47 protein-coding genes are annotated in these 40,730 nt (G+C 65.8%); 32 read left to right on the top strand and 15 right to left on the bottom strand.

The genetic code is table 11. The features are described from left to right. Positions 1 to 394 (top strand): nitroreductase family protein (locus tag JYK17_RS33150; RefSeq protein ID WP_222811825.1); only part of this gene is annotated, 394 nt, incomplete at its 5' end. Positions 395 to 775: 381 nt separating this feature from the next. Here JYK17_RS33150 and JYK17_RS33145 read toward each other — a convergent pair. Further along, complete coding sequence (locus JYK17_RS33145) at positions 776 to 1,243, bottom strand: hypothetical protein (protein ID WP_222811828.1); 468 nt, start codon at positions 1,241 to 1,243, stop codon at positions 776 to 778. A 90-nt stretch (positions 1,244 to 1,333) separates the two neighbouring features. Here JYK17_RS33145 and JYK17_RS33140 point away from each other — a divergent pair, with 90 nt between their 5' ends. Further along, positions 1,334 to 1,690, top strand: coding sequence for a MerR family transcriptional regulator (locus JYK17_RS33140; protein ID WP_222811824.1), 357 nt, complete (start codon positions 1,334 to 1,336; stop codon positions 1,688 to 1,690). 271 nt (positions 1,691 to 1,961) lie between these two features. On the opposite strand, the gene JYK17_RS33135 is transcribed toward JYK17_RS33140, so the two are convergent. Together JYK17_RS33135 and JYK17_RS33130 are read right to left on the bottom strand one after the other, a co-directional pair. Beyond that, a complete protein-coding gene (locus tag JYK17_RS33135) occupies positions 1,962 to 2,171 on the bottom strand; it encodes a DUF397 domain-containing protein (protein ID WP_222811823.1) in 210 nt (69 codons plus the stop codon). Continuing rightward, entirely contained in the window at positions 2,172 to 3,017 is an 846-nt protein-coding gene (locus tag JYK17_RS33130) for a helix-turn-helix domain-containing protein (protein ID WP_222811822.1), read from the bottom strand. It abuts the gene before it with no gap. A 219-nt stretch (positions 3,018 to 3,236) separates the two neighbouring features. Between JYK17_RS33130 and JYK17_RS33125 the strand changes: the two genes are divergently transcribed. Then, a complete protein-coding gene (locus JYK17_RS33125) occupies positions 3,237 to 3,869 on the top strand; it encodes an ATP-binding protein (RefSeq protein ID WP_222811821.1) in 633 nt (210 codons plus the stop codon). On the opposite strand, the gene JYK17_RS33120 is transcribed toward JYK17_RS33125, so the two are convergent. Beyond that, positions 3,866 to 4,615, bottom strand: a complete 750-nt coding sequence (locus JYK17_RS33120; RefSeq protein ID WP_222811820.1) for an HNH endonuclease — start codon at positions 4,613 to 4,615, stop codon at positions 3,866 to 3,868. The genes JYK17_RS33125 and JYK17_RS33120 overlap by 4 nt on opposite strands. 161 nt (positions 4,616 to 4,776) lie before the next feature. Between JYK17_RS33120 and JYK17_RS33115 the strand changes: the two genes are divergently transcribed. Beyond that, positions 4,777 to 5,997: a DNA cytosine methyltransferase gene (locus JYK17_RS33115; protein WP_222811819.1), complete on the top strand. Its 1,221-nt coding sequence runs from the start codon at positions 4,777 to 4,779 to the stop codon at positions 5,995 to 5,997. Here the strand turns inward: JYK17_RS33115 and JYK17_RS33110 are convergent, their stop codons facing one another. From JYK17_RS33110 to JYK17_RS33085, 6 genes are all read right to left on the bottom strand, one after another. Beyond that, positions 5,998 to 6,465, bottom strand: a complete 468-nt coding sequence (locus JYK17_RS33110) for a very short patch repair endonuclease (protein WP_222811818.1) — start codon at positions 6,463 to 6,465, stop codon at positions 5,998 to 6,000. It lies immediately after the preceding gene. Between the two features lie 21 nt (positions 6,466 to 6,486). Then, positions 6,487 to 7,485, bottom strand: coding sequence for a NaeI family type II restriction endonuclease (locus JYK17_RS33105; protein ID WP_308011725.1), 999 nt, complete (start codon positions 7,483 to 7,485; stop codon positions 6,487 to 6,489). A gap of 8 nt (positions 7,486 to 7,493) precedes the next feature. Then, positions 7,494 to 8,051 carry a HEPN domain-containing protein gene (locus JYK17_RS33100; protein WP_222811817.1) on the bottom strand — a complete coding sequence of 186 codons (558 nt, stop codon included), beginning with the start codon at positions 8,049 to 8,051 and terminating at the stop codon, positions 7,494 to 7,496. Beyond that, positions 8,048 to 9,223 (bottom strand): GmrSD restriction endonuclease domain-containing protein, encoded by a 1,176-nt coding sequence (locus JYK17_RS33095; RefSeq protein WP_222811816.1) that lies wholly within the window; start codon positions 9,221 to 9,223, stop codon positions 8,048 to 8,050. The genes JYK17_RS33100 and JYK17_RS33095 overlap by 4 nt, the downstream gene beginning before the upstream one ends. Before the next feature lie 103 nt (positions 9,224 to 9,326). Then, on the bottom strand, positions 9,327 to 10,361 hold the full coding sequence (locus JYK17_RS33090) for an SEC-C domain-containing protein (RefSeq protein ID WP_222811815.1): 1,035 nt from the start codon (positions 10,359 to 10,361) through the stop codon (positions 9,327 to 9,329). Between the two features lie 158 nt (positions 10,362 to 10,519). Next, positions 10,520 to 11,992: a glycoside hydrolase gene (locus tag JYK17_RS33085; RefSeq protein ID WP_222811814.1), complete on the bottom strand. Its 1,473-nt coding sequence runs from the start codon at positions 11,990 to 11,992 to the stop codon at positions 10,520 to 10,522. 212 nt (positions 11,993 to 12,204) lie between these two features. Between JYK17_RS33085 and JYK17_RS33080 the strand changes: the two genes are divergently transcribed. From JYK17_RS33080 to JYK17_RS41315, 3 genes are all read left to right on the top strand, one after another. After that, positions 12,205 to 12,999, top strand: a complete 795-nt coding sequence (locus JYK17_RS33080; protein ID WP_108013854.1) for a class E sortase — start codon at positions 12,205 to 12,207, stop codon at positions 12,997 to 12,999. Positions 13,000 to 13,221: 222 nt separating this feature from the next. After that, a complete protein-coding gene (locus tag JYK17_RS33075) occupies positions 13,222 to 13,719 on the top strand; it encodes an Imm50 family immunity protein (RefSeq protein WP_108013855.1) in 498 nt (165 codons plus the stop codon). Beyond that, positions 13,709 to 14,029: an Imm50 family immunity protein gene (locus JYK17_RS41315; protein WP_372465353.1), complete on the top strand. Its 321-nt coding sequence runs from the start codon at positions 13,709 to 13,711 to the stop codon at positions 14,027 to 14,029. The genes JYK17_RS33075 and JYK17_RS41315 overlap by 11 nt, the downstream gene beginning before the upstream one ends. 82 nt (positions 14,030 to 14,111) lie before the next feature. Here the strand turns inward: JYK17_RS41315 and JYK17_RS33070 are convergent, their stop codons facing one another. From JYK17_RS33070 to JYK17_RS33050, 5 genes are all read right to left on the bottom strand, one after another. Next, positions 14,112 to 15,803, bottom strand: coding sequence for a chitinase (locus JYK17_RS33070; RefSeq protein WP_222811813.1), 1,692 nt, complete (start codon positions 15,801 to 15,803; stop codon positions 14,112 to 14,114). Positions 15,804 to 15,953: 150 nt separating this feature from the next. Next, complete coding sequence (locus JYK17_RS33065) at positions 15,954 to 16,340, bottom strand: hypothetical protein (RefSeq protein ID WP_222811812.1); 387 nt, start codon at positions 16,338 to 16,340, stop codon at positions 15,954 to 15,956. Continuing rightward, positions 16,340 to 16,771, bottom strand: coding sequence for a DUF3592 domain-containing protein (locus JYK17_RS33060; RefSeq protein ID WP_108013859.1), 432 nt, complete (start codon positions 16,769 to 16,771; stop codon positions 16,340 to 16,342). The genes JYK17_RS33065 and JYK17_RS33060 overlap by 1 nt, the downstream gene beginning before the upstream one ends. A gap of 2 nt (positions 16,772 to 16,773) precedes the next feature. Continuing rightward, positions 16,774 to 17,346: a hypothetical protein gene (locus tag JYK17_RS33055; RefSeq protein ID WP_222811811.1), complete on the bottom strand. Its 573-nt coding sequence runs from the start codon at positions 17,344 to 17,346 to the stop codon at positions 16,774 to 16,776. Positions 17,347 to 17,372: 26 nt separating this feature from the next. Beyond that, positions 17,373 to 18,968 (bottom strand): hypothetical protein, encoded by a 1,596-nt coding sequence (locus JYK17_RS33050; RefSeq protein ID WP_108013861.1) that lies wholly within the window; start codon positions 18,966 to 18,968, stop codon positions 17,373 to 17,375. A gap of 400 nt (positions 18,969 to 19,368) precedes the next feature. On the opposite strand from JYK17_RS33050, the gene JYK17_RS33045 reads away from it, so the two are divergent. From JYK17_RS33045 to JYK17_RS40840, 25 genes are all read left to right on the top strand, one after another. Continuing rightward, positions 19,369 to 20,178 carry a hypothetical protein gene (locus JYK17_RS33045; RefSeq protein WP_108014068.1) on the top strand — a complete coding sequence of 270 codons (810 nt, stop codon included), beginning with the start codon at positions 19,369 to 19,371 and terminating at the stop codon, positions 20,176 to 20,178. 163 nt (positions 20,179 to 20,341) lie between these two features. Continuing rightward, a complete protein-coding gene (gene cpaB / locus JYK17_RS33040) occupies positions 20,342 to 21,052 on the top strand; it encodes a Flp pilus assembly protein CpaB (protein WP_108013862.1) in 711 nt (236 codons plus the stop codon). Between the two features lie 9 nt (positions 21,053 to 21,061). Beyond that, positions 21,062 to 22,309, top strand: a complete 1,248-nt coding sequence (locus tag JYK17_RS33035) for a CpaE/TadZ family protein (RefSeq protein WP_222811810.1) — start codon at positions 21,062 to 21,064, stop codon at positions 22,307 to 22,309. A 17-nt stretch (positions 22,310 to 22,326) separates the two neighbouring features. After that, entirely contained in the window at positions 22,327 to 22,713 is a 387-nt protein-coding gene (locus JYK17_RS33030) for a septum formation initiator (protein WP_108014069.1), read from the top strand. 1 nt (position 22,714) lies between these two features. Then, entirely contained in the window at positions 22,715 to 23,104 is a 390-nt protein-coding gene (locus JYK17_RS33025; protein ID WP_222811809.1) for a TadE/TadG family type IV pilus assembly protein, read from the top strand. 15 nt (positions 23,105 to 23,119) lie between these two features. After that, positions 23,120 to 24,457: a TadA family conjugal transfer-associated ATPase gene (locus JYK17_RS33020; protein WP_108013865.1), complete on the top strand. Its 1,338-nt coding sequence runs from the start codon at positions 23,120 to 23,122 to the stop codon at positions 24,455 to 24,457. 13 nt (positions 24,458 to 24,470) lie between these two features. Further along, positions 24,471 to 25,415: a type II secretion system F family protein gene (locus JYK17_RS33015; protein ID WP_108013866.1), complete on the top strand. Its 945-nt coding sequence runs from the start codon at positions 24,471 to 24,473 to the stop codon at positions 25,413 to 25,415. Positions 25,416 to 25,445: 30 nt separating this feature from the next. Further along, on the top strand, positions 25,446 to 26,333 hold the full coding sequence (locus JYK17_RS33010; RefSeq protein ID WP_108013867.1) for a DUF5936 domain-containing protein: 888 nt from the start codon (positions 25,446 to 25,448) through the stop codon (positions 26,331 to 26,333). Positions 26,334 to 26,352: 19 nt separating this feature from the next. Beyond that, positions 26,353 to 28,044: a sensor histidine kinase gene (locus tag JYK17_RS33005; protein ID WP_308011724.1), complete on the top strand. Its 1,692-nt coding sequence runs from the start codon at positions 26,353 to 26,355 to the stop codon at positions 28,042 to 28,044. 74 nt (positions 28,045 to 28,118) lie between these two features. After that, positions 28,119 to 29,081 carry a response regulator transcription factor gene (locus JYK17_RS33000; protein WP_222811808.1) on the top strand — a complete coding sequence of 321 codons (963 nt, stop codon included), beginning with the start codon at positions 28,119 to 28,121 and terminating at the stop codon, positions 29,079 to 29,081. A 253-nt stretch (positions 29,082 to 29,334) separates the two neighbouring features. Further along, positions 29,335 to 29,568 (top strand): hypothetical protein, encoded by a 234-nt coding sequence (locus JYK17_RS32995; protein WP_108013869.1) that lies wholly within the window; start codon positions 29,335 to 29,337, stop codon positions 29,566 to 29,568. After that, positions 29,568 to 30,176: a pilus assembly protein TadG-related protein gene (locus JYK17_RS32990; RefSeq protein ID WP_108013870.1), complete on the top strand. Its 609-nt coding sequence runs from the start codon at positions 29,568 to 29,570 to the stop codon at positions 30,174 to 30,176. The genes JYK17_RS32995 and JYK17_RS32990 overlap by 1 nt, the downstream gene beginning before the upstream one ends. Positions 30,177 to 30,210: 34 nt before the next feature. Further along, positions 30,211 to 30,789, top strand: coding sequence for a hypothetical protein (locus tag JYK17_RS32985; RefSeq protein WP_108013871.1), 579 nt, complete (start codon positions 30,211 to 30,213; stop codon positions 30,787 to 30,789). An 8-nt stretch (positions 30,790 to 30,797) separates the two neighbouring features. Continuing rightward, on the top strand, positions 30,798 to 31,445 hold the full coding sequence (locus JYK17_RS32980) for an OmpA family protein (protein WP_222811807.1): 648 nt from the start codon (positions 30,798 to 30,800) through the stop codon (positions 31,443 to 31,445). A gap of 379 nt (positions 31,446 to 31,824) precedes the next feature. After that, positions 31,825 to 32,433: a hypothetical protein gene (locus JYK17_RS32975; protein ID WP_308011723.1), complete on the top strand. Its 609-nt coding sequence runs from the start codon at positions 31,825 to 31,827 to the stop codon at positions 32,431 to 32,433. A 170-nt stretch (positions 32,434 to 32,603) separates the two neighbouring features. Then, complete coding sequence (locus JYK17_RS32970) at positions 32,604 to 33,446, top strand: hypothetical protein (RefSeq protein WP_234548114.1); 843 nt, start codon at positions 32,604 to 32,606, stop codon at positions 33,444 to 33,446. A gap of 31 nt (positions 33,447 to 33,477) precedes the next feature. Next, on the top strand, positions 33,478 to 33,789 hold the full coding sequence (locus JYK17_RS32965) for a DUF6317 family protein (protein ID WP_222811804.1): 312 nt from the start codon (positions 33,478 to 33,480) through the stop codon (positions 33,787 to 33,789). Then, positions 33,786 to 35,174, top strand: coding sequence for a hypothetical protein (locus JYK17_RS32960; RefSeq protein WP_234548115.1), 1,389 nt, complete (start codon positions 33,786 to 33,788; stop codon positions 35,172 to 35,174). Before JYK17_RS32965 ends, JYK17_RS32960 begins: the two co-directional genes overlap by 4 nt. Beyond that, positions 35,171 to 35,833 (top strand): hypothetical protein, encoded by a 663-nt coding sequence (locus tag JYK17_RS32955; protein ID WP_222811803.1) that lies wholly within the window; start codon positions 35,171 to 35,173, stop codon positions 35,831 to 35,833. Before JYK17_RS32960 ends, JYK17_RS32955 begins: the two co-directional genes overlap by 4 nt. Position 35,834: 1 nt before the next feature. Further along, positions 35,835 to 36,464 (top strand): hypothetical protein, encoded by a 630-nt coding sequence (locus JYK17_RS32950; protein ID WP_222811802.1) that lies wholly within the window; start codon positions 35,835 to 35,837, stop codon positions 36,462 to 36,464. 55 nt (positions 36,465 to 36,519) lie between these two features. Next, a complete protein-coding gene (locus JYK17_RS32945; RefSeq protein WP_222811801.1) occupies positions 36,520 to 37,809 on the top strand; it encodes a hypothetical protein in 1,290 nt (429 codons plus the stop codon). Between the two features lie 68 nt (positions 37,810 to 37,877). Beyond that, the gene (locus JYK17_RS32940) at positions 37,878 to 38,324 is read left to right on the top strand and encodes a hypothetical protein (protein ID WP_222811800.1); all 447 of its coding nucleotides are present in this window, start codon (positions 37,878 to 37,880) and stop codon (positions 38,322 to 38,324) included. A 469-nt stretch (positions 38,325 to 38,793) separates the two neighbouring features. Continuing rightward, positions 38,794 to 39,453 (top strand): hypothetical protein, encoded by a 660-nt coding sequence (locus tag JYK17_RS32935; protein ID WP_222811799.1) that lies wholly within the window; start codon positions 38,794 to 38,796, stop codon positions 39,451 to 39,453. A gap of 5 nt (positions 39,454 to 39,458) precedes the next feature. Beyond that, on the top strand, positions 39,459 to 40,496 hold the full coding sequence (locus JYK17_RS32930) for a hypothetical protein (protein ID WP_222811798.1): 1,038 nt from the start codon (positions 39,459 to 39,461) through the stop codon (positions 40,494 to 40,496). Positions 40,497 to 40,558: 62 nt separating this feature from the next. Then, positions 40,559 to 40,693 (top strand): hypothetical protein, encoded by a 135-nt coding sequence (locus JYK17_RS40840; RefSeq protein WP_261996412.1) that lies wholly within the window; start codon positions 40,559 to 40,561, stop codon positions 40,691 to 40,693. Positions 40,694 to 40,730: the final 37 nt, after the last annotated feature.

Raw genomic sequence — 40,730 nt, 5'->3', positions numbered from 1 at the left:
CCCGACCATGCAGGACGCCCCGCTCGTCGTCGTACCCCTGGCCCACAAAGCCGCCTACCTCAACCGCTACGCCGAACCCGACAAGGGCTGGGAGGACCGGGCGGAGGCCCGCTGGCCCGCCCCGTACTGGCACATCGACACCGGCATGGCAGCCCTCCTCATGCTCCTGACCGCCGTCGACGAGGGCCTCGGCGCTTGCTTCTTCGGCATCATGCCGGAGCATCTCCAGCCATTCCGCGAGGAGTTCGCAGTACCGGAGGAGTACGCCCCCATCGGCGCCATCACGGTCGGCTACCGAGCCGAAGACGTACCCCCACCAAGCCCCCGCATCGCCCAACGCCGCCGCCCGGCGGCCGACGTAATCCACCGAGGCCAGTGGGGCCGGCACGCCTGAGGCGGCATAGCACCGCCGTAGGGCCTACGGCCGACCCGAGCCCACACCAAGCGCACGAACCCACCCACCACCCACCCACCCGCCACCCGGCGACCCTCGCGCACCCCCACTCGCCTGCCCCCGCCGCCCACCCCTGAGGCCGCCCGGCCTCACAACACCCCGCGGTGGAGGGGCGAGGGTCAAGAGTGCAGCGAAGCGGAATCGGCGAAGCCGACGCCCGAAGGGCGCTCTTGACGCTCGCCCCGGAACCGCCACCATCAGCAAAACCGGGCGGCCATGGGTGCGTTGAAGCGGACGGAACGACAGCGGGCCCCCGGGGGACGTGAAGAAGCGACGAGACTGCAGCCGAATGAGCTTTCAGCCCACGCCCTCGCCCAGGTATCACCGTCCCGCGCCGCCGAGCGGTCGTCCGGCAGTTGAGTCCATGAGGTCGGTGCGCCGAGCCCGCCACCACGGCACAAGCTGGACAACCCCGAACGCCGTCTCGGCAACCAGGAACAGCCACAGCCAACGCGGGGCACCGTGCCCCAGCGCATACGCCTGCCACGCGGAGAAAAGGGTGCGCGCAAGCCCGTCGTACAGTCCGTGCACGGGCAGCGGGTTGATGATCCGCAGGAGCGCCCATACGACGACCACGGAGCCCATGAGATTCGCGTAGAGGATCTCAATCGGGTTGAGGGCGGGCAGGGCGCCCAGCCCGAGGGCGTCACCGAGCGTCGACAGCGCATCGTGCACGAGGGCGTACGTCCACGGCGTGGCGAATCCGGCCGTGACCACGAGGTCGTACCACGCACTCGTGCGTACGACACGCAGATAGGCGGGCTGGGAAAGGGCGAACGGACGGATCACGGCGAGGCTCCTGCTGGTCTCCTGCACGGACGCCACGACGGTAAACAGTGGAGTACTGTCCAAGGTCAAGTCGGCAGTTCAGGGAGAGCCGTGCGTATCGGAGAGCTGGCCGCGCAAGCGGGACTGACCAGGGACACCATCCGCTTCTACGAGAAGATCGGTCTCGTCACGGGCCGGCGTCTGCCCAACGGGTATCGCGACTTCCCGCCGGAGGCCGTGCCGTGGCTGCAGTACGTCCGCACCGCGCAGACGCTCGGCCTCTCGCTGGCCGAGATCGCCCGGACCGGCGAGGAACTCCGCCAACAACCCGACACCGCCACGGCGTTGTCGACGCTGTTCGAGGAGAAGATCAAAGTTATCGATGCGCGCATGGCGCAACTTGCCGCCCTACGAACCGAACTCGACACACGCGTGGGCACCGGATGCCCCCTACGGGCGGCCGGCTGACCCGGGCGAGCATCGACAACAGGCCTGCACTACCCGAGCGAACAGCTGCTACGGGCTCGACGGTTTCTGCTTACGTCAGTTACGCCCGTAAGCCCTCGCGCACCCAGAAACCCGAAGCGACCTCGACGTCCGCAGCCGCCGGACGTTCAACGGTGCCCCCGCCTCGTCCCGCCCCAAATTTCGCGCACAGACCGGACAGCGCGATCCTGCCCGTCATCAGCACCTCGTGATTTGCAAAGAGCGCATCATCCATCTCTGAAGCGGATCGGCCCTATTTGCTGGCTATTGCGCGTATTGAGCAGACGAAAAGGCGCCAGGCGTTGGCTGAAATTGCAACCTCGTGGCCTTGCGGCTCCTTTGAGTCCCGTACGAGCACGCCGAACGGTATGAAGGCGGCCTCTACGCACTCGGTCGCGTTACCGCCGCTGTACGACGACTTGAACCAGACCGGATCGGAGACAGGCTGAGGGCCAACGGACATTCACAGCTCCTTGCGGGCGCGGTGGATCATGGATGAGGACGCTTCCATGTCCAACGCTTGTGCGCGCAGGTACTCGAACGCAAGCCTGTATCGCTCCAGTTCCTCTTCCTTCTCAAGAAAGAGGGAGCCGGTGTGGAAGTCGACGTATGTGACGTCGAGGGCCGGCTCGGGGCCGCCGATGATGACGAAGCTTCCGAGGGCGGCGGCGTGGGCGCCCTTGGAGAAGGGCAGCACCTGAAGCGTTATGTGCGGTGACTCGTTCGCTTCGAGCAGCCGGTCGAGCTGCTCCTTCATCGCCGTCGCTGACCCGACGACGCGGCGGATCACGGACTCGTCCAGGATCGCCCACAGGCGCAGGGGCTTGGAGCGGGTGAGGATCTCCTGCCGCTTCATGCGGATATCGACCAACCGCTCGATCTCCTCCGGAGCGAGGGGTACTTCGTTGGCCTTCTGCAAAGCCGTGCTGTAGGCGCGGGTTTGCAGGAGACCAGGGACGTAGACGCATGAGAAGTGACTCTCGTGTACGGCCTCGTCTTCCAGCGTGAGCAGCAAGTTCATGCTCTCTGGGATGGAGTCGGCAAAGGAACTCCACCAGCCTTGCTGCTTGGCGTCTTTAGCGAGCCCGACAACCGCCTTGCACTCAGCCTCAGTTGCTCCGTACTCGCGGCATAGGGCGTCAATGATGACCCACTTGACCGGCCCGGACTGGGTTTCGTACCTGCTGACCGTCGCCTTGGATACGCCGACGAGTTTCCCTGCCTCCTCAAGAGTCAGCCCCTTGCGGGCGCGCAACTTGCGCATCGTCGCCCCCAGTTGGCGACGGCGGGTGGTGGTCCGTTCGGGCATGTGGTTCCTTCGCCAGGTACCGGGCAGCGGGCCCGGAGATCCCCAACAGGCTAGGCAGCGCTGGTGTGGCCACACCATCGATTCACTCGATAGATTCTCGTGAGAAGTTACATAGCGAGACTTCTCTGTGCCATGCTCGCTCACGAATCGCTACGCACTGCAGCCGTACGGATACGGCAGGTGCAGGATGTGCGTGGCCTGGGAGGGAGGAGTGGCCGTATGCCTGGCTCCGAAGTCACCGAACCCCGACTCCGCTGTGTCCTGCCCTTCGAAGCGGCACCGGCAGAGGTGCCCTTACTACGCAGAGCGGCCGTCACGCAGCTCAGCCGTTGGGGTACGCCGGTGGCTGCCGACGAAGCCGAACTTCTGGTAACTGAGCTGGCGACGAACGTCATCAAGCATGTTGGCGAGGGGGCGCCGGCGAGCCTCATTTTGGAGTGGCGGGGAGAGCGGCTGCGCCTGGAGGTGCACGACAAAAGCCGGGTGGTGCCATCACCGGCAACGGCGGACTGCGAAGCCGAGTGCGGCCGAGGCCTGCACTTGCTCGCAGCCCTGGCGGTGGACTGGGGCACGGTCCTGACCGCAGCGGGAAAGGCGGTCTGGTGCGAGATCTCGATCGGCGGCGGCCGTACTTGCCGACGTATTGAGCGGGCAGCTGAAGCGCTTGAGAGCTATCAGGGTGTCATCGGCGGTACGGATCTCCGGGTGAGCCGGCGATGGGCGGATCTGGAGGAGTCGGCGGTCGAGCTGATCGCGGACTTGCTTCACTGGACGGCTGCCCGAGGACACGATCCAGACGACGTGCTCGACCTGGCCCAGATGCACTACGAGGCCGAAGCGGACGCAGCCTAGTGGGCGGGCTCCTGAGCGGACTTGTGTATCTGCTTCCGCAGAGCAGCCGGCGTGCGCCAGGATTCTCCCGGACGGCTCCTGTGGCACATGCGGTGGCAATTGGCGCATACGCAGGCCAGATCGTCGAGCTTGGTCTCCCGGGCTCCAGAGACGTGGAGGGGAGTGACATGGTGCACTTCGATGTAGCCCTCGCCCAGGTCTCCGTATGTTCGGGCGAAATCGAAGTTGCAGACCACGCACCTGAGCGGGCGCCCTCGTTGCCGCATCTGCTTTATCTTCAGCGCGCGCAGCTTCGGGTCCCGCTCGCGAGCAAGTGCCCACCTGACGAGCAGCCGTCCCTCGATCGCGGTGGCTCCCGTGTCGTCGACCTCATCGGGCTGCGCGGGGATCTGGTACAGCTCGCCCGAGGCGATGCCCTCCCTGAGGGCCTGGGCAGCCTGCAGCATCTCAGCTTCACGGTGCATAAACGCTTCGATCATGAGCAGCGTGGGCCGGCCGCACCGAGTTGCCTTGCCGGAGTACGAGCTGTGGTTCGTCGCAAAGTCCGAGGTCTTGCGGCTGACGCTGTCGGGGGACCGGAAGTCGGCAAGACCCCGCGCTTCAGCGCTGTGAATCGGCAGCGAACGAAGCAGCTCAGACAGCTCATGGACCTCCCGGTCGCTGGTCCGGAGTTCGCGCCAGCCGTTCTTCACGACGAGTGCTCCGGCAAGTACGAGTTCGTCCTCAATCCACGTGGGTGCCCGCATGAGCAATATCGTATGAGTGTTCGGAGTTACGGAGGGTGCGTTCAGCGGAGCCAGGGGCGTACTGCACACTTGGTGAGGTCTCGTTGTCAGTGGGGTCTGTCACCCTCAGTGATGGCAGATTGCAAGATGTGTCTGCCGCTGTACGGCTGCAAGGAGGGGACATGACCCGCACGAACGATTCCACGGGTGCCAATGCGGTGTCGGCTGAGCGCGAGTTCACGTCGATCGAGATCTGCGCTGGCGCCGGCGGGCAGGCCATCGGGCTGCATCAGGCGGGCTTCGGGCACCTGGCCCTGGTCGAGATCGACCAGCACGCGGTGAAGACACTCGAGCTGAACATCGAAGTCCACGAGGTATGGGCGTGGGAGAGGGAGCATTGCGACGTCCTGTCGGCTGACGTCAAGCAGTTTGAGCCGTTCCGGGACCTGCGCAAGAGTGCAGAGCTGCTGAAGCCGGGGGAGCTGGACCTGCTGGCGGGTGGCGTTCCGTGCCCGCCGTTTTCCCACGCGGGGAAGCAGCTCGGCAAGGACGACGAGCGCGACCTCTTCCCCCGCATGCTCGAGCTGGTGGAAACCCTCAAGCCACGGGCGGTGATGATCGAGAACGTCCGGGGGATCATGGACCCCAAGTTCTCGGACTACCGCGATTACATCCAGGCGAAGCTTCAGGGCGGGACCTACCTGGGCGAAGACGGTCAGCTTGTCACTGGGGCAGGTCTGGACTACACCGTCTGTAAGTGGGGCGTGTTGGAGGCCAGCGACTTCGGAGTGCCGCAGCTTCGTCCCCGAGCCATCCTTGTCGCATTCCGGAACGACGTCATCAAGGACCTCAAGTACGAGTGGCCCACGGCCACCCACGAAGATCCGGTTAGCGTCGCAGATGCACTTGAGCCGACCATGCGGGAGCGATACGAACAGTACTTCGGTGGAGTCCACTCACGGGTGGCTCGCGAGGCTTTTGACCGTTGGCTGACGAGGGCACGTGAGAGGGATGCCGAACTGAAGGGCAAGGGCGGGGGCATCGCTCCCACGCTTGTCGGCGGGTCGAAGAAGCACGGTGGTGCAGATCTTGGTCCTAGCCGTGCCAAGGCAGCTTGGAAGCAGCTCGGGATCTCGGGCATGGGCGTCGCCAACGACATCGGCACATGTGCGAAGAAGCAGAGCGAGGGCCGCGATCTGTTCGGCCCTGACGGCCCCATGCTCACCGTGCGGCAGGCAGCAATCATTCAAGGATTCCCGATGGAGTGGGACTTCGCCGGCGGGAAAACCGCACAGTACCGGCAGGTGGGTAATGCTTTCCCGCCGCCAGTAGCCAAAGCCGTCGGTAAATCGATCATCGATGTACTGAAGGCGGCGCGGGAGCGAGACCAGAAGAAGGGTTGATCAACTGTCCGGCTTTGCCTTTCGGGCTGCGCTGCGGCGCTTCTCGACCTCAGTCGCGATGCGTGCAGCGCAGCTTTCCGACGGTTCATGCTCCCAAAACCTGAGCACCGTCCAGCCTGCCTCACCGAGGCGTCGGTCAGTGTCGCGGTCGCGGGCTATGTTCCGAGCGACTTTGTCTGACCAGTAGCCAGGGTTGGTCCTTGGCGGCACATAGTGGTCAGGGCAACCGTGCCAGTAGCAGCCGTCAATAAAGACGGCCACCTTCACCGGGCGGAAGACCATGTCTGCAGTTCGGCGAAGTCCTGGCAGAGGCTTGGCGGCGACGCGGTAGCGCAAGCCTCTAGCGTGCACGAGCCTTCGGATCAGCCATTCGGGCTTGGTGTCCCGGTTCCGGATGGCCTGCATGTTTCGGCGACGCGCCGCGGAGGATGCCCACGACCCCTCCGGCAGCTGCCCCTCGACTTCCATTGGATCCCCTGCACGCTTCGGCTATCGGGATGGCAGTTTAGGGGCAGGACTCTCCGCCTTCTCGCCCGGAGCAACGGCTACCCACGTGCAGCCATCGAGCTCGACAGAGGGACGATCCCCATGGTGGGGCTGCGCCTTCGCGACCCTGAAACTCACAAACTCTCCCCTTCCCGGAACCGGCCCTCCAAGCGCCTCAGCAACGGCTTGATGGTTGCGCGAGTCTCCAGGAATAATGAAACCCTCTTCCCTCAAGGCCGGCCGGGCGCGCGTACGCTTCTTATCGTCGCGCACACGAGCCATGTAATCATGCTGCTGGGCAAGAGTTCTAACTACGTTGCGGTCAATTCTTTGTCTCTGTACACGCCGAAACAACTCATTTACGCGCCTCTGGCCTGAAGTAGGTGCGTAGAGTGCACGGCGAGTTTCATCTTCAAGATGAAGCAGCAGATTCTTCTTAAGCGGTCGCATATACCAAAGCCAGCTAATCAGATTCAAATTCGTTTTATTGAGTCGGTATTTGTGATCCCTGTTCCCTTTGCGTGTCACCAGGCCGTTTCTCGTAAGCTTTTCCTGGTCAGCCCGCAAGAGACCCGCGCTCCACTTGCTGGCCTGGTCATCAGCCCACACAACCAAGCAAATTTCCCCCATAGCCTCAGGGGGGATCATCCAGCCGCCCAGAACTTGCGAAAACTTGCAGTCCACGTCCACACCCGCGATTTCATAGTCCATGTCTCTACCTGAACTGAAATCGAATCTACGTTGGAGATTTATCTCCACGAGAGTTCCGGCATGCGTCTTTTCGGTCTTATGAAGCTGGCGCCAGTCGTAGCGACCTGTATTTTCCCCGTCGAGAAGCTGATCTATCGTGTCGCGCAGGACCGCCGCAAAGTTCTCCCCTTCAGGGTCCAACTCTAGGAGACGCTCACGAACCCGCGTCAACTCTGCATCTTCTGCAGCCTGGGCGGCTGTTTTGGAAACTGAAATGTCGAGGGGTAGTTCCTCGTTACGGTGGATTGGCACCAAAATCCTCACATAAGAGCAACGGGCTGATCGCTGATATCGACTGGAATGCGCAGCAAGCGTGGAAGCTCGTCGATGAACGAGGATCCTTTTCGGTATAGGTCGTAAACTTCTTCTAGCGTCTTGTTCAAGGTGAATGTTGCATAATTGCTGTGAACGAGCTCGTTCCTGATGGACCCTATTTCCAGGAATGCCTCTTGACCCTCGCGTATGGGCTCCTTTGCTGCTATCTCGGCCTCGATGGCCTTCTTCTGGTCCTTGCCGAAGAGGGCCCAGAAGGGGCCAGCCTTTCTACGGGGCCAATCAAAATAGGTGTGATACTGCCTGCTAATGGCCTTACGGTCTACCAGAGACACGATCCCCGGAGAGGTCACATGGTCGCTAACGTAGTCCCGCAGGTGCAGACACACATAATGTTCAAATTCGCTGGCTGCGGCGAGTAGGAGAACCTTCGGTAGCATCGTCTGCAGTGTTGAGTGAAACGAAGGTTCGCGCACTTGGAGTTCGGCCAGCATCTGCTGCTGGTCGTTGTATAGGAGTGCCACCGGTTTCGCAGGAGCAGTCACTGCGACACCTCTTCTAGAGCACCCCGCATGAAATTGTAAGTCGCAGTGAGTCGACCTTTTACATTTGCTGTCTTTGTCGATCCCTCTTGGGAGAAGACAGAGAATCCTTCGCTACGCCCAAATGCTGAGACCTTAGTGTGATCAAGTAGCTTTAGATCGTATCCTTCCGCTCGAAGCCTCTGAGCTGCGCAGTAGACCGACTCGAAGAGTAGGGCACTAAATTTCTTTCGGCCAGGCCAGAAGGTCCACTCGTCCCAATCATGGATCGTGCCGAGGAACCACTCCCAGCCCTCGGTTACTTGAGCTACCTGCTCTTCTGGAAAACCCTGAGCTTCTTTGCAGAAAGAGTTAATAAAGCTGGTCATCGAGCCCGAGTACGAATCTGTCCCCTCATTGAGGGACAGAGCTCGCAAGATGATCTCGATGTCACGCATCCGGAAATCTGGATCGGTTGTGCCGAGAATCGATCTCCATTCTTTATTCTCGTTGAGTGAGAATAGGTTTTCAAAAAACTTCGAATGGTAGAGGCTCGCTCTGATTTCTTGAGTGTTAAGGTTGACGCCGCCCGTGTTGAGGCGATTGAACATCTCGAAAATCGAAGAATCGCCGTCTTTCGGGTTGACTTGCTTGACGATCACGTTCCGGATCGTCCGCAGATTGAACTGATTTTGATAGTCGCCCAAGGTCTCGTAAGTCAGGCGTGAGAATCGATTTGGAGTTCCGTTGGGCAGCTTGGGGAGTTGTAGCTTGAAAGGTGTAAAGAATTCGTCATCTGCCAGGAGGTCCGGCGTGAGTCCTTCTCCCGAATTTAGTACCTTCCTGAGTTCGCTGCGCTTCTCCTTCCTTGGGAATCTTCCCTTCATGAAAAAGTGAACGGTAAGGAGCCGCTGTTGGCCGTCTATGACAAGGAACTTATTGCGATTCTCCTCGTAGAGGAACACTTGAGGGACGGGAAGCCCCAAAATGAGTGACTCGATGAGCTTGGATGCTCGTTTTACGTCCCATACGTAATTGCGCTGAAAACCTGGGGTCTGGATGGCACCCTGGTCGATGAAACTATTGATGGTAAGGGTGTTGAAGTCGTTAGGCGACGAGACGATGTCGTATTCGCTGATCTGTTCTTGCTCGTCGTCTTCAACCTCAATAGCCTCGACAGAAAGTTCCTTCGACATTGCTCGGCCCCCTGGGTTGTAGTTGGAGATCAGCCTTTTACCGTATGCGGTGAGTGTGTGCTGGGACTGGGTTTTTCGGAGATTGCTGTCAGGAGATTGAAGATCAACTCGGAGTGGGCCCAGGGGATGCCTGACCGTGGCACTCCCCGTAGCCCCGCCCCGACCCGCACCAGCACGCCGCCCCCCGCTGCGGCGGCCACTCCTCCGCTCGCCCCCGTGCCGCCAGTGTCGTCGCGTACTGCGGGAGGAGGTCTACGTCCGCCGGGGATGACGCCTCCGAGGCGGCGAAGGCCTCGTAGGAGGGGACGGTGCCTGTGACGATGCCGAGGTTCGGGGTGCCGGAGGCCGACAGTTCTCGGAGGGAGGCCTCTATCGTGGCCAGGTGCTCCTCGTGGGAGGGGTACTCGGCCGCGAGGGTCGGATACGCCTCCAGGAGTTCGGCCAGTTCCGAGGCCGGCCAGTGGAGGACCGCCACCGGGAAGGGGCGGGACAACGCCTCGCGGTAGGTGCCCAGTTCGGCCTGGAGGCGGGAGATCTCGGCTGCCAGTTCCTGGGGGTTGTCGGAGCCCAGGGACCAGATGCGTTTCGGGTCGTGGAGTTCGTCCAGGGAGACCGGGGACGAGTGCAGGGTGTCGGCGAGTACGTCCCAATCGTCGTGGTCGGCGCCCAGCATCCGCCGTACGCGATGGCGGCCGAAGAGCAGCGGGTGTGTGGCGTACGGCGGCTCGGAGACATCCGTGAGCAGGAGGCTCGCGCCTTCCGTGAACGTCTCCTGCGCCGCCTCCAGCTCGTCGTGCGCCTCCAGCGCCTCCGCGACGATCACCCAGGGTGCCGGGTCGCGCGGGGCTGCCGCGCGGACGCCGTCGATGATCGCGCGGGCCTCGGCCTCATGGCCGTACTCCCACAGGTTCGAGGCCTTGAGGGCTCGTACCAGATACGGCTTCTCCAGGCCGTCCGCGGAGGACAGCAGGCGGTCGTAGAGCGTGGTCGCGGCGGGGCGGTCGCCGGCCAGCTCCAGGTGGGCCGCGGCCTGGAGGAGGAGGGCCTCGGCATCCTCGGGATACAGGCCCGCGGTCCGCTCCAGGCGGGCCGCTTCGGCGGTGTGGTCAGCGTTCTCGGCAGGCGTGTCGGGGCGCATGAGGGAAACCGTACTGCCGATCAGTGACAAGGAGGAGGCAAGTGCTGGTCAGCAGTCGGTCTCCATCTCCGTACCTTCTCCGTCGGTCTCCACCTCCGTCCATCTCCGTCGGTCTCCCTCGCTCCTCCGTCGTTCCCCCGTCGGTCTCCGTGCCGGTGTCAGATCACGACCCCGTCGATCTGCAGCGTCTGCACCGACTTCGCCGCGAACGGCACCGCCACCGTCTTGCCGTTCACATACGTGTCCGAGTACGACCTGTACATGTCCCCGCCCGTCGTCACCGTGTTCCAGCGCGGCACCAGGCCGCCCGAACCGCCGCCGACCGTGGAGAAGCCGGCGAGGTCGAAGGTGAAGGTCTGGGCGGAGGAGGCGGTGTTGGCCGCGACGATCACCAGGCGCCTGGCGCTCGCGTCGTAGGCGGCGGCCGCGTAGCTGACGCCCGTGTCGAGGATCTTCATGCCGGGGCGGATGTGGCGGCTGAACTGGGCCATGACGTAGTACTTCGTCGTGACGGCGCCCGGCTGCAGTGTGTCCGCGTCGTACGCGATCATCGCCCAGTTCGAGGACGGGTCCATCACCTGCCAGTAGACCCAGGCGGTGGGGTGGAGCCAGCGGAAGTCGTAGAGGAGGTTGCCGGCGAGGGTGATGCCGGTGCCGTCGTTGTCGCCGGTCTCGGAGTTCCACAGGGCCTTGCCGGCCGTCGTCACGACGTCGGTGTAGAGCAGGTCGCGGCGGCCGCCGGAGCCCTGGTAGCCGTGGACGTTGACGCGGTCGACGTAGCCCTTGGTGGTGGACGAGAAGGAGTTCCAGGTGGTGCGCGCGAGGTCGTAACTGGTCTCGTCCGAGGCGGAGATCCTGGTGCCGGTCAGGCCGCGCTTGTCCAACTCGCTGCGCAGGTACGGCAGTACGGCTGCCTGGACCGTCGCGTCCATGTGGCAGCCCTCCTGCGTGCCGGTGGCCGTCCACCACGAGGACGAGGGCTCGTTGAACGCCTCCACCGTCGCGAAGTTCACGCCCCAGTTGTTCTTGGCGTAGAGGGCTACGGCGGCGAGGTGGGAGGCGTGCTGGCGGTAGTTCCAGGACTGGAGGTTGTTGCCGCCGTCGGCGGCGCCCGAGGGGTTGTGGTTCAAACACATCCACCACATGGGGGAGTTGGCGAACAGCTCCGTGGTGGCGCCGCGGGCCACCGCCTTCGTCAGCATCGCGCGCTGGGTGGCGTCCGCGGTCCATTTCCAGGCCGAGGAGGTGGGGTCCTCGTTGTTCCAGTCCTGCCAGTAGCCCTCGATCTGCTTGAAGGCGGGGATGTTGGGGGAGACGGCCATGCTCTCGCCGTTCACGGTGTTCCAGCTGCATCCGCCGAGGTTGTAGCGGGCGATGTTCAGGCCCAGGCCGGGCAGTGAAGTGCCGTTGTACGTCGTCGACTTGGTGGTGAAGAAGATGTCGGCGAAGTCGTCGCGCGCGCCGAAGACGTTGGCCCACCAGGCGAGGGAGGTGCCCCAGCCCTCCCAAGTGCCGTACGACGTCCCCGGGTTGACGGCGATCGTCGCGTCCGCGTGTGCGGTGCCGGTTGCCAGAGCGCTGCCGAGGAGGGTGCCGCCTGCTGCGGTCAGCAGGGTTCTGCGTCGGATCATGGCTGCTCCCAGTCCGCTTCTTTGCGTGTCCTGTTCATGCCAGGACGAAGCATCGGGGGTGGGGGGTGGGTTGTCGAGGGTTCCGACAGCGCTTTCTCAAACCACTTTCTAAAACCTTTGTACGAAGTCTCGAACGGGGGTGTGCCTGGTGAGTTGAGGGCGCTGCGCCTATGGTGCGGGCGGCTCGGCGGCTCGGTGAAGGGGGCGTACGCATGCGCGTTCCGGTCGTGCAGCACAGCAGCCGGCGGCGGCTGGCCCGGCGGCGGCGCGTGTGGTGGACCGGGGGTGAGGTCCTGGTGACCGTGGGCGTCGTACTCCTGCTCCTTGTCGTCCAGCAGCTGTGGTGGACGAACCGGGAGGCGCGGCGGGGGGCCGAGCGGAAGGTGGAGGCGTTGGAGCGGGACTGGGGGGACGGGGGGAGTGACGACGGTGGGGGTGGCGGATCCGCGACGTCCCCGCCGGCCTCGTCGCCGGAGAGGCACGGAGCCGGTGGCGCGGCCGACGGTTCCGGAGCCCAACGGGCCACCGCCGCCCGGCAGTCACGCCCCGACTGGTCCCAGGCCTACGCCATCCTCGCCATCCCCCGCCTCGGCCTCCGCGTCCCCGTCGCCGAGGGCGTCAGCAAGCAGAACGTCCTCAACAAGGGGTACGTAGGCCACTACCGCGGCACCGGGCAGCCCGGCCAGGCAGGCAACTTCGCCCTCGCCGGGCACCGCAACACCCACGGCGAGCCCTTCCGGTACATCAACCGGCTGCGCGCGAAGGACGTCGTACGCGTGGAGACCAGGACGGCGACGTACACCTACGCCGTAGACAAGACCCTCCCCCAGACCGCGGCCCGCGACTCGGGCGTCATCCGCCCGATCCCGCGCTCCATCGTCAAGCCTCGCTACGGGTACAGCGAACCCGGCTACTACATCACCCTGACGACCTGCACCCCGGAGTACACGTCGCGGTATCGGCTGGTGGTGTGGGGGAAGTTGGTGTCGATGAGGCCTCGGGGCTAGGTCACGAAAACCGGGGCGCCGGGTGGCGCTGGCGATCTTTACGTCCCCCTGGTGTCCCATCAGGGTGCACACCTCGGGCGCGTGAAGGGGACGTACCGGAGCAATTCTGCGTCGTAGTGCGGGGAGGGCGGATCGTGGAGGGTGAGTAGACGATCTGGGCGCGTACCCTTTTGAGGCGCTGTTGGAGCTTTCCCAGGACGATGTGGCCGGAGTGCTGTCTGCATGACCCTTGAAAGCCGGCTGGTGAATCCCGAGGTGCTTCTGTCGCTCTACGGCAGCGTTCCCGAGCTGCGCGGCGTCGCGATCAGGTCCGTCAATCTGAGTCCCGTCGGGCCTACCGTCACGCTCCGCGTCGATCTGCCGTCCTTCCCGGCTGAGGCGCCTCGGGAGTGGCTCGACGCGGGGGTGGACGCGGTTCAGTGTCAGTTGGCCTTCCTGGATGTGGCGGAAGTTTCTCTCAGCCGCTGGGTGCCGCCGACGACGGGTGATGTGCGGATGGAGCCGTACGGCGACGAGAGGCGTATGCGTGTTTGCGTCGAAGGGCGCGGCGTGGCGTTGGAGTTCGAGTGCCATGAGCTCGCGACGCTCAGTCATGTCAGTGCGTTCAAGGCGCAGGCGGACGGTACGGACAGTGGCCCCCATCGCTTTGTGAGCAAGGTGGACGCCCGGCTGTACGAGAGTCTTCCCGGAACGGAGGTGTACCCGTTCTATGGGCGCTGACTGGCGGCAGCTTCTGCCTTCTGATGGGTTCTTGGACGCATGCCGGCTCTTCTACGTGCACTTCGACGAGCGTGGCAGCTCCGCGACCTTGGGGTTCGAGACGCGAGAATGCCCCGTTGATCCGCTTCCGGAGTGGGTGGAGAACGGGTACAACGCCTTCGAGTTCTATTTCGTTTTCACAGGCGTGACGGATGTTCGGGTCCGCCGGCAGGGGACGTCTCTCGGGTCGGGGGATTCTGGGATCAGCTTCCTGGCTTCCGCGGTTGAGCTGGTGAAGTCGCGTGCCTATCTCGCCTCCGGGAGTTTCTGAAGCGGGAGCGGCAGTGCCCCCGCCCACGTTTCCGTGGGCAGGAGCACCATGGGGCACCATGCGGCATCGGTGAACCGCTTGGTTACGGCAGCGCGTGCACGTGGCCGCCCACCGAGTTCGACCATGAACTCCCCGCCGAAGCGTCCCAGTTCGTCGACCACGTCATGGCGCCGCGGAGGTCGGGGTACGTCTTCGACGGTTTGAAGGAGCCGCAGCCGGTGCCCTTGGTGAGGCAGTCGAGGGCGTTGTTGACGACTGTGGGGGAGACGTAGCCGCTGCCCGCCGCGCTGGTGGAGGCCGGGAGGCCGAGGCCCACCTGAGAGGGGGAGAGGCCGCCTTCGAGCTGGATGCAGGCGAGGGCCGTGAGGAAGTCGACGGAGCCCTGGCTGTAGACCTTGCCGTCGCAGCCCAGCATCGAACCGCTGTTGTAGTACTGCATGTTGACGACGGTGAGGACGTCCTTCACGTTGAGCGCCGTCTGGAAGTAGGAGTTCGACGTCGACTGCATGTCGATCGTCTGCGGTGCCATCGTGAGGACGAAGGAGGAGCCCGCCTTCGCCGCCAGCGAGTGCAGCGCCTGCGACATGTAGGTGGCGTTGAGGCCGTTCTCCAGGTCGATGTCCACGCCGTCGAAGCCGTACGTCTGCATCAGCGAGTAGACCGAGTTGGCGAAGTTCGTGGCCGACGTGGAGTCGTTCACCGAGATCGTGCCGTTCTGGCCGCCCACGGACACGACGACCTTCTTGCCCGCGGCCTGCTTCGCCTTGATGTCCGCCTTGAACTGGTCGACGGTGTAGCCGCCGAGCCCCGCAGAGTCCAGGTTGAAGGTCACGGCGCCCGGCGTCGTCGTGGCGTCCGCGAAGGCCACCGCGATGATGTCGTACTGCGAGGAGACGTCGGAGAGCTTCTGGACGGTCGCGCCGTTGTTGAAGTTCTGCCAGTAGCCGGTCACCGCGTGCTTGGGCAGGGCGATGCCACCGTTGCCCCCACCGGAGGTGGTCGTCGCGGTCACCGCCGTCGACTTGGCCGACTCACCGGCCGAGTTGGTCGCCGTGACCTGGAAGGAGTACGAGGTGGAGGCCGCGAGGCCCGTCACGGTGGCCGACGTGCCGGTCACCGCCGTCACCTTCGTACCGTTGCGGTAGACGTTGTAGCCCGTGGCGCCCGACACGGCGTTCCACGACAGCGACGCCGAGGACGAGGTCGTGGACGAGACCGCCAGGCCGGCCGGGGTCGCCGGGACCGTCGGGTTCGGGTCGCTGCCGCCGCCTCCGTCCGGGCCGTACACCGAGACGTCGTCGGCGTAGTACGGCGCCTGGCCGTACCAGCCGTGGGTGTAGACGGTCACCGACGTGGTCGACGAGCCCGTGGTGAAGCTCGTCGTCAGCTGCTTCCAGCTCGACGAGTCGGGGGTCCACGTCGAGACGTCGGTCGTGCCGGTGCCGGTCACGCCGAGGTAGGTGTAGCCGCCCTGCACCCAAGCGCTCAGCGAGTACGTCGAGTTGGGCTTGACCGCGACGGACTGGGTGCACTGCGCGTTGTCCTGCCCGGCCGGTGTTCCCTTCAGCGCTGCCGCGCCGCTGTGCACCGGGGAGGAGACGGTCGTGCCGCTGTTGGCGCTGCACGTCCAGTTGCCGAGGCCGGACTCGAAACCGGAGTTCCTGGCGTTGTTGACGTCCGCTGCGGACGCCTGGCCCGCGCCCGCGAAGGTCAGGGCGAGGGCGGCGGTGGCCACTGAGGCCCAGAGCCGTGCCGATCTGGTGTGTGGGGACATGACAATAAGCTGGTCCAGACCAATTCAACTGTCAAGAGGTCCAGACCAACTTCAGTCAGACTTATGGCCAACGTCCCCCAGACTCACGGCCAACGTCCCCGCAGACGCATAGGCGACGCCTCCCAGACGCATAGCCAACGCCCCCCGGACTCACCCCTCCCACCACTTGTCCAGCAGCAGCCCCATCGAGCACCCCGCCAGCAGCACCCCCGTCGACATCCACAGCGCGAGGCTGGAGACGCTGACCAGGTCGGGCTGGAGCGAGAGGAGCAGCAACTGCCCCGCCGCCGGCACCGCGCACGCCGCCGCCACATGGTGCGCGGGTACGTGCCGCCACGGTTGCGGATGCACCCGCGCGGCGGCCCAGGTCGCGAGGACGACGCAGAACAGGTTCGGTATGTGGACGAAGACCAGGGCCGTAGCGAAGGAGTCGACCCCCTCGAGGCCCACCACCTTGTCGTAGACCGCGGTGACCTGGATGTACTCGGTGACCACGAGAACGAGCACGCCCACGGCCCAGGAACGTATGAGCGCCATCAGCCGCCTCCGAAAGCCTCGTAGCAGAGCAGGATCGTGAAGCCCAGCGCCGCCAGGCCGCAGCCCGCCGTCAGGACCAGGGGCTGAAGGACGGGGGACCAGGTGCCCCGGCCCGCGACCGTCGCCGTGCCCTGCGGATCGCGCGGGTCGTACGTGACCGTCACCGCCGTGCCCTCGTCGGTCGACCGGCTCGCCAGGTCCTCGAACTCGACCCGCGTGCCGTCGGCCGTGGAGAAGGCGAAGAAGTGACGGGTGGCGTCCGAGCGGTTGTACGGCTCGGTCTCCACGCGGACGCACTCGCCGGGCGCGCGCTCCCCGCGGCGCAGCACCCGCGCCACGGTCACAAGGCGCCTCGCGTACTTCCAGGCGATCGCTCCGAACAGGGCGATGAGCAGGGCGAGTACGACGTATCCACCGCCCGGTACGTGCACGGCTAGTGCACCTCCACCGACTTGATGATCCTGGCCAGGTCCGCGTCCGAGAGCTTGCCCTCGACCGCGTCGATCCGGACCGCGAAGGTCTGGTCGGAGGAGTCCAGGCCCGTAAGGATCACGCCCTTGACCGGCGTGCCCTTGGGCGGATCGCCGTTTTGGCCCGCCGACTTGAAGGAGAAGTCGATCCGCTTGGCCTCGTCCGTGCCGGCCAGCTTCACGTCCTTGTCGCCCTTGACGCTCGCGCCCATCTGGATCCCGGCCTCCGCGCCGATGGCCGCCTGCTCCGCCGAGTCCGCCTGGGTGAAGCCGAGTTGGACGGTGATGATCGAGACGGTTCGCCCGTTCTCCGTACGGTCGGCGGCCGCGGCGTTGTACTTGCTCCGGTCGGCGCCGCTCTGCTCCCGGTACCCGTCGGACCCCTTCGGGTACGACACATCGACGCCCTTCGTCCTCAGCGTCCCCCAGCCGTCCGGCACGGCGGCGGAGTCCGAGCCCCCGTCTCCGCACCCGGCGAGCAACGCGGTCAGCGCGGTCAGCAGGCCGGCGGCCAGGAGCGTACGGCGGGTCTTCATCAGCGGAAACTCCCCTCTCGTCCTCATCAGTTCGCACAGTAGCTGTAGGGAAGGTAGGAGCGGCTCGTGCCGCGGGGAGCGCCCAGGAACTGCGCGTCGTCGAGGGTCTCGGACTTCTTCTCGGTGCTGATCGACAGGCCCAGACTGAGGCCGAGGTTCAGCTCGAAGCCGTACTCGGCCGCGTTGACCTCGCCCGTGTACGTCATACGGCTCGACCGGCCCTTGTCGAACATCAGCTGCCCGAAGGGGTCGTCGGCGCCCGGTCGGCTGGTCGGGGCGTGGCCGTCGAACATGTACTGGAACGGCGTGGCGATCTGCTCGTTGTTGCCGTCCAGCCACTGCTCGCCGATCGCCCGGTCCTTGTCGCCCGCCGGACCGGGGTCGAAACTCACGGAGTTGGTGACGATCTCGATGCCGGTGGAGCTGTCCGTGCCCTTCTCGCCGACACTGCCGCCCCGCTTGTCCTTGCCGCTCTTGCCGTTGTCGCCGCCGACCTTGGCGCCGTCCTTCTGACGGCCGTCCTCGACCGTGCGGGTCATGTCGATACGGACCAGCTTGCCGGTCGTCTTGTCGTAGGTGACCGTGACGGTGCCGGTCTGGGTGCGGGAGGCCGAGTAGTCGCCGCTGAGGGGCCCTGCCTGGTAGCCCGTCGTCGTGCCGTACTCGATCGACGAGGAGTAGGTGTACGACTTGGTGTTCTTGTACGCGTTGTCCGTCCAGGTCACCTCGGGCGAGTACTTGAAGTTCCCGCCGAGCGTGGCGCTCAGCTTCTTCTCGTCCGCCAGGGAGAACTTGATGCCCGCGGACGCGGAGGCGTCCAGACCCACCTTGCCGTACGTGATCTGGCGGTTGCCGCCGAGGTGGTCCTTGACCCGCTTCTCCGTCTCCTCCTCGTCCTTGAGCGGACCCGTCCCGAAGAGATACGCGATGCTGTCGCCGAGGCTGGCGTCCGCGCCGCCGGGCATCTCGCGCCGCATCTGGTACATCTGCAGCTTCTCCACGTCGTCCCGGAACTGCTTGGCCTCGTCGGGGCTCTCGAACACCCAGGTGTCGCCGTTGGTGACCTTGATGCCGGCGCCGAGCTCCACCTTGTCGGTGCCGAACTTGCCCAGCTTCATGCCCGGTTTGAAGTCCTTCTTCGCGCCGACGGACGCGGCGTCGGTGAAGGTCAGATAGACCAGCTCGTCCTTGTCGTCGACCTTGCCGTCGTGGTTGACGTCCGTCTTCGCCTTCAGGTGCTGCTCCTGGAAGCCGTACTCGTTGCCGATCTCCCAGAACAGGATCTTGGCCTTGGAGCCGGCCTTGTCGGTGACCGAGGAGACCTGGCACAGGGCGGGCTCGAAGTCCGCGTCGGTGAGCGGCTTGTCCGGACTCTGGTTGCTGCTCCCGCAGTTGCCGCCGCCGGCCACCTTGCAGATCTCGGCGCTGAGCTTGCCGTAGATCGTCTGCCCGAGTCCGGTGGCCGAGATGCCGAGCACGATCGCGGCGCTGACCACGACCATCCCGAGGTACTCGGTGCCGGTCGCGCCGCTGTCGTCGTAGACGTGTCTGCGCCGGACGCCGCTGCCGTCGTAGGCGTGTCTGCGTCGCCTGCGCAGTCGTATGCCTCCCCCGCGAGACATGCGCACCCCTCCTCCGTGGCGGGCGGTGTGGTTGCTGCCGATGGCCGTGACGGTAGGCGCGGGGGATGCCGGGAGGCGTGGGCCCGAGGGCCCAACTCGGGGCCCCAATCGGAGGCCCAACCGGAGGCCCATCCGGAGGCCCATCCGGAGCCCATTCGGAGGCCCAGAGTCGGAAGGGGACCGGCGAGATGCTCAACCTGCCCCGTTTTGGCGTGTCTTGTGAAACGACAGTTGCCCACCAGCTACAGAAACGCTGTTCTCCGGTCACAGAGGCGTGGATACAGTGCTGAGGTAGTCACGCAGTGAAGTCATCTCGGTGCACCGGAGTAACACCGGTACACCGACGGCGTAACACGGGGAGCTGCGCGTGCCAACTGCCATTGCCGTGACCAGTGCCGACATGGCGCTGCCGCCGCAGGACGAGCGGACCCTGCCCGCCGTCGTTCTGCCGGACCTCGACGTACAGCCGCTGGAGCAGGCGCTCGCCGCGGTGCAGAGCCTTCTCGACCAGCACGGGCATCTGATCGTCGTGTGCTCCCACGCGGTCTCCCGCGGGGTGGAGCGGCGGCTGCACACCATCCGTTCGCTGCTGGAGAGCGACCGTATCGCCCTGTTCCGTCCGGACCTGCCCCCGCTCGGACTGGCCGTCCTGGCACGCCAGTTGAGGCAGCTGGGCTCCTGCGACCTCAGTCCCGGCGTGCTCGCCTCCGCCGGTCGTCTGCTCACGCACTACATCCACTGCGGTGCGCTGCTCGGATCCGTCGCCCGGCTCGACCGCGTTCCCGTGGGCCTGAAGTCGCACGCCAAGTCCTGGGTGCCGGGCAGCCAGTTCGGCGTACTGGCCCATCCGGAACCGCAGTTGGTGAAGATCGCACCCGAGGCCACCCTCGGCGGGCCGGAGTTCGGCACCTGGATGCTGGTGGCCAAGGGGCAGCTGCAGTCCGACTGGGTCACTGGAACCCTTGCGCAGTCTTGGAGCGTCCAGGGACTACGGGAGGCGCCGCTGCCGGCCGAGTCACAGGTCTGGTGGGGCACGGGCAAGCTGATCGAGTTCGCCGCCTATCTCCCCGACCTGTCCGTGCTGTACCAGCTGGTCACCTCGGTGCGGCAGGGCGTCTGCCACTGGTGCGGCATCGACGTCATCGGCGATCGCTGCGTGTTCTGTTCAGCTACACCACCGCTCCTCCAGAACCAAATCCCCGCCGGGTGAGTCCTGAACCACAGGGCGCACGACGGGACTTGCGTCCCCTCGGCCCGGTGCACCGCTCGCACCATCGAAGACCGTTCTGCCGAAGACCGTTCTGCCAAAGACCGTTCTGCCAAAGACCGTTCTATTCCGCTCGACCGATATCCCCAATGAGGTTGTACGGTTCATGAACTCCCGTCAGCGCCGCGGCGTGCTACTCCTGCTTCTGTCGGTCATCTGCGCCCTCGGCGCGTTCGCCGGCGTCCTGTCCGTCATCAGCGACGTGAAGTCCAAGGTGGGCCCGGAGGTCACGGCCTACCGGGTCAAGTCGAACGTGGCGCCCTACACCCAGTTGACCACGGGCCAGTTCGAGAAGATCAAGATGCCCAAGCGCTGGCTGTCCGACAACGCGATCACCAACCTGCGCGACATCCAGGGCAAGATCGCCGTCACCACTCTGCAGGCCGGCTCCCTGCTGCAGAGCGACATGATCGTGAACCAGCCGGCCCTGCAGCCCGGGCAGCAGGAGGTCGCCATCATGATCGACGCGGCGACCGGTGTCGCCGGCAAGATCACGCCGGGCTCCACGGTCAACGTGTACGCCACCTTCGCGGGCGAACGGGAGGGTGATCCCGCCCAGTCCAAGATCATCGTGACCAATGCGAAGGTCCTCGACGTCGGCAAGATCACCGCGCTGGATCCCAACGAGAACAACAAGAACCAGCAGCAGCCCACCGACGCCGTCCCGATCACCTTCGCCCTCTCCACCCTCGACGCCCAGCGCATCACCTACGCGGAGTCGTTCGCCCAGCGGGTCCGGCTCGCCCTGGTGGCGCCGGGCAGCGACACCACGGTTCCCGACAAGGACCGGACGTACCAGCTCGCGAAGGACAAGTGAGAGGCCCGCATGCCCACGAGGATCCTCCCGGCAGTCGGTGACGTGGACGCGGTCCGCTCCATCACGACACTGCTCAGCCAGCTCCCGGACGCCGAACCGGTGGCCCCGGTCGTCGACTCGACCCAGCTCATCGACACCCTCGCGCGGCTCGCCGCCGAATCGGTCGACGAACTGCCCGAGGTCGTGGTGGTGCACGAGCGGATCGGCCCGGTCCCGGCCCTGGAGCTGATCCGTGAAGTCGCCCTGCGTTTCCCCGCGGTGGGAGTCATCCTCGTCACCTCGGACGCGAGCCCCGGCCTCTTCCAGGCCGCCATGGACTACGGCGCGCGCGGACTGGTCGCACTTCCCCTCAGCTACGAGGAGTTGGCGAGCCGCGTCCAGGCCGTCGCCCAGTGGTCGGTCGGCGTACGGCGCCATCTGGGCTCCGGCGGCGACGTGTTCACCGGCGTCGGCGGCACCGTCGTCACGGTGTGCGGCGCCAAGGGCGGTGTCGGGGCGACGCTCGCCTCGATCCAACTGGCCCTCGCGGCACAGGCGTCGGGGCGCAGCGCCGCTTTGGTGGACATGGACCTCCAGGCCGGCGACGTGGCCTCGTACCTGGACGTGCAGTTCCGCCGCTCGGTGGTGGACCTGGCCGCGATCACCGACATCTCGCCGCGCGTCCTCGCCGACGCGGTCTTCCGGCACGACACGGGCGTGGCCCTGCTGCTCGCGCCGGGCGAGGGCGAACGCGGCGAGGAGGTCACCGACCGGGCCGCCCGGCAGATCGTCAGCGCACTGCGCTCGCGCTACGACGTCGTCGTCATCGACTGCGGGGCGCAGCTCAGCGGCGCGGGGGCCGCGGCGGTGGAGATGGCGGACGTGGCGCTGCTGATCACGACACCGGACGTGGTGGCCGTACGCGGCGCCAAGCGGATGGTGCGGATGTGGGACCGGCTGCAGATCCGCAAGGCGGAGGAGACCACCGTGGTCGTCAACCGGCACACCCGCGGTACGGAGATCCAGCCTCCGCTGATCCAGCGGATCACCGGGACGGCCGTCGCCGGGACCGTGATCCCCGCCAACTTCAAGGAGCTGCAAGGAGCCGTGGACGCGGGACGCATCCACGAACTGGACAGCAAGGGCGCGGTGAAGCAGGCGCTTTGGGGTCTGGCGGGGGAGCTGGGGCTGGTGAAGGTGCCCGAAGTCGCCCAGAAGGGCGGGCGGTTGCGGGGCGGGGACCGGGGTTCGGTGAGTTTCCGGCGGCGCAAGGAGTGAGGGGGGTGGGGGAGCGTATGCGCACGTCGTGGTTACGGCGGGACCGGGGGCAGGTCACCATCGAGTTCCTGGGCATGACGCCGACGATCATCGTCACGCTGGTGGTGCTGTGGCAGCTCGTACTCGTGGGGTACGCGTTCACGCTTGCGGGGAATGCTGCGGACGAGGCGGTCCGGGCGGGAACGGCGGCCCAGTACGACGGCGAAGGGAAGTGTCAACAGGCGGGCCTGGACAAGCTGTCGGGTGCGTGGAAGCAGGGGACGACGGCGCGGTGCGACGGGTTCGGCACCGGCTACATCACCTCGGACGTCAGCATCAAGGTCCCCGTCCTCTTCCCCGGCACGATCAGCTTCCCGTTCACCGTGAAGGGCCACGCGGGCGCCGTGGAGGAGGGGACGCACTGAGATGTCGTACGGGAGGAAGAACCGCGACCGGGGCCAAGGTCGCGACCGGGGCCAAGGTCGCGACCGGGGCCAAGTCGCCATCGAATACCTGGGGTTCCTGCCGATCCTGCTGCTCGTCGCCCTGGCCGCCGTACAGCTCGGCATCATCGCCTACGTCGCCCAGCAGGCGGGCACGGCCGCACGCGCGGGCGCGCGCAGCGCCTCGCTGCAGCAGGGGGCGGAGCAGGCGTGCCGGGACGCGGTCAGCAGCTGGGTCGACGTCAAGGGATGCCCGGCGTCGTCCGGCGGGGACGAGGTCACGGTCACCGCCACCGTCCACATCCCGTCACTCGTCCCCTTATGGAGTTTCGGAGACGCCCACAAGAGCGCCACCATGCCGCTCGACCACTGAGGCTGCGAGGACCACATGAGCCTGCGGGCACGCATCAACTCCCCCGAGGAGAACGGCAACCGGGGCGAGGACGGCCACATGGTCGCCTCGTACCGTGCCAAGCTCCTTGAGGAGATCGACCTCGCGGAGATGAGCGCCCTGGCCGCCGCCGAGCGGCGCGCCCGCCTGGAGCGGGTGCTCGGGCACATCATCAGCCGCGAGGGCCCGGTGCTCTCCACGGTCGAGCGCTCGCAGCTGATCCGGCGCGTGGTGGACGAGGCGCTGGGCCTCGGCATCCTCGAACCCCTCCTGGAGGACGCGTCGATCACCGAGATCATGGTGAACGGCCCGGACGCGATCTTCGTGGAGCGCGGCGGCAGGGTGGAGCAACTGCCCCTCCGATTCCCCTCCCACGACCAGCTGATGCAGACGATCGAACGCATCGTCTCGACCGTCAACCGCCGTGTGGACGAGTCGAATCCGATGGTCGACGCGCGCCTGCCGTCCGGCGAGCGCGTGAACGTGATCATCCCGCCGCTGTCCCTGACCGGCGCCACCCTCACCATCCGCCGCTTCCCGCGCTCCTTCACCCTCCAGGAGATGATCGGCTTCGGCTCGCTGGACGAGCACATGCTGTATCTGCTGGCGGGCCTGGTGCAGGCGAAGTTCAACGTCATCGTCTCCGGCGCCACCGGCACCGGAAAAACAACCCTGCTCAACGCGCTCTCGGGCCTGATCCCCGAATCCGAACGCATCATCACCATTGAGGACTCGGCCGAACTCCAGCTGCAACAGGCACATGTGATCCGCCTCGAATCCCGCCCCCCGAACGTCGAAGGGAAGGGCCAGGTCACCATCCGCGACCTGGTGCGCAACTCGCTCCGCATGCGCCCCGACCGCATCGTCGTCGGTGAGGTCCGCGGCGGCGAATCCCTCGACATGCTCCAGGCGATGTCGACGGGCCACGACGGCTCGCTGGCCACCGTGCACGCCAACAGCGCCGAGGACGCCCTGATGCGTCTGAAGACCCTGGCCTCCATGTCCGAGGTCGAGGTCCCCTTCGAGGCACTGCACGACCAGATCAACAGCGCCATCGACGTCATCATCCAGCTCACCCGCTTCGCCGACGGCGTCCGCCGCATCACCGAGATCGCGCTGCTGGACAGCCACGGCAGCGAGCCGTACCGACTGGCGACCGCGGTCCGTTTCAACGCCCAGCCGATGGCCTCCGACGGCCGTATCTACGGCGCCTTCGAATACTTCCCGCTCCCACGCCGCACCGCCGACCGCCTCTACATGGCGAGCCAGCCCGTCCCCCAGGCCTTCGGCGTGGCCCAGTCCGCAGACCAACTGGCGACAAGAGAAGCGAAATAGGACGGATCAGCAGATGGATCTGCAAACCCTCGTCACGCTCACCACCGGCATCACCCTGCTGACCTGCGTCCTGGGCGTCATGGGCCTGCACGCCTACGCCATGGGCAAGGCCCAACGCCAGGACCTCGTCGACCGCCTCTCGGCCACCGGCCACATCCCACTGGGCGGCAAACGCCGCCACTTCCGCAACCTGGACCGCCGGCTGCGCCGTACGAAGACGGGGAAGAAGCTGGAACTGCGGTTGGCGGCCACGGGGTTGGACATTACGCCGGGGGAGTTCTTTGTCTACATGATGGCTACGGTGGCGGGGTTGTGGTTGATCGGGCAGGCAACCCTGGCCCCGTTCTTCGGCCCGCTGGCCGGACTGCTCGGCATCTGGGTCGCGCTTCAATTCCTCAACTGGCAACGCCAGAAGCGCATCGAGAAGTTCATCAACCAACTCCCGGAACTGGCCCGCATCCTGGCGAACGCGACCCAGGCCGGCCTGGCGCTGCGGACAGCCGTCGCCATGGCGGCCGAGGAACTGGAGGCGCCGGCGGGTGAGGAACTGAGCAAGGTCGCCAACCAGTTGGCGGTCGGCGCATCGATGGACGACGCCCTCGGCGAACTCACGGAACGCCTCCCCTCACGCGAACTGGTCGTCCTCGTCACGACGCTGGTCCTCTCGAACCGGGCCGGTGGCCAGGTGGTGAGCGCCCTGCGCAACCTCACGGAGACGCTGGAGGAGCGCAAGGAGACCCGGCGCGAGGTCAGGACGCAGTTGTCGCAGGTGAACATGACGTCGTACGCCGTCCCCGTCCTGGGCGTGGGCTCGTTGTTCCTCATGAACGGAGTCAAGGACGGCGCCCTGGACCGGATGACCGGCTCCCCGCTCGGCCAGGGCGCGGTGATCATCGCCTTCTCGCTCTACGCGGTCGGCTTCATCCTCATCCGCCGTATGTCCCGTATCGACGTCTGAGACGTCCGAGAGCCTGGAGGGAGGACGACCATGGCACTTCTGCTGGCACTGGTGATGGGCCTCAGCGTCTGGGGCATCTTCGCCGGCATTCGCATGTACCGGGCCGACGCCCGGCTCCCCGGGGACCTCGCGCTGGCCCTGGAGGTCGGCTCCACCCGCACCGGCGCGGTCGACTCGCTCGTCGACCGCCTCGGCATGCGGTACGCGCCCGCGGTACTGCGCCTGATGGGCCCCAAGCTGGTCGCCAAGTACCGCCGCAAGATCGACCTCGCGGGCAATCCGGGCGGTCTGACGATCGACCGCTACGCGGCCCGCCGCGCGGTCTACGGCTTCCTGGGCGGCGTCGGCGGACTGGTGTTCCTGGTGAAGGGCAACTTCATCGTCGCCGTCATCCTGTTCGCGTTCGGCGCGTTCTGGACGGAGGTCGGCATCTGGGCGGCGATCCGTATCCGCAAGGACGTCATCGAACGCACCCTCCCCGACTTCCTGGACGTGCTCGCGGTCGTGGTGAGCGCGGGGCTGGGCTTCCGGCAGGCACTGGACCGGGTGGCATCGAAGTACGAGGGCCCCTGGGCGGACGAACTGCGCATCACCCTGCGGCAGATGGACCTCGGCATGAGCCGCCGCCAGGCCTTCGCGGAACTGCGCCGCCGCAACGACTCCGAACAGGTGGCGATGTTCGTGACGGCCCTGCAGCAGGGCGAGGAACTCGGAGCGCCGATCGTCGACACCCTCGTATCACTGGCGAAGGACATGCGCCGCACGGACGCGCAGAACGCCCGCCGCAAGGCCGCCCGAGCCGTCCCCAAGGCCACCATGATGATCACGACCTTCATGGTCCCGGCCACCATGATCCTCCTCGGCGCCGGACTGATCCTCGGCTCCGGCACCGACTTCGGCTCCATCACGGGCAAGTAGGGACGGGGTGACGACGGCCATGGCGACGACGACGGAACGAACGGGCCTGCTGAGGCGACGTCCGAAAGCCCCGGAGATCACGACCCCGCCCGCGGGCACGGTCCTCCCGCCCCACGTCCGCACGGGCGCCCCCGACATCCCCGTGACGTCGGTGACGCCGGCGCTGCCGCCGGGGTGGGAACCGGTGGGGGCACGGCTGCCGGGGGTGCCGACGCAACCGGATCCGAGGGGGAAGGCGGGGGCGCCGCCCGTGTCTCCGGCGCCGAGCGAAAGCGGTGCGGGGGGCGCGCGGGCGGGTGCGGGTACGGGTGTGGGAGCGGGCGCGGGTACGGATACGGGTGCTGACCCGAACCCGAAGCCGGTCGCAGGCCAGGTGCCCACGCACGCACCCGCACCGAATCCGGTACCGGAACCCGCCCCGGCACCGACACCGACACCGGCACCGACACCGGCGTCCGGTGGCGAGCCCGGCGCCGCCGCCATCCCCATCCAGGTCAACGCCCTGCAAGCCATGTGCCGCCAGGTCTTCGGCTTCCGCCTGGCCATGATCGCGCTCGCCGCCCCCGCCGCGCTCGTCAACGCCTCCCCGGGCTTCGCCACCCGCCTCGTGGGCGCAGCGGTCGTCGTCACCTTCATGGGGTCCTACGTCCTCTTCAGGGACTGGGAACGCTTCGGCCCGCTCCTCCTGCGCCACCCCACGCTCCTGGTGGTCGACACCCTCTTCGGTTCCCTGCTCCTCATCTCCGCAGGCCCGGACACCACCCTGGCCTACGTCAGCGTCTGCACCCCGCTGCTCGCCGGCATCGTCTACGGCTGGCGGGGCGCCGCGGCGTTCGCCTCGCTCCAGGCGCTGATCCTCTTCATGGTCTACGCGGCCTCGAAGGATCTGCACGGGGCTCCCGCGGAGACCCTGCTCCTGCCCGGCCTGTGCGTGATCGCGGGCGCGGTGGGTTCGGCCCTGCGCAACCTCATGCTGCGCTTCGGCGCCGCGACACAGGCGCTCACCACCGTGCAGGCACGCCTCGCGGTGACGGAGGCGGTCAGCGCCGAACGGTCGCGTCTGGCCCGGGAGATGCACGACTCGGTGGCCAAGACCCTGCACGGCGTGGCGCTCGCCGCCGACGGTCTGGCGGGTTCGGCCGGCGCTCCCCACATGGACGCCAAGCTCGTCAGACAACAGGCGGAACTGGTGGCGCGCTCGGCCCGCCGGGCGGCTGCCGAATCACGCGAACTCCTCGCCGACCTGCGCCGCGAATCGGATCCCGACCACGCGACGGACGTCCTGGTCGAACTGGCAGCCCGCACACGGGACTTCAGCACGCGCACCGGCCTCACAGCGTGCTACCGCCCCACCGGCGAGCACGCCGTCCCGCCCGTGCCGCCCGCCGTCGCCCGCCAGCTCCTCACCATCGCCTCGGAAGCAATGGAGAACGCACACCGTCACGCGGGCCCGACCCGGGTGGACGTGAGCGCCGGCGTCCACGGCGACCTCCTGCGCATCAGCGTGTACGACGACGGCCGCGGCCTGCCGTCGGGCACCACCCTCGAACAGCTGCGCCGCGCGGGCCACTTCGGCCTGGTCGGCATGGTCGAACGGGCTGCGTCCGTCGGCGCCCGCATCCGCATCGGCCGCGGCGGCCACCCCAAGGGCACGGAAGTCCGCCTGGAACTCCCGCTGGCGGCACTCACGACAGCGAGTGCGCCCGCATGAGTACGCCGTACACGCATCACTACGAGCCACAGGCGCCCCCGAGCGCCGCACGAGAGGAAAGGAGGCCACCCTCCATGCCGGACCCGACCGCTCCCCACTCCGGTGCCCCGCAGCCGCAGCCGCAGCCGCAGCCCACAAGCCCCTTCGAGGCATTCCCGCCGCCCGTACCGCTGAAGGTCGTGGTGGCGGACGACAACCCGGTGGTCCGCGCGGGCCTCACGGCCCTCCTCTCCGGCCGTTCCGACATCACGGTGGTGGCGGAGGCGGCGGACGGCCGCCAGGCCTACGAGGCCGCTCTCCAACACCGGCCCGACATGGTGCTCCTGGACGTCCGCATGCCCGGGGTCGACGGCATCTCGGCCCTCCCGTACCTCGTACGCATCGCCCCGGTCGTGATGCTCACGTACAGCAGGGAGTCGGAGATCGTCCAGGAGGCCCTGCGCCGAGGCGCCGGCGGCTACCTGGTGCACGGCGAGTTCACCGCCGACCAACTGGTCGCAGCGGTACGGGACATCAAGCAGGGCAGGGCCCACTTCACCCCGACAGCAGCGGGCGCACTCCTCGACCAACTCCGCCAGGGACAGCCACCCGTAGGCGGGCCACTCCCGGAGGGCCTGGGCCAGGCCGATGCGACTGCATACGGCAATGCCGCGTCGACGTCACCATATGTTTACACCGAAGTGCCAGCGCCACCAGGCAACTTCGGCCATTCGCCCGCCCCCGTCTCCGCTATTTCTGCAGAAAACCTTTCGCATATGCAACCGGATATGGCACAGTCGTCGTCAGGATGGACAAGCGGCCGTCCGGCCGCTCCCGACAGGTCGAGGTTCCAACTGAGCACCAGGGAGGCGGAGATCATGGACCACATCGCGTCCGGCATGAACAACCAGCAGATCGCCGCCACCTGCTTCATCAGCGAGAAGACCGTCAAGAACCACATCAACCGCATCTTCGCCAAACTCCACAGCACCAGCCGGTCGGAGGCAGCGGCCAAGTGGCTGGGTACGGCGCCGGGTTCGGGTTTAGGGGTGGGGTGAGCTGGGGTGACGGTGCGGGGGATCGTAGAGCTGGGCCCACAGGCTCAGGCCGTCGATGTGCAATCCCACAGCAACGACTGGGCCTCTCTTTGGGCCCGTGATTGGGCCCTGGGGCCCTCTGGTGGGCGGCGTGTTCCGCCGTACGTTTCTCGTGTCGAAAGCGGCACCGGCAAGGAGGAAGCCGGTTACGCGAACGACCCAGAGACGCAGAAGTCGGCCGGTGAGCGGCCGGCCGAACTCGGAGGGGAACACTATGAGCGACCTGATGCTGAAGACTGCCGTTGCGACCCAGGTGCGAGTGAACGGCTGGAAGAACACCACCGTCGAGGCGATTCGGCGCCGTGGGGGCGACAAGGGTCAGACGGCGGTCGAGTACCTGGGCATCATCGCGGTGGTCGTGGCGATCGTTCTGGCGATCACCGGCACCAGCCTCGGTCAGACGATTCTCGGCAAGATTCAGGCGCAGATCGCCAAGGTCGCTCCTTGATGCGACCTCGCCGATACGGCGATGCAGGGCAGGCCTTCCCCATCTACATCACGGTGGTGGGAGGCCTGCTCTTTCTTGCGTTCGCCTACTTCGCGGTCGGCCAGGCCGCGGTGAATCGGAACGGTGCTCAGACGGCCGCCGACGCGGCGGCGCTCGCGGCGGCCCAGCAAACCAGGGACGACCTCGCCGGCTTGTGGGTGAAGAACGTGCTCGACCCCACCAAGTGGCACGGCATCCTCACCGGTGATGAGGCAGTGCTCAACGGCTGCTGGCGCGGATACCAACTCGCGTCGCAGAACGATGCACAAATGGACGGACCGACACCCTGTCGGCCGAGGCTGTCGCCCTTGAGCTACACGGTCTACGTGAAGGCCGACAAATCTGTCGGGCATTCCATCGTCCCAGGCACGGAGAATCGACACGCGCATGCGCACGCCACTGCCGTGATCGAGCCGCTCTGCACGTTCACGCCCCCTGCACCGGATGCGGGTGACGGCGTACTTCCGCGGCTCTCCTGCAAGGGCAGGGGGACCTGGGATCTGGACCCGAAGCACCTCACCGATCTGCCTGGACCCGAAGACCTCTTCGACGTCCATCTGGCCGACTGACAGGCGAACGACGAGTGGAGAAGGAAGCGGAGTCATGAGCATTCGGTTCACTACGAAGGCCCGTAGGGGGATGGTCGCACTGACCGTTGCGGCCGGACTGGCCCTCGGGGTGGCCGGCTGTGGTGGGGGAGGTGACGACAACAAGCCCGACACGTCGGCGTCCTCCTCCAAGGAGGCGGGATCCAAGCCGAGTTCTCAGGAGGGACAGTCGGAGACACCTCTGGCCGAACTGAAGGGCACCGACGGTCTACTCCTCCAAGTCACCTCTGCTGAAAGGGATTCGGGAGGATTCGTCACCGTGAACGGGGTGGTGAAGAATGACGGCGCCAAGTCGGTCGTCATTCCGCCTCAGACAAGCGGTGACGAGACCGAGGTGATCGCGCACGGACCCTCGCTCGGTGGTGCCACACTTGTCGATTCCAAGGGCAAGAAGCGCTACTACGTGCTGCGCGACACAGAAGGGCGCCCGCTGACCACCACCGGCCTCGGAAATCTCGAGGCCGGCCAGACGCTCCCGGTCTTCATGCAGTTCCCGGCGCCACCGGCCGGCACGTCCGAGGTCGACTTGCAGGTTCCGACCTTCTCCAGCGGCTCGATCAAGATCTCCGGGTGAGGCCGTCCATGACCTGCTCCCGAACCCGCAAGGCGGCTCCGAGGCTTGCCCTGGTCCTCACGGCCGCCTCCGTCATGGTCGCCGCCAACCTCTACGGCGCGGTGACCGCCCACGCCGACGAAAGCCCCAGCGCCCCGCCGGGCACCGAGGCCTCGCCGTCCGCTCCCGTCAAGGTCGACCCCAACGACCCGGACCTGAAGCTTCCCGAGGGCGCGACCCTGGCCTCCCCGAAAGTCCTGGACATCAAGTCCGTAGTAGAAGACCAGAGCGGCGACGAACGCCGAGAAGACACCAACACCGACGTCACGTTCGCCCTCCAGGCAGAAGTCCTGTTCCCCAAGGACAGCGCCAAGCTCAGCGGTGCGGCCAAGTCCCGTATCGCCACGATCGCCGACGAGATCAAGAACCAGAAGGCGACGAAGGTCCGCGTCTTCGGCTTCACCGACAACCTGGGCTCCTCCGCCCACGGCGACGTCCTGTCCCGCCAGCGCGCCAACGCCGTACAGGACGTCCTGGACCAGCAGTTGAACGACCCGAACATCACCTTCGAGGTCCGCGGCTACGGCGAGCAGTACCCCATCGCCGACAACTCCACGGAGGCGGGGCGCAAGAAGAACCGGCGGGTGGAGGTCACGTTTCCGCGTACGGAAAGCTGACGACAGGGAGTATGCGACGGCCCGTCCCCGGCAACGCCGAGGGGCGGGCCGCTGACGTTAAGTGGGCTCGCTGCTAAGCACTCCTTCGGATGATGTCGAAACGCGCGGTGGCAAACATATGCCTGCTCCATGTGATCAATCGACGCTCATGATCGTGCTGTTGGTCACCTCGCGTGTGCTGGTCGGTCACGTGGCGTGAGGGGCGAACACTCCCAAAACATATGAAAGAGGCGATCGGTTCGTCTGATCTTGGTGAGACCTCAACTGGTGCCCTCCCCGGCCCCGCGGATAACTTTGGTTCGCTCGCGTTATCCCCCCACTTGAGGAGTCCTGAGTGAACCGCCATGCCCGGTTGGTGACAACCGTGCTCACTGTGTCCGTGGCACTGTTGCTGACAGCTTGTGGCTCGGGGGGAGACGACTCGTCCTCCGACAAGATCGCGGGCGCCGACACGGGCGCCACGCACTCGGTGTCGCCCTCGGCGTCCGCTTCGGCGGACGGCATCGACCGGCCGGAGATCAAGCTCCCCGACGACATGAAGATGGTCTTCGAGGGACGGCAGAGCGGCGATGCCACCAAAGACGCGGTTCTTTCGGACAACGCGCGGGCTGTCAGCACGGTGTGGCAGGCGATGGCCTACGGCGATCTGAAGAAGTCCGGTATGGGCTTCTACTACACCGGCACCGCTCTGACGGGTGTCTACGACTACGCCAAGGGCAACATCGCCAAGAACATCAGCTGGGCGGGAACTCTGCGTTACTACAACCGCCGGGTGACGGTCTTCGACAAGACGTCGGCTGCTCTGACGTACTGCGTGGACGAGAGCAAGGCGGACCTCAAGGACCGTAAGTCAGGTAAGCGGCAGGGCACGAAGACCTCGTCCGACAGCTACGTCTACTACAACGCAGGCGTGAAGAAGGACAAGACCGGCGTCTGGCAGACCTGGGACCTCTCCGAAGACCGGGGGTCGCAGAAGTGCCAGCCCTGACGCGGTGCGGGGCAGCGACGGCCCTCATCGCCACCGCGTGGGTTCTTGGGACGTACCCGGCCGCAGCCGGGGACTTCGGAGGCAGCGGCGCACAGACATCCAAGATGTCGGGAACCACCTCGGGACCTGCCCTCGAGTCCCGTGTCAGCTTCAGGGTGGATGGCGAGTCCATGTCGAAAGGCGGCGGCCCCATCAACTCCGCATCCGTCGACTGGGAACCGCCGGCCTGCTGGTACGAGCCGTACTGGAAGGCCAAGGACTTCAAGACCTACATGGAGGCCCAGTGGTCGATCTACCAGTCCGTCGGTGGAGCGCCCGAGGGCATCCAGGACGTCAAGTCCCGCTACGAGGAGGGCCACCCGTACAAGGACTTCAACGCGGACAAGAACGGCAAGGGGATGTGGTGGGTGGCCGTGAAGAATCCGGAGATGAAGGACGACCCCGCGGCCAAGGCCTGCACGCGTGATCCCTTCTGGGTGAACAACGGCGAGAACCCGGACGTACCTCAGGCCATTGACACCAAGACCCTTGCAGGCCTCGCGTACCAGCGGACCACGGTGCCCGCCACCAAGATCTCCACCGCGCCGAACCGCAAGTCGACGGTGAACGCGCCCACTTGGGTATGGCTGGACAAGGCCGCCTTCACGCCCGTGTCCGCGACAGGCAGTCTGCCTGGTACCGGCCTGTGGGCGACCACGACCGCCAAGCCGGTGAGCCTACATATCGATCCCGGCACGGACGACGCGGAAACCCTCCCAGGCTCGGGTGAGTGCGCGATCAACGACAACGGTTCGATCGGCGAGCCGTACGCGAGAGGCAAGGCCCGCCGGACGCCACCCTGCGGTGTGACCTACCTGAGGTCGTCGGGTGGCGGATCCTACGCTCTCAAGGCGACTCTGACCTGGCAAATCACCTGGAAGGGGACAGGCGGCACGGGCGGCGACCTGCCGAACGGCACCTTCGCCACGACCACCGAGGTGCCGGTGCAGGAGATCCAGGCAGTCAACCGCTGAAACAGGCGTTCGCGCGCACCCAGGGACCCACATGGCAGAACGGTTGAAAGTCGACGGCACTGAACTGGACAAGTTCTTCAGGGACTTGACCAAAGCCAGAAACTCGTTCGTCGCACTGCAAAAGGCACTGCGCGACTCGAGCATCGACGGTCTCGGCACGGACGATCTCGATGAGGCCTGTGACCAGTTCCAGGAGGACTGGCACTACGGCACCAAGGAGATCGCGGAGCAGATCGAGAAGCTCACCGACATCACGCAGCAGGTCAAGAACGACTTCCACGAGGTGGACGTGGCCTTGGAGAAGGCTCTGCGGAAGCCGAAGCGGAAGGGGGCGAAGGCTTGACGACTCCCGTTGGAGACGGCGGTGTTCTGTCCCCTGAGAAGTCGCGGCACAGCAACACCCTTGCGGACCTCAATCGCCCGCAGGGATTGAAGACAGATCCTGGTGTCAGTAACTCCGAATACCCGCATCTCGGCTTCAATCCGGCTCCGGGCAGCACAGAAGTGGTGCGAGCCCTCCACCGCAAACTGACCACTTGTGTCGATGAAATGCAGAAGGCTCACTCCAAGGTCACCAAGCTGCTCGACGGCAGCTACTGGGAGGGAGATGCGGCGGTCGCGTTTCGCCAGCAGCTGGAGGATGGGCCACTTCCGACCAACTTGCGTACGGGAGCCCGTTCGGTGGGGAAGGCCGCCAAACAATTGCGGCTATGGACGGGAGAGTTGGAGGATTTTCAGCGGCGCGCGAAGAAGCTGGACGGCGAGGCGAAGGATGCTCGCGAGGTCCTGGAAAGTGCTCGGGGGAACGCGGGGAGAGCGAAGCGGGCCCCGGCTCTGGACAAGGGTGAAGGACGAGCCTACGACGAGGCCAAGTCTCACCTGACCAAGGCGAACGCTGCCGTCACCACGGCACAGCACGATCTTGATGACGTGCTGCGCAGGGCCCGCTCGCTCGCCGAGGAGCACGAAGGCGCAGCCCGGCACAGGGCGAAGATGATCCGCGACTGCACAGGGAAACTCGCACCGGACGAGCCGGGGGCGTGGGACACGTTCGCGAACTGGGTGGACGACAATCTGGAGGACATCCTCAGTGGCTGTGCGGCAATTCTGGGGGTCGTCGCCCTGTTCGCCCTCGGGCCCATTGCAGGAGCTGTACTGCTCGTGGCCGCAGCGGCACTGAGTGGAGCCGCACTCTATCTGCGCTTGAGTGATCCTGCGGTCCGGGCGTCGTTGTGGGAGGGATTTTCCAAGGGAGAACTCGACCTCGACTTCTGGAGCAACGCGCTGGGCGTGACGGGTGACATCCTCGGAGTCGTCCCGGGTCTGGGAGCTGTTGTGAAGGGCGGCTTGAGGGCACCCGCAGCCATCCGCGCGGCTGCCGCAACCACAGAAGGAACGCTTTCGCTCGGGCAGCGAATCGCCGTGATCGGGACCTCGGTGAAGGAAGAGGCGACGGCCATTTCTGAGGCCACTGGCCTCCTCGAGAAGTTCAGGGTCTTCGGCGCGCAGACTGACAGCGTCCTTCCGAAGGTGGAGAAAGCCGCGACCTGGTTGGGTGCCGGCACGTCAGCCACCGGGCTGGTCGGAAGTGCCTACGACGCGTTCGACAGCGACGGAGTAAAGGCCGCCACCAGCGCTCTGGATGGGGCAAGAACCGCTGGAATCGACCTCACAGGGACATCCGGAGTCATCAGATACCTGGTTCAGGGAGCTGAGGCAGTGTCATGACCGCCACCCCTTTCATCACCGACGCGTCAGCGCAGCTGCCCGGCACCGATATCTGGTTCGCGTTGCCCGCCGGATTCTCACCGATTCCCATGGGAGAGCTCCAGTCATCCGGGATCGATGCCGGAACGCCCGACGGCGATGCTGTCCTCTCATCACTTCTTGCAACTGCCGGGGGCCCCACGGAACAGCAGCAACTTGAGGCGATGTGCGCGCCGGTCCGGCGGATGATGCTCGCGCTGGCGGCTACAGGGGTCATCCAGTGCTCGGTCGGACTTCACACGGACGACGAGGGCGACGGCAGGCTGCTGTTGTCACTGTTCACGCTCGCCTGGAGGAGGCTGCCCTGGTCGCCGCGTAGCATCATGGCCGCCCGTATCGCGGCAAGTGCTGAGAACGCCGTACACCTGGAGATGCTTGAACTTCCTTGTGGTCCGGGGTCATTGGTGGAGACACATGTGGCCGCTTCGGATGCGCGTTTGGGGGAGCGATTGCTGCAGGTCAGCGCGTATGTGCCGTACCCGGACGGTGAACGTCTCGCGATCCTGAACCTCGCGACGCCCGCGGTGGAGCACGCGGACCACTACCGCGCACTGCTTCGGGAGATCGCCTACCTCGTGAGTTTCGACAACCCGTTGTCGCCGGAATCCGACAAGGAATGACATGAGTGCCTCCCACCCACCCACAGCCTGGGACGACCCGGACAGCCGCAGTGCCTGGACGAAGCTCTTCACCTGGGCCGTCCTCGGCCAAGTCCTGTGGCCGTTGATCTGTGTTGGGACCCTGCTTCTCATCGTGGGACCGGAATGGCCGGTGTGGCTCTGCTTCGTTCCCTTGCTGTACTCGGCCTACCGAACGGTTCTCCAATATCGGTACTTCACCGAGGCGTTCCAGATCCGACGCATTCTCAGGGAGTATGCGTGGCAGGTGTTCGCAACCCCGGAGAGTGGCATCGGGGGTGTACCCGGGGCGAAGAGCGGCGACGTCTTGTTGAAGCTGCCCAATCCGGAACGCTCCGATGACCTGGTCGCCATGATCCTGCACGGCCATGTCCGCTCGCCATGGTGGCGGCGTCGGCTGGGCCCCGGGGTGAAGCCGCAGAGAAAAGCGCAGGTGGCCGAAATCTGGTTCGCCGGGGACGTTCGTTTCGCCGGTGTCCTCGCGGTCCCGGGACCGGGGCGCCTCTTTCTCCTGTACCAACGACCTGACAACGGTCCGCGTTTCCGTAGGGACGTCCACGAGGCCGCCGATGAGGCACTTCACCGTGCCCGCCGTGCGGGCGTCCGCATCTGAAGTCGACGTGTTTCCGTACCGCAGGTTCCCGTGAACGAACGAAGAAGGATCCATCGTGCAATCTCCCACCCATCCCACGGCCTGGGACCATCCACCGACGCGCAATGCCTGGATGCGGCACATGGCTATGAACGTGGTGGGGTTGATCGGTTGGCCAGGTGTCTGGGTCGCTCTGATCTGCGTCTCGACCTACACGCCGAACTGGGTCGTGTGGATCTTCATGCCGTACTTCATCTACGGCCTTTACCGCTTCTGCGGCCAGTTCACCCACTTCCCGCAGGCCTTCCGGATGCTTCGGGTGCTGCAGGAGTATCCGTGGCAGTTCCTCGAAGGGGTTCCCAGCGGACTCGGCAAGCACCCCAAAGCTCGGGACGACGGAATGTGGTTCGAGTTCTGGAATCCGGCTGATGCCGAGGAGAAGATCCCGTTGGTCTTCATCAGGCATCAACGGTCCTACTGGTGGTTGAAGCGCCTGGACGGTCCTCGTACCCGGCCCTCACGCCGCGCCCAGATCGAACCACTCTGGTTCGCCGGCGACCCGCGCTTCCTCGCGGTCGTCGCCGCGCCGGGACGTGGCGGCAAGGCGCCCAAGCGGCTTCATTTCCTGTACCAGCGTCCAGCAGTCGACATTCAGTGTGCGCCTGACAGCTGGGACGCAACACCGACCGATCTCGAGCACGCCCGCCGTGCTGGTGCGCGTGTGGACATGCCTTCGTCCACTGCCGCCGTGGATGAGGTGGCCGATCAGGGAGCGCAAAGGCTTCCCTGGGCCTCCCAACCAGCCCTCAAACACCCGCCCACCGACCGGGCAATTCGGCGTCGCGTCATCCGGCAGATGGTTCTTCTCTTTGCGGTGTGGCCCGCGCTCGTCCTCATTCCGCTACTGCTCGCGGCCGGCGGCGATGACCGGTTCATTCCCATCATGGTCAGGGTCATCGTCCTTGTGCCGATCGTGGTGCCCCTCCACATTTGGGCACTTGTGACGGCCCTGCGCATGCACCGCGTGTTGAGTACGCATTCCTGGCGGCTGGTGGAGTGCGAGGTCGTGAGGTCGGCCGCACACGGGTGGCGGCTCAAGGACAGGTCCGCGTCTGGGCGGGAGATCCGAGTGCCGGCGATCCTCCGGCTCCATGGCCACGGCACCGTGCTGACAGCGGTCCCCTTCAAGCGATACGTGAGCCCGCGGATCACCCACCTGTGGTGTGCGGGGCCTCCCGGGGTCGGTGCGGTGGTTTCCGAGCCTGGCGGCGCGCGGCCCTTCCGCCTTGCGAAGTACAAGGGGGCCATCGGCGCCGCCACGACCGCACCGGTCACTGGCGAACGAGCGCAGGTTTTAGAGCCGTAGCACGGCGGGCGCCGTGTGCCTCTTCTGGGTGATGGTGGCGGGTCGAGTTTCGAAGTAGTTTCAAAGTCATGGCTGGCGAGAACGAAGCTGTGAACTTTTCCGAGCTGGTCAACAAGAACAAGCAGACCCTTGCCCGGCTCAAGGAGTCGACGAGGCTGCTGCTGCACCGCAGGGATGGAGAGGACCTGGTCCTCACCACGGCGGTGCGGGCTGAACAGGACCAAACGGTGGCGTCGGCCGCCACGCGCATGATGGTTGCCATGGCCCGCCGGGAGCCAGGCAGCATGGAACTGATCCTGGACATCCTCCCGGACGCCTTCCCCTGGGTCCGCCTCCTGCCCGAGACAGACGTCCACGCCTTCGCCGTCGAACTCGTCGACACCATGCGAGCCGCGGACTCCATCGGCAACAGCGCCGCCGTGGCCCAGGTGCTGATCGCCTGGCAGCACACCGCTGAGGTTCACTCCGACCCTGAGCTGCTGGCAGCGTTGACGAGGGCGCAGGGCGAGAAGTGACATACACACCCGGCTTCGAGCAGCCCCCGTATACCAACTCGCCGGCAGCATGAGATGGAAATTCTCCACCAGGGCTCAAATCTTCTCCGTCAATTCCAAACACCGATTACCCGCATTAGGGCCTCAACCCGACTCCAGGGGGCATCGACACCGTCATCGAGCTGTACACGCGGCTACTGGAAGGGCGCTCCATACGCACAGCTGCGCAAGATTTGTGCTGGAGTTCACGAAGCGTGGCACTGGCAGTCAGGTGTGTCTCGCGGGGTCGTGCAGCATGGCCGACAGCTGTGCAGTCGATCACTCGGCACGGTGCAGGTGATCACATGGCGTACAGGACGTTCAATCCCAATTCAGTTCAAATCATGGCCAGGCGAACTGATCTTGACCTGGGCCCGGCTGGTGTCCGCATGTGCCCCACGGATAGCGTTGGTTCGCTTGAGTCACCCCCCACCTGAACGGGAGTCCCAAAGTGAACCGCCCCGCCCGGCTAGCGACGGCCGTGCTCACCGCTTTCGCGGCCCTGCTGCTGACCGCCTGCGGCTCGGGAGGAGGCGATGACACGTCCTCGGACAAGATCAAGGGAGCGGACACGAGTGGATCGAGTTCCCCCTCGCCTTCCGTGTCCGCCTCGGCTGAGAAGAATGCACCGGCCTTCGACTTTCCGTCGGACGTCAAGGTTGCTGTCGAGCGGGAGCCGACTGGTGACGCAACGAAGGACGCGATTCTGCGGGACTTGGCCTACTCGGCCCAGGCCAACCTCGAAGCCTTCTCCAAGGGAAGCGGCCAGACGGCCAACATGAACCGCTATTTCGCGGTGCCCGCCCTCACCTATTGGGGAAACCGCATCGCGAAGGTCAAGAAGGGCGGCCTCACGGTCACAGGTGATTACCGGTTCTACGACTTCAAGGTCACGGACGTCGCGAACGGCAAGACGGCGGCCGGCCGATACTGCGAGGACCAGCGCAAGGCGTACGGCAAGGAGATCAAGACGGGCAAGGTGCTGCGCACCAAACCGAGCGACAAGGACTTTATCCTCAACACGTTCCAGGTCGCAAAAGACGCTCGCGGCGACTGGCAGGTGGTGCAGCAGAGCTGGAAGAAGGCAGACGCGTCATGCGTGCAGGGGTGAGGAGAATGACTGCCCCTCGCGTCCTCCAAACGCTCGCCGCCACAAGTCTTTTCGTGGCGCTGGGGACCGGCTTCCCGGCGTTTGCAGGTGACCCCAAGTTCGACGGCGATGGGGGTACCACCCAGACCGAGCAGCCCAGTGCCCCCTCGGATGCCGGGTCAGGTAGCGGGGCGGGCGCGGACTCCGCCCACGGCACCATCGGCGCCCACATCGTCATCAACCAGAAGAAGACCGGCTCGGCCGGATCCAGCGCGACCGCCACGTCCTCGAACACCGACTGGAAACCTCCGGTCTGTTGGTACGAGCCGATGTACACGCCCAAGGAGTACGAGGACTTCATCAAGTCCGCGTACAAGGGAGCCGGGGAACCCGCGGCAAGCTACGCCAAGAAGCGCGCCGACGAGGACTATCACAAGGGCGACAAGGGCCTGTGGTGGCAGGTGAAGTTCCGGAACGACAACTTCACCGAGGCCTGCCCTGTCACTACGGACAACTGGGAGATCTGGGTCCCTCCGGCCCAGCCGAAGCCGGAACCTCATCAGCTCACCCCGGAGATCCTCTCCGAACTCGCCTACAACTCGACCAAGTTGCCGACCCCGCCCGTTGAGTTGAGCCCGCGCGCAGACCGGCTCATCGTCAATCTCGGCACACGGGTCAAGCTCAAGAGCGACTTCGACCGGGTCTGGACGACGGCCAGCATCAACTACAAGGGCGTCCAGATGGCGGCCACCACGGTCGCAACTCCCGTCGCGCTCAAGGTCGAAGCCGGCACGGCTGATGCCGACCCGCAGGCATGTTCGTACGACCTGGTCGAGTCCAAGGGCAGCTACGTGGTCGACAGCACAGACGCGGCCTGCAACATCACCTACCGCAGATCGTCCGGAACCGGCACCTACCCCTTCAAGGCGTCGATCACCTGGAAGGTGACCTGGACCAACTCGGCTGACCCTGACGGAGTCCCGCAGCAGCCGGCCCTTCCCGACGGGCTTTCCACGTACGAGCAGAACGTGACGGTGAAGGAAATCCAGGCCGTCAACCGCTGATCAGATGCGGGCGGTCCCAGCAGTACGAGGGCCGCCTACTGACGGTAGAAACCGAAAGCGACATGACCGATCTGCGTCTCGAAGACACGATCTCCCAGGACCTGAAGATGACCTTCTCTGCCACCGCTGTCGGCGAGGGCAAGCTCGGCCTCGACTTGGCCGAGTCCCTGAAGTCCCCGATAAAGAAGGGCAAGTGACGTGGCAGGGCAGCGGCCTGCGTTCCCGCACATAGGT

This window comes from Streptomyces plumbidurans, from assembly GCF_019857225.1.
Taxonomy (GTDB): domain Bacteria; phylum Actinomycetota; class Actinomycetes; order Streptomycetales; family Streptomycetaceae; genus Streptomyces; species Streptomyces plumbidurans.
This window is presented reverse-complemented; position numbering and strand designations above follow the sequence as displayed.

Coding starts and splice junctions, on each gene's coding strand:
- JYK17_RS33135 (WP_222811823.1), bottom strand. CDS start 2,171: ATGTCCGTTGGCCCTCAGCCTGTCTCCGATCCGGTCTGGTTCAAGTCG.
- JYK17_RS33130 (WP_222811822.1), bottom strand. CDS start 3,017: ATGCCCGAACGGACCACCACCCGCCGTCGCCAACTGGGGGCGACGATG.
- JYK17_RS33125 (WP_222811821.1), top strand. CDS start 3,237: ATGCCTGGCTCCGAAGTCACCGAACCCCGACTCCGCTGTGTCCTGCCC.
- JYK17_RS33120 (WP_222811820.1), bottom strand. CDS start 4,615: ATGCGGGCACCCACGTGGATTGAGGACGAACTCGTACTTGCCGGAGCA.
- JYK17_RS33115 (WP_222811819.1), top strand. CDS start 4,777: ATGACCCGCACGAACGATTCCACGGGTGCCAATGCGGTGTCGGCTGAG.
- JYK17_RS33110 (WP_222811818.1), bottom strand. CDS start 6,465: ATGGAAGTCGAGGGGCAGCTGCCGGAGGGGTCGTGGGCATCCTCCGCG.
- JYK17_RS33095 (WP_222811816.1), bottom strand. CDS start 9,223: ATGTCGAAGGAACTTTCTGTCGAGGCTATTGAGGTTGAAGACGACGAG.
- JYK17_RS33090 (WP_222811815.1), bottom strand. CDS start 10,361: ATGCGCCCCGACACGCCTGCCGAGAACGCTGACCACACCGCCGAAGCG.
- JYK17_RS33085 (WP_222811814.1), bottom strand. CDS start 11,992: ATGATCCGACGCAGAACCCTGCTGACCGCAGCAGGCGGCACCCTCCTC.
- JYK17_RS33080 (WP_108013854.1), top strand. CDS start 12,205: ATGCGCGTTCCGGTCGTGCAGCACAGCAGCCGGCGGCGGCTGGCCCGG.
- JYK17_RS33075 (WP_108013855.1), top strand. CDS start 13,222: ATGACCCTTGAAAGCCGGCTGGTGAATCCCGAGGTGCTTCTGTCGCTC.
- JYK17_RS41315 (WP_372465353.1), top strand. CDS start 13,709: ATGGGCGCTGACTGGCGGCAGCTTCTGCCTTCTGATGGGTTCTTGGAC.
- JYK17_RS33070 (WP_222811813.1), bottom strand. CDS start 15,803: ATGTCCCCACACACCAGATCGGCACGGCTCTGGGCCTCAGTGGCCACC.
- JYK17_RS33065 (WP_222811812.1), bottom strand. CDS start 16,340: ATGGCGCTCATACGTTCCTGGGCCGTGGGCGTGCTCGTTCTCGTGGTC.
- JYK17_RS33055 (WP_222811811.1), bottom strand. CDS start 17,346: ATGAAGACCCGCCGTACGCTCCTGGCCGCCGGCCTGCTGACCGCGCTG.
- JYK17_RS33050 (WP_108013861.1), bottom strand. CDS start 18,968: ATGTCTCGCGGGGGAGGCATACGACTGCGCAGGCGACGCAGACACGCC.
- JYK17_RS33045 (WP_108014068.1), top strand. CDS start 19,369: ATGGCGCTGCCGCCGCAGGACGAGCGGACCCTGCCCGCCGTCGTTCTG.
- cpaB (WP_108013862.1), top strand. CDS start 20,342: ATGAACTCCCGTCAGCGCCGCGGCGTGCTACTCCTGCTTCTGTCGGTC.
- JYK17_RS33035 (WP_222811810.1), top strand. CDS start 21,062: ATGCCCACGAGGATCCTCCCGGCAGTCGGTGACGTGGACGCGGTCCGC.
- JYK17_RS33030 (WP_108014069.1), top strand. CDS start 22,327: ATGCGCACGTCGTGGTTACGGCGGGACCGGGGGCAGGTCACCATCGAG.
- JYK17_RS33025 (WP_222811809.1), top strand. CDS start 22,715: ATGTCGTACGGGAGGAAGAACCGCGACCGGGGCCAAGGTCGCGACCGG.
- JYK17_RS33020 (WP_108013865.1), top strand. CDS start 23,120: ATGAGCCTGCGGGCACGCATCAACTCCCCCGAGGAGAACGGCAACCGG.
- JYK17_RS33015 (WP_108013866.1), top strand. CDS start 24,471: ATGGATCTGCAAACCCTCGTCACGCTCACCACCGGCATCACCCTGCTG.
- JYK17_RS33010 (WP_108013867.1), top strand. CDS start 25,446: ATGGCACTTCTGCTGGCACTGGTGATGGGCCTCAGCGTCTGGGGCATC.
- JYK17_RS33005 (WP_308011724.1), top strand. CDS start 26,353: ATGGCGACGACGACGGAACGAACGGGCCTGCTGAGGCGACGTCCGAAA.
- JYK17_RS33000 (WP_222811808.1), top strand. CDS start 28,119: ATGCCGGACCCGACCGCTCCCCACTCCGGTGCCCCGCAGCCGCAGCCG.
- JYK17_RS32995 (WP_108013869.1), top strand. CDS start 29,335: ATGAGCGACCTGATGCTGAAGACTGCCGTTGCGACCCAGGTGCGAGTG.
- JYK17_RS32990 (WP_108013870.1), top strand. CDS start 29,568: ATGCGACCTCGCCGATACGGCGATGCAGGGCAGGCCTTCCCCATCTAC.
- JYK17_RS32985 (WP_108013871.1), top strand. CDS start 30,211: ATGAGCATTCGGTTCACTACGAAGGCCCGTAGGGGGATGGTCGCACTG.
- JYK17_RS32980 (WP_222811807.1), top strand. CDS start 30,798: ATGACCTGCTCCCGAACCCGCAAGGCGGCTCCGAGGCTTGCCCTGGTC.
- JYK17_RS32970 (WP_234548114.1), top strand. CDS start 32,604: ATGTCGAAAGGCGGCGGCCCCATCAACTCCGCATCCGTCGACTGGGAA.
- JYK17_RS32965 (WP_222811804.1), top strand. CDS start 33,478: ATGGCAGAACGGTTGAAAGTCGACGGCACTGAACTGGACAAGTTCTTC.
- JYK17_RS32955 (WP_222811803.1), top strand. CDS start 35,171: ATGACCGCCACCCCTTTCATCACCGACGCGTCAGCGCAGCTGCCCGGC.
- JYK17_RS32950 (WP_222811802.1), top strand. CDS start 35,835: ATGAGTGCCTCCCACCCACCCACAGCCTGGGACGACCCGGACAGCCGC.
- JYK17_RS32940 (WP_222811800.1), top strand. CDS start 37,878: ATGGCTGGCGAGAACGAAGCTGTGAACTTTTCCGAGCTGGTCAACAAG.
- JYK17_RS32930 (WP_222811798.1), top strand. CDS start 39,459: ATGACTGCCCCTCGCGTCCTCCAAACGCTCGCCGCCACAAGTCTTTTC.
- JYK17_RS40840 (WP_261996412.1), top strand. CDS start 40,559: ATGACCGATCTGCGTCTCGAAGACACGATCTCCCAGGACCTGAAGATG.